This is a genomic window from Picosynechococcus sp. PCC 73109 (genome assembly GCF_001521855.1).
Classification (GTDB): domain Bacteria; phylum Cyanobacteriota; class Cyanobacteriia; order Cyanobacteriales; family MRBY01; genus MRBY01.
Genome location: NZ_CP013998.1, coordinates 2,572,387 through 2,629,704, shown reverse-complemented (window position 1 = coordinate 2,629,704; position 57,318 = coordinate 2,572,387). Strand labels below are relative to the sequence as shown.

The 57,318-nt window shown below is 50.5% G+C and carries 54 protein-coding genes (2 of these 54 cut by a window edge); 24 read left to right on the top strand and 30 right to left on the bottom strand.

The window, feature by feature from the left end; all coding sequences use genetic code 11:
• Nucleotides 1–42 carry the beginning of a hypothetical protein gene (locus AWQ23_RS12560; RefSeq protein WP_030007610.1) on the bottom strand. It extends 147 nt beyond the left edge of the window, so only the first 42 of its 189 coding nucleotides appear in the window; its start codon is at nt 40–42; its stop codon lies off the left edge, out of view.
• 352 nt (nt 43–394) lie between these two features.
• Between AWQ23_RS12560 and AWQ23_RS12555 the strand changes: the two genes are divergently transcribed.
• The 4 genes from AWQ23_RS12555 to argB all read left to right on the top strand — a co-directional run bounded on the left by AWQ23_RS12555 (nt 395) and on the right by argB (nt 3,498).
• The gene (locus tag AWQ23_RS12555; protein ID WP_012308115.1) at nt 395–1,621 is read left to right on the top strand and encodes a bifunctional sterol desaturase/short chain dehydrogenase; all 1,227 of its coding nucleotides are present in this window, start codon (nt 395–397) and stop codon (nt 1,619–1,621) included.
• A gap of 3 nt (nt 1,622–1,624) precedes the next feature.
• Nucleotides 1,625–1,834: a lipopolysaccharide assembly protein LapA domain-containing protein gene (locus AWQ23_RS12550; RefSeq protein WP_030007611.1), complete on the top strand. Its 210-nt coding sequence runs from the start codon at nt 1,625–1,627 to the stop codon at nt 1,832–1,834.
• Nucleotides 1,835–1,890: 56 nt separating this feature from the next.
• Nucleotides 1,891–2,451: a shikimate kinase gene (locus tag AWQ23_RS12545; protein ID WP_012308113.1), complete on the top strand. Its 561-nt coding sequence runs from the start codon at nt 1,891–1,893 to the stop codon at nt 2,449–2,451.
• A 135-nt stretch (nt 2,452–2,586) separates the two neighbouring features.
• Nucleotides 2,587–3,498 carry an acetylglutamate kinase gene (argB, locus tag AWQ23_RS12540; RefSeq protein ID WP_012308112.1) on the top strand — a complete coding sequence of 304 codons (912 nt, stop codon included), beginning with the start codon at nt 2,587–2,589 and terminating at the stop codon, nt 3,496–3,498.
• Here the strand turns inward: argB and AWQ23_RS12535 are convergent.
• Nucleotides 3,495–4,676: an RtcB family protein gene (locus tag AWQ23_RS12535; RefSeq protein ID WP_062435933.1), complete on the bottom strand. Its 1,182-nt coding sequence runs from the start codon at nt 4,674–4,676 to the stop codon at nt 3,495–3,497. The two genes, argB and AWQ23_RS12535, sit on opposite strands and share 4 nt — an antisense overlap.
• A gap of 193 nt (nt 4,677–4,869) precedes the next feature.
• Here AWQ23_RS12535 and AWQ23_RS12530 point away from each other — a divergent pair, with 193 nt between their 5' ends.
• Nucleotides 4,870–6,411, top strand: a complete 1,542-nt coding sequence (locus tag AWQ23_RS12530; protein WP_062435931.1) for a pentapeptide repeat-containing protein — start codon at nt 4,870–4,872, stop codon at nt 6,409–6,411.
• On the opposite strand, the gene AWQ23_RS12525 is transcribed toward AWQ23_RS12530, so the two are convergent.
• Nucleotides 6,408–10,028: a hydantoinase B/oxoprolinase family protein gene (locus AWQ23_RS12525; RefSeq protein WP_062435930.1), complete on the bottom strand. Its 3,621-nt coding sequence runs from the start codon at nt 10,026–10,028 to the stop codon at nt 6,408–6,410. The genes AWQ23_RS12530 and AWQ23_RS12525 overlap by 4 nt on opposite strands.
• Before the next feature lie 129 nt (nt 10,029–10,157).
• On the opposite strand from AWQ23_RS12525, the gene AWQ23_RS15780 reads away from it, so the two are divergent.
• Nucleotides 10,158–10,358, top strand: a complete 201-nt coding sequence (locus AWQ23_RS15780; RefSeq protein WP_071884933.1) for a hypothetical protein — start codon at nt 10,158–10,160, stop codon at nt 10,356–10,358.
• Between the two features lie 80 nt (nt 10,359–10,438).
• Here AWQ23_RS15780 and AWQ23_RS12520 read toward each other — a convergent pair whose 3' ends face one another.
• Nucleotides 10,439–10,648, bottom strand: coding sequence for a ferredoxin-thioredoxin reductase variable chain (locus tag AWQ23_RS12520; protein ID WP_012308107.1), 210 nt, complete (start codon nt 10,646–10,648; stop codon nt 10,439–10,441).
• Nucleotides 10,649–10,879: 231 nt separating this feature from the next.
• Here AWQ23_RS12520 and AWQ23_RS12515 point away from each other — a divergent pair, with 231 nt between their 5' ends.
• Both AWQ23_RS12515 and AWQ23_RS12510 read left to right on the top strand, forming a co-directional pair.
• Nucleotides 10,880–12,853, top strand: coding sequence for a flotillin family protein (locus AWQ23_RS12515; RefSeq protein ID WP_062435928.1), 1,974 nt, complete (start codon nt 10,880–10,882; stop codon nt 12,851–12,853).
• 105 nt (nt 12,854–12,958) lie between these two features.
• A complete protein-coding gene (locus AWQ23_RS12510; RefSeq protein ID WP_062435926.1) occupies nt 12,959–14,164 on the top strand; it encodes an S-layer homology domain-containing protein in 1,206 nt (401 codons plus the stop codon).
• Between the two features lie 66 nt (nt 14,165–14,230).
• On the opposite strand, the gene AWQ23_RS12505 is transcribed toward AWQ23_RS12510, so the two are convergent.
• Both AWQ23_RS12505 and AWQ23_RS12500 read right to left on the bottom strand, forming a co-directional pair.
• Complete coding sequence (locus tag AWQ23_RS12505) at nt 14,231–14,953, bottom strand: heme oxygenase (biliverdin-producing) (RefSeq protein WP_012308104.1); 723 nt, start codon at nt 14,951–14,953, stop codon at nt 14,231–14,233.
• A gap of 493 nt (nt 14,954–15,446) precedes the next feature.
• The gene (locus AWQ23_RS12500) at nt 15,447–16,538 is read right to left on the bottom strand and encodes a Fe(3+) ABC transporter substrate-binding protein (RefSeq protein ID WP_062435924.1); all 1,092 of its coding nucleotides are present in this window, start codon (nt 16,536–16,538) and stop codon (nt 15,447–15,449) included.
• Between the two features lie 113 nt (nt 16,539–16,651).
• On the opposite strand from AWQ23_RS12500, the gene dprA reads away from it, so the two are divergent.
• Nucleotides 16,652–17,797, top strand: a complete 1,146-nt coding sequence (gene dprA / locus AWQ23_RS12495; protein WP_083500720.1) for a DNA-processing protein DprA — start codon at nt 16,652–16,654, stop codon at nt 17,795–17,797.
• Here dprA and carA read toward each other — a convergent pair.
• The 3 genes from carA to AWQ23_RS12480 form a co-directional block, all read right to left on the bottom strand.
• The gene (gene carA, locus AWQ23_RS12490; protein WP_012308101.1) at nt 17,794–18,936 is read right to left on the bottom strand and encodes a glutamine-hydrolyzing carbamoyl-phosphate synthase small subunit; all 1,143 of its coding nucleotides are present in this window, start codon (nt 18,934–18,936) and stop codon (nt 17,794–17,796) included. The genes dprA and carA overlap by 4 nt on opposite strands.
• Nucleotides 18,937–19,091: 155 nt before the next feature.
• Nucleotides 19,092–23,375 carry a PAS domain S-box protein gene (locus AWQ23_RS12485; RefSeq protein ID WP_062435920.1) on the bottom strand — a complete coding sequence of 1,428 codons (4,284 nt, stop codon included), beginning with the start codon at nt 23,373–23,375 and terminating at the stop codon, nt 19,092–19,094.
• Nucleotides 23,376–23,615: 240 nt separating this feature from the next.
• Nucleotides 23,616–24,284: a hypothetical protein gene (locus AWQ23_RS12480; protein ID WP_062435918.1), complete on the bottom strand. Its 669-nt coding sequence runs from the start codon at nt 24,282–24,284 to the stop codon at nt 23,616–23,618.
• Between the two features lie 388 nt (nt 24,285–24,672).
• On the opposite strand from AWQ23_RS12480, the gene AWQ23_RS12475 reads away from it, so the two are divergent.
• The 5 genes from AWQ23_RS12475 to AWQ23_RS12455 all read left to right on the top strand — a co-directional run bounded on the left by AWQ23_RS12475 (nt 24,673) and on the right by AWQ23_RS12455 (nt 28,389).
• Nucleotides 24,673–25,287, top strand: coding sequence for a class I SAM-dependent methyltransferase (locus AWQ23_RS12475; RefSeq protein WP_062435916.1), 615 nt, complete (start codon nt 24,673–24,675; stop codon nt 25,285–25,287).
• A 77-nt stretch (nt 25,288–25,364) separates the two neighbouring features.
• A complete protein-coding gene (locus AWQ23_RS12470; protein ID WP_062435913.1) occupies nt 25,365–26,336 on the top strand; it encodes a metal ABC transporter solute-binding protein, Zn/Mn family in 972 nt (323 codons plus the stop codon).
• Nucleotides 26,337–26,343: 7 nt separating this feature from the next.
• Nucleotides 26,344–27,147, top strand: coding sequence for a metal ABC transporter ATP-binding protein (locus AWQ23_RS12465; protein WP_062435912.1), 804 nt, complete (start codon nt 26,344–26,346; stop codon nt 27,145–27,147).
• Complete coding sequence (locus AWQ23_RS12460; protein ID WP_062435910.1) at nt 27,140–27,967, top strand: metal ABC transporter permease; 828 nt, start codon at nt 27,140–27,142, stop codon at nt 27,965–27,967. Before AWQ23_RS12465 ends, AWQ23_RS12460 begins: the two co-directional genes overlap by 8 nt.
• Nucleotides 27,967–28,389: a Fur family transcriptional regulator gene (locus AWQ23_RS12455; protein ID WP_012308094.1), complete on the top strand. Its 423-nt coding sequence runs from the start codon at nt 27,967–27,969 to the stop codon at nt 28,387–28,389. Before AWQ23_RS12460 ends, AWQ23_RS12455 begins: the two co-directional genes overlap by 1 nt.
• Here the strand turns inward: AWQ23_RS12455 and AWQ23_RS12450 are convergent.
• Entirely contained in the window at nt 28,353–28,865 is a 513-nt protein-coding gene (locus AWQ23_RS12450; protein WP_062435908.1) for a gamma carbonic anhydrase family protein, read from the bottom strand. The genes AWQ23_RS12455 and AWQ23_RS12450 overlap by 37 nt on opposite strands.
• A gap of 65 nt (nt 28,866–28,930) precedes the next feature.
• Between AWQ23_RS12450 and AWQ23_RS12445 the strand changes: the two genes are divergently transcribed.
• Nucleotides 28,931–29,356 carry a secondary thiamine-phosphate synthase enzyme YjbQ gene (locus AWQ23_RS12445; protein WP_030007627.1) on the top strand — a complete coding sequence of 142 codons (426 nt, stop codon included), beginning with the start codon at nt 28,931–28,933 and terminating at the stop codon, nt 29,354–29,356.
• On the opposite strand, the gene AWQ23_RS12440 is transcribed toward AWQ23_RS12445, so the two are convergent.
• Nucleotides 29,341–29,883 (bottom strand): pyridoxamine 5'-phosphate oxidase family protein, encoded by a 543-nt coding sequence (locus tag AWQ23_RS12440; protein WP_062435905.1) that lies wholly within the window; start codon nt 29,881–29,883, stop codon nt 29,341–29,343. The genes AWQ23_RS12445 and AWQ23_RS12440 overlap by 16 nt on opposite strands.
• A complete protein-coding gene (locus AWQ23_RS12435) occupies nt 29,884–31,176 on the bottom strand; it encodes a pitrilysin family protein (protein ID WP_083500718.1) in 1,293 nt (430 codons plus the stop codon).
• 204 nt (nt 31,177–31,380) lie between these two features.
• Here AWQ23_RS12435 and AWQ23_RS12430 point away from each other — a divergent pair, with 204 nt between their 5' ends.
• Together AWQ23_RS12430 and AWQ23_RS12425 are read left to right on the top strand one after the other, a co-directional pair.
• Nucleotides 31,381–31,710 (top strand): Mo-dependent nitrogenase C-terminal domain-containing protein, encoded by a 330-nt coding sequence (locus tag AWQ23_RS12430; protein ID WP_012308089.1) that lies wholly within the window; start codon nt 31,381–31,383, stop codon nt 31,708–31,710.
• Between the two features lie 213 nt (nt 31,711–31,923).
• Nucleotides 31,924–32,442: a phosphate-starvation-inducible PsiE family protein gene (locus tag AWQ23_RS12425; protein WP_045442251.1), complete on the top strand. Its 519-nt coding sequence runs from the start codon at nt 31,924–31,926 to the stop codon at nt 32,440–32,442.
• A gap of 27 nt (nt 32,443–32,469) precedes the next feature.
• On the opposite strand, the gene yqeK is transcribed toward AWQ23_RS12425, so the two are convergent.
• A complete protein-coding gene (gene yqeK, locus AWQ23_RS12420; RefSeq protein WP_062435904.1) occupies nt 32,470–33,069 on the bottom strand; it encodes a bis(5'-nucleosyl)-tetraphosphatase (symmetrical) YqeK in 600 nt (199 codons plus the stop codon).
• 87 nt (nt 33,070–33,156) lie between these two features.
• Between yqeK and AWQ23_RS12415 the strand changes: the two genes are divergently transcribed.
• Nucleotides 33,157–34,860: a transglutaminase domain-containing protein gene (locus AWQ23_RS12415; RefSeq protein ID WP_198158659.1), complete on the top strand. Its 1,704-nt coding sequence runs from the start codon at nt 33,157–33,159 to the stop codon at nt 34,858–34,860.
• A gap of 24 nt (nt 34,861–34,884) precedes the next feature.
• On the opposite strand, the gene alr is transcribed toward AWQ23_RS12415, so the two are convergent.
• Together alr and carB are read right to left on the bottom strand one after the other, a co-directional pair.
• The gene (alr, locus tag AWQ23_RS12410) at nt 34,885–36,069 is read right to left on the bottom strand and encodes an alanine racemase (RefSeq protein WP_062435898.1); all 1,185 of its coding nucleotides are present in this window, start codon (nt 36,067–36,069) and stop codon (nt 34,885–34,887) included.
• A 187-nt stretch (nt 36,070–36,256) separates the two neighbouring features.
• Nucleotides 36,257–39,505 carry a carbamoyl-phosphate synthase large subunit gene (gene carB / locus AWQ23_RS12405; RefSeq protein ID WP_062435897.1) on the bottom strand — a complete coding sequence of 1,083 codons (3,249 nt, stop codon included), beginning with the start codon at nt 39,503–39,505 and terminating at the stop codon, nt 36,257–36,259.
• Nucleotides 39,506–39,760: 255 nt separating this feature from the next.
• Between carB and argH the strand changes: the two genes are divergently transcribed.
• Nucleotides 39,761–41,152, top strand: coding sequence for an argininosuccinate lyase (gene argH / locus AWQ23_RS12400; RefSeq protein ID WP_062435895.1), 1,392 nt, complete (start codon nt 39,761–39,763; stop codon nt 41,150–41,152).
• 77 nt (nt 41,153–41,229) lie between these two features.
• Here argH and AWQ23_RS12395 read toward each other — a convergent pair whose 3' ends face one another.
• The 5 genes from AWQ23_RS12395 to AWQ23_RS12375 all read right to left on the bottom strand — a co-directional run bounded on the left by AWQ23_RS12395 (nt 41,230) and on the right by AWQ23_RS12375 (nt 44,248).
• The gene (locus AWQ23_RS12395) at nt 41,230–41,613 is read right to left on the bottom strand and encodes a type II toxin-antitoxin system death-on-curing family toxin (protein WP_062435893.1); all 384 of its coding nucleotides are present in this window, start codon (nt 41,611–41,613) and stop codon (nt 41,230–41,232) included.
• Entirely contained in the window at nt 41,613–41,810 is a 198-nt protein-coding gene (locus AWQ23_RS12390; protein ID WP_030007637.1) for a hypothetical protein, read from the bottom strand. The genes AWQ23_RS12395 and AWQ23_RS12390 overlap by 1 nt, the downstream gene beginning before the upstream one ends.
• Nucleotides 41,811–41,958: 148 nt before the next feature.
• Nucleotides 41,959–43,353, bottom strand: a complete 1,395-nt coding sequence (locus tag AWQ23_RS12385) for a hypothetical protein (protein ID WP_071884932.1) — start codon at nt 43,351–43,353, stop codon at nt 41,959–41,961.
• Nucleotides 43,354–43,423: 70 nt separating this feature from the next.
• On the bottom strand, nt 43,424–43,567 hold the full coding sequence (locus AWQ23_RS16360; RefSeq protein WP_232308906.1) for a hypothetical protein: 144 nt from the start codon (nt 43,565–43,567) through the stop codon (nt 43,424–43,426).
• 213 nt (nt 43,568–43,780) lie between these two features.
• Entirely contained in the window at nt 43,781–44,248 is a 468-nt protein-coding gene (locus AWQ23_RS12375; RefSeq protein ID WP_062435889.1) for an ABA4-like family protein, read from the bottom strand.
• 153 nt (nt 44,249–44,401) lie between these two features.
• Between AWQ23_RS12375 and AWQ23_RS12370 the strand changes: the two genes are divergently transcribed.
• Nucleotides 44,402–44,764: a DUF1815 family protein gene (locus tag AWQ23_RS12370; protein ID WP_012308076.1), complete on the top strand. Its 363-nt coding sequence runs from the start codon at nt 44,402–44,404 to the stop codon at nt 44,762–44,764.
• A gap of 132 nt (nt 44,765–44,896) precedes the next feature.
• Here the strand turns inward: AWQ23_RS12370 and AWQ23_RS12365 are convergent, their stop codons facing one another.
• The 4 genes from AWQ23_RS12365 to chlP all read right to left on the bottom strand — a co-directional run bounded on the left by AWQ23_RS12365 (nt 44,897) and on the right by chlP (nt 49,417).
• Nucleotides 44,897–45,775 carry a phosphatidate cytidylyltransferase gene (locus tag AWQ23_RS12365; RefSeq protein ID WP_030007643.1) on the bottom strand — a complete coding sequence of 293 codons (879 nt, stop codon included), beginning with the start codon at nt 45,773–45,775 and terminating at the stop codon, nt 44,897–44,899.
• A 227-nt stretch (nt 45,776–46,002) separates the two neighbouring features.
• A complete protein-coding gene (gene cutA / locus AWQ23_RS12360; protein WP_062435887.1) occupies nt 46,003–46,326 on the bottom strand; it encodes a divalent-cation tolerance protein CutA in 324 nt (107 codons plus the stop codon).
• Between the two features lie 48 nt (nt 46,327–46,374).
• Complete coding sequence (locus AWQ23_RS12355; protein WP_062435885.1) at nt 46,375–47,973, bottom strand: sensor domain-containing diguanylate cyclase; 1,599 nt, start codon at nt 47,971–47,973, stop codon at nt 46,375–46,377.
• A gap of 220 nt (nt 47,974–48,193) precedes the next feature.
• Nucleotides 48,194–49,417, bottom strand: a complete 1,224-nt coding sequence (gene chlP, locus AWQ23_RS12350) for a geranylgeranyl reductase (RefSeq protein WP_030007645.1) — start codon at nt 49,415–49,417, stop codon at nt 48,194–48,196.
• Nucleotides 49,418–49,438: 21 nt separating this feature from the next.
• Here chlP and AWQ23_RS16220 point away from each other — a divergent pair, with 21 nt between their 5' ends.
• Nucleotides 49,439–49,618: a hypothetical protein gene (locus AWQ23_RS16220; RefSeq protein ID WP_143596766.1), complete on the top strand. Its 180-nt coding sequence runs from the start codon at nt 49,439–49,441 to the stop codon at nt 49,616–49,618.
• Nucleotides 49,619–49,630: 12 nt separating this feature from the next.
• Here the strand turns inward: AWQ23_RS16220 and AWQ23_RS12345 are convergent, their stop codons facing one another.
• The 3 genes from AWQ23_RS12345 to scpB all read right to left on the bottom strand — a co-directional run bounded on the left by AWQ23_RS12345 (nt 49,631) and on the right by scpB (nt 52,172).
• Complete coding sequence (locus AWQ23_RS12345; protein WP_062435882.1) at nt 49,631–50,362, bottom strand: hypothetical protein; 732 nt, start codon at nt 50,360–50,362, stop codon at nt 49,631–49,633.
• Between the two features lie 87 nt (nt 50,363–50,449).
• On the bottom strand, nt 50,450–51,589 hold the full coding sequence (locus AWQ23_RS12340; protein WP_062435880.1) for a glycosyltransferase family 1 protein: 1,140 nt from the start codon (nt 51,587–51,589) through the stop codon (nt 50,450–50,452).
• 88 nt (nt 51,590–51,677) lie between these two features.
• Nucleotides 51,678–52,172 carry an SMC-Scp complex subunit ScpB gene (gene scpB / locus AWQ23_RS12335; protein WP_012308069.1) on the bottom strand — a complete coding sequence of 165 codons (495 nt, stop codon included), beginning with the start codon at nt 52,170–52,172 and terminating at the stop codon, nt 51,678–51,680.
• Nucleotides 52,173–52,290: 118 nt separating this feature from the next.
• Here scpB and AWQ23_RS16040 point away from each other — a divergent pair, with 118 nt between their 5' ends.
• On the top strand, nt 52,291–52,734 hold the full coding sequence (locus AWQ23_RS16040; RefSeq protein ID WP_157072231.1) for a hypothetical protein: 444 nt from the start codon (nt 52,291–52,293) through the stop codon (nt 52,732–52,734).
• A 186-nt stretch (nt 52,735–52,920) separates the two neighbouring features.
• Here AWQ23_RS16040 and AWQ23_RS12325 read toward each other — a convergent pair whose 3' ends face one another.
• Both AWQ23_RS12325 and AWQ23_RS12320 read right to left on the bottom strand, forming a co-directional pair.
• On the bottom strand, nt 52,921–53,493 hold the full coding sequence (locus tag AWQ23_RS12325; protein WP_062435876.1) for a ribonuclease HII: 573 nt from the start codon (nt 53,491–53,493) through the stop codon (nt 52,921–52,923).
• A 2-nt stretch (nt 53,494–53,495) separates the two neighbouring features.
• Nucleotides 53,496–54,374, bottom strand: a complete 879-nt coding sequence (locus tag AWQ23_RS12320) for a lipopolysaccharide assembly protein LapB (protein ID WP_062435874.1) — start codon at nt 54,372–54,374, stop codon at nt 53,496–53,498.
• Between the two features lie 179 nt (nt 54,375–54,553).
• Here AWQ23_RS12320 and AWQ23_RS12315 point away from each other — a divergent pair, with 179 nt between their 5' ends.
• A complete protein-coding gene (locus AWQ23_RS12315) occupies nt 54,554–55,768 on the top strand; it encodes a DUF790 family protein (RefSeq protein WP_062435872.1) in 1,215 nt (404 codons plus the stop codon).
• A gap of 155 nt (nt 55,769–55,923) precedes the next feature.
• Nucleotides 55,924–56,451, top strand: coding sequence for an NADPH-dependent FMN reductase (locus tag AWQ23_RS12310; protein WP_030007651.1), 528 nt, complete (start codon nt 55,924–55,926; stop codon nt 56,449–56,451).
• 200 nt (nt 56,452–56,651) lie between these two features.
• Here the strand turns inward: AWQ23_RS12310 and asnS are convergent, their stop codons facing one another.
• On the bottom strand, nt 56,652–57,318 hold the 3' end of the coding sequence (gene asnS, locus AWQ23_RS12305; protein WP_062435870.1) for an asparagine--tRNA ligase. It continues 716 nt past the right edge of the window; the window shows 667 of its 1,383 coding nt (coding positions 717–1,383); the start codon falls outside the window, past its right edge — the gene reads right to left on this strand; its stop codon occupies nt 56,652–56,654.

The following is a 57,318-nucleotide window of genomic DNA, read 5'->3' as shown; positions in this document are numbered from 1 at the left end:
CGCAACTAAGGCAACATCAAAGATGAGAATTGGAACCAGCATATTTTAATTTTTGTTAACTTGGCTCCATTCTAATACATTGTCTTGCAAATCAGCGGGAAAAATTCAGGGTGTCTTAAGATTTACGGAGCTGCCTAAAGCCTTATTTTGTCGAAGCTTGCGGGGATCGCGATCAAAAATAACTTTAAAATCCACTGATTTTTATTTTTGTCAAGTACAAATTGGCAGACATCAAGTTTAGGGTGTGGTGGGGTTTAAGGCGATCGCCAAAGGGAGGGCTTGGGTTGTTAGCCTGGGAAGGTTGGGCAACGTCTGAAGTTCCCAAGAAAAAGAAACAATGCTACAACAATTGGGTAGCAAAAACTCTCGATAATTCTTTTGTAATTCTTTGGGCATGATCAGCAGTAGCCAACTTGTTCTCGGTAGTGGTCTGGTTTTTGGGTCTGTCTTTTGGGTGGAACTGGTGCGGGATTTGTACCATGTCCTTGCCCATGTTTGGGAACCAGTGGGCCGCCTCCATGGATGGCACCATCGGGTTTTCCGGCGGGATCTAACGCCAGTCAACGCGGAAATTTACCGAAAAGCCCATTGGTACAATGATGTGCCAGAGGCGCTGGTGATGCTCAGTTTTGGGTTACTGCTTTGGGGGCTATTGGTTGCGCTGGCAGTGCCGACGGCTTGGCTGGGATTGGCGGGCTGCTTGTACACGCTCTCGTTTTTGGGGGCGGCGATCGCCAGGGGTTTGGGTTTACCCTACGTGGATGAACTGACGGATCTGACCCACCGTCCCGGAGACTTTACCGAGTTACCAGGGGATTGGTTTGTGAATCGCCCCTACCACTGGCGACACCATTTTGATAACCAGGAGGCCTATTACTGTGGCACCTTTACCCTCGTGGATAAACTAATGGGCACAGCACTTTCGTTAAAAGGTAAACGCATCGCTGTAACCGGCGCTTCGGGGACCCTGGGCCATGCTCTCCTCACGGAACTACACCAGGCTGGAGCCAAGGCGATCGCCCTCACTTCGAGCCAAGAAACCATTTCCCTGACAATTAAGAATCAAGAAATCCCCCTGCAAACGGTGCCTTGGCAGATCGGCGCAGAAGCAGATTTATTAGAAACCTTAAAAAAAGTTGACATTCTTGTCCTTAACCACGGGATCAATGTCCATGGCGATCGCACCCCCGCAGCCATCCACAAATCCTACGCGATCAATACCTTTTCCCAGCAGCGTTTAATTGAGCTGTTCCTTAGCACCGTGGAAACCAACCAAGACCGGGTACGCAAAGAAATTTGGGTAAACACCTCCGAAGCGGAAGTCAGTCCCGCCGTTAGTCCTCTCTATGAACTGAGTAAGCGGGCTTTAGGCGATCTCGTTACTTTACAGCGCTTGGACTCTCCCATCGTGATCCGCAAGCTAATTTTAGGGCCATTCAAGAGTGCCTTAAATCCCGTGGGCGTGATGTCAGCCCGCTGGGTCGCGAAGGGGATCGTCGGTGGGGCTAGGCGAGATTTTCGCAACATTATTGTCACCATCAACCCCTTCACCTATCTGCTATTTCCCATCAAGGAATTTTTTGTGGCAAGCTATTTCAAGCTGTTTAGTCGCGGAGCATAACCCATGCAGACCCTAGGCCGCTTGATTGCCATGTCTCTTCTTGCTGCTGTGATAGTGGTGGTGGCGGTGGTATCGATCCAGAATATTGAACTGGTGTCGATCCGCTTTCTTCTGTGGCAATCGGTGCGTTTACCTTTCGGCATCTTACTCGCCATTGGGGTCGGGCTGGGTCTGATTTTGGGCAGTTTAATTCCCCTCGGCTCTCGTCGTTAGGGCAGTGGGAAAAAACCCTTTATGATGGTTGTCTGTCGGTTTGGACTCGCTAATCCATGGATGATTTGCTCAAAGGTTTAAATATTTATCTCATCGGCATGATGGGCACGGGGAAAAGCACCCTCGCAGAAATTATTGCGGAGTTGATGAATTACCGCAGTTTGGATTCGGACAGCATCATTGAAACCCTGGCAAAGCAGTCGATCAGTGAGATTTTTGCCGAGATGGGAGAGGCGGAATTTCGCAAACTCGAAACCCAAGTCCTGAAGCAAATTGCTGTGCAAACACGGACGGTCGTAGCGACAGGAGGCGGCATCGTTGTGTCCCAGGCCAATTGGTATTATCTGCGCCAGGGTTTGACCATTTGGCTGGATGTGCCAGTGCCAATCTTGGTAGAACGGCTGCGGAGTGATACATCGCGCCCCCTTTTGCAAAATGTTGATCTTGAGCGCAAATTAACGCAACTGCTCCAACAGCGGCGATCGCGTTATGCGGAGGCAGATTTACATATCCAAATTCCCGGCAATCGTCCCCCCCGGGCCGTGGCAGAGGACATCATCGCCCAAATTCCTTCGGTGCTGCGAAAACCGCCAGAATTTATTGGCGATCGCCCTTGAATTAAGGCTCAAACCTAAAAATTCGTTAAAAATGCTAATCGGGAACAAATGGGGCGATCGCCGATCCCGTACAATACCGACCCATGTCGAGCCGCATCACCGGGCTCAGTCCATCCTTAGAAACGACAACAATTCATGGAAAGCGAATACATCAGAGAAGTCGAAGCCACCCGCGTCCGCATCCTCAGCGAAGCCCTCCCTTATATGCAACAATTTGCGGGGCGTACCATTGTGGTGAAATATGGTGGCGCTGCGATGAAAGACAGCACCCTCAAAGATAAAGTGATTCGCGACATTGTCTTTCTCTCTTGTATCGGTATGCGGCCGATTGTTGTCCATGGCGGTGGCCCAGAGATTAATACCTGGCTGGCCAAATTAAACATCGAACCCCAGTTTAAAGATGGCCTGCGGGTTACCGACGCCGACACCATGGATGTGGTGGAAATGGTGCTTGTGGGTCGGGTGAATAAAGAAATTGTTTCCTTAATCAACCAAGAAGGCGGCGCTGCCGTGGGCCTCTGTGGCAAAGATGGCAACATGATCCAAGCTCGCCATGTCGGGAAAGAAGGGGTTGGTTTTGTCGGGGAAGTGACCACTATTGATACCAAATTGATTCAATCTCTCGTGGAAAATGGCTATGTGCCCGTCATTTCCAGTGTTGCCGCCGACGAAACAGGTCAAGCCCACAATATCAATGCCGATACCGTCGCCGGGGAATTAGCCGCCGCCCTAAGTGCTGAAAAGCTGATCCTGCTCACCGATACCCCTGGCATTCTAGAGGATTACCATAATCCCGCAACCTTGATTCCCCGCTTGAATCTGCAGCAGGCGCGGGAGTTAATTGATCAAGGTGTTGTGTCCGGGGGAATGATTCCCAAGGTGACCTGTTGTGTGCGATCGCTGGCCCAAGGCGTTAAAGCCGCCCACATTATCGACGGACGGATTCCCCATGCTCTGTTGCTCGAAATCTTTACCAACGATGGCATTGGCTCGATGATCGTCGCGTCGGACTACCTCAGTCAGTTTCCGATGTCCCCTTTCCACTAGCCCTTGATGCAAAGCACTTGTTTCAGGGTGGCGACCACTTCCACTAAATCTGCCTGTTGCGCCATCACTTGTTCGATGGGTTTGTAGGCGGCGGGAATTTCGTCGATGATGCCAGTATCTTTGCGACATTCAACCCCAGCCGTTTGGGCCACCAAGTCATCTAAGGTAAAGGTTTTTTTGGCTTTGGCCCGCGACATTAAACGTCCCGCACCGTGGCTACAGGAACAATAGCTCATCACATTGCCTTTGCCCTTAACGATGTAGGATTTTGCGCCCATGGAACCGGGAATAATACCGTAGTCTTCCTGGCGTGCCCGCACTGCCCCTTTACGGGTGACGTAAATCTCTTCGTCAAAATGGGTTTCTTGTTCGGCATAGTTATGGTGGCAATTCACAAACATTAGGGCTTTTGTCGGTTTGCCACCAGCGAGATGTTTTTCGATGACCTTTTTAAACCGCGCCAGCATCACATCGCGATTGAAATGAGCATAATTTTGAGCCCATTGGAGATCGCGCCAATAAGCTTCAAATTCCGGCGTGCCTTTCACGAAATAGGCGAGATCGGGATCTGGTACTTTAGTTTCCGCGAGTTTCAGAAGATCCTTGGCGGTGCCAATGTGACATTGGGCAAGTTTGTTGCCAATATGCCGCGAACCGGAATGGAGCATTAACCACACATTATTTTCTTCATCCAAGCACACCTCAATGAAATGATTGCCGCCACCGAGGGAACCCATTTGCTTCAGGGCTTTGCCTTCGAGGTTTTTCACGCCCCGATGGAGATCTTTAAAGTTTTGCCAACCACCCCAATTACTCACCGTTTTATCAACGTCTTTGTTTTCTTCAAAACCAACGGGAATCACGGCTTCGAGGTCTTTGCGGATTTGCTTGAGTTTGCCATCGAGGCGATCGCCTTTAAAGGGCAATTTGAGGGCGGCCATCCCACAACCAATATCGACCCCCACTGCTGCGGGAATGATGGCATCTTTTGTGGCAATGACAGAACCCACCAAGGCTCCTTTCCCTAGGTGAACGTCGGGCATCAGGGAAACGTGTTTAAATACAAACGGCAGCGAGGCCACATTTTTCGCCATTTGCAGTTCCTGGGAGGCTAAATCATGGCCAGCCCAAGAATAAACGGGTTTTTCGGTTTGGATCGGTAGAGGTTGGTGGGGCATCGGGGGCTACGGAACGGCAGTAAAAATGAGGTGATTCAAAAAAGATTGGGTTATTTGTCACTCCTTCAGATCATAACGATTGCGTATCCAAGCATAAATATTTTTAACGTTTAGTTGATAAATCACGGCACCCTTGCGACGGGTTAAAGGGTGGGCACTAGGATAGAAAATCATCGGTCGCAGCAGGGCACTTATGAATTATTACGAGATTTTGGGGATTCAGATTACGGCCAACCAACGGGAAATTAAAACGGCCTACCGACGCAAGGCGATCGCCCTCCACCCAGACACCCTGACGATCAATACCCCCGCCGACCAACGGAAACAAGCGGAGGAAGACTTTAAGGAACTCAATCAGATTTACGAAATTTTATCTAATCCAGAACAGCGACAAAAATATAACCAAGACCTCCAAGGCACTGAAAAAGCAGATCGATTGCGCACAGTCCGGCAACTCCGGGATCAACAAAATTTCCAGGCGGCGATCGCCCAGGCCCAGAGTCTCTACGGGCAATTTCCCACCGATCCCCAATGCGCCGATCTCTACGGCGAAGTTTTAATGCTCTACAGCCGCCAGTTGCTCGACAACAATCCGGTGGCGATCGCCCCAGAAATTAAAACCTATCTGGAATTAGCCCTATCGGTGGTGCACTCACCCCAGATCAAACAGCAGATCCAACAACTTCTTGCTCACTTTGAAAAAACAGCCAAACAAAAAAAGACTACCCAACATCCGCCCGAAAGTGAACCTTCCCAAGAGTCATCTAACCTGATCAGCACCAAGCGCGCGATCCAACTCCTCAAAGCCGGGGAAGCTGGCATCAAAGCTTGGAACCAATTCCGGGAATATGAAACCTATTTACCCGACCTCGCCGGTGCTGATTTGAGCGGCATGGATCTCAGTCAGACCAATTTGCAGGGGGTCAATTTACAAGGGGCCGATCTGAGTCAGGCAAACCTAGGAGGCACAAATTTAAGCCAGGCCCAACTGATGCAAGCGAATTTAACGGGCATCAATGGCGAGTTGGCTAACTTTAGCCAAGCAGATCTCACGGAAGCGAACTTAACGGATAGCTGTCTAGTGAACGCTGATTTCAACCAAGCCAATTTAACCGCTGCAACCCTCAATCAAGCCAATGCTTACCGCGCCAATTTCCAGGGGGCAAATCTCCAGAATGTGCACTGGTGCGGGGGCAACCTAGGGGAAGCTAATTGTCTCCAGGCGAGCTTTGCAGGGGCGATCCTGAACCAAACCAACGGCAAAAAAGGCAACTTTACGGCAACAACCTTTACTAACAGTCAGTGGGAGGGGGCGGTGTTGGTAGATGCGGACTTTTCCCAAGGGAATCTGGAGCGGATGGAGTTGGCTAATGCCAATTTGTCGAACGTTAAATTTATCGGCGCGCGGCTCTGCGGCACGAACCTCAATGGCAGTGCCACCCAAGGCAGCAAAAAATATCCCTATTATCAGGGCAGCATTGATTTTTCTGGGGCGGATTTGTCCTGTGCCACCTGCATCGAAACGGTTTTTCCCAAGTCAAATTTCAGCAATACCCGCCTGCAAAATACCAATTTCGACCAGGCAGACCTCAGTGGCAGTAATTTCCAGGATGCGGTGCTCCACAACACCAGCTTTCTGGGGAGTAACCTACGCGAAACCGATCTCAGTGGCACAAAGTTTTATTTTGCCTACGTGAACGATCAGACGAAAATTACCGGGGCGAAGGGCATTTAACCAGGGGAGCCATAGCCACCGCCCCCAGGGGTCTGGATTTCTAGGCGATCGCCTTTTTCCATCGCCACTTCAACGGTACTGGGCAATATTGTTTCAGTGCCATCGCTGCGGATCACTTTATTTTCCCCACAAGCGCCCGGTAAGCCCCCCTCTAGCCCAAAGGGTTCTACTAATCGCCGACTGGACAAGATCGCGGCGGTCATTGGTTCCCGAAATTGCAAACGACGGATCACGCCATTGCCGCCATGAAATTGCCCTGGGCCACCACTATTTTTACGGATGGAAAATTCCTCGAGCATCACCGGAAAACGCCATTCCAAGACCTCTGGATCCGTCAGGCGAGAATTGGTCATGTGGGTTTGCACCGCATCCGTCCCGTGGAAATTTGGGCCAGCGCCGGAGCCGCCGCAGATGGTTTCGTAGTATTGATACTGGGCGTTGCCAAAGGTGAAGTTGTTCATTGTTCCCTGGGAAGCCGCCATCACCCCCAAAGCACCATACAAACAATCGGTAATATTTTGGGATACCTCCACATTGCCCGCCACCACCGCTGCCGGATATTGGGGGTTGAGCAAACAGCCTGCGGGAACAATCACTTTGATGGGCTTGAGGCAACCATAATTGAGCGGGATGTCGTCCTGTACCAAACTCCGAAAAACGTACAATACCGCTGCTTGGGTCACAGCTTTGGGGGCGTTAAAGTTCGTCTTTGATTGGGGAGAAGTACCCGTAAAATCCACCGTGGCCGTTTGCTGCTCGCGATTAATTTGGATGCTGACCTGGAGGCGATCGCCATTGTCTAGATTGACGGTAAATTCCCCGTCTTGGAGTCGTTGAAGCTGCTGTTTGACCGCTTGTTCGGCGTTATCTTGCACGTGCTGCATATAGGCCAAAACCATCCCCTGACCGTAATGGCGCACCAGTCGTTGCAGTTCCTGGAGTCCTTTTTCGTTGGCGGCAATTTGCGCCTGGAGATCCGCTAAATTCTGCGTTAAATTGCGCACGGGATAAACCGCGTCCGTGAACAATTGCGCCACAGTTTCCGTTTGGAATTTCTCCTGTTTCACAAGGCAAACATTGTCGATTAAAATCCCTTCTTCCTGGATCTGGGTGCTTTGGGGTGGCATCGACCCCGGCGTAATCCCCCCTAGATCGGCATGGTGACCACGAGAGGCGACGAAAAAGAGCGGCTGCGTATCGTCGTTTGGCGAAAAAACGGGCGTAATCACCGTCACGTCGGGTAAATGGGTGCCGCCATTGTAGGGATTATTCGACATATACACATCTCCGGGTTGGAGGTGCGTTCCGTGGGCCTGGATCAAGCTGTAAACGCTCTCACTCATGGAGCCGAGGTGGACAGGAATGTGAGGGGCGTTGGCGACGAGGTGACCCTGGGGATCGAAAATCGCGCAGGAAAAATCGAGCCGTTCTTTGATATTGACCGAGTAACTGGTGTTTTGCAGGGTGACCCCCATCTGTTCGGCGATCGCCCGGAAGAGGTTATTAAAAATTTCGAGGATGACGGGATCTGGTTGACGGAAATCTGTGGGTACAGGTTGAATTTCCTGAGAGATGTCACTGACTTTTTCGAGGATCAAGTGATTGTATTCATTTAAGCGGCCTTGCCAACCGGGTTCGATGACGTTTGTGCCAGTTTTTTCGATGATCAGGGCAGGACTGGGAATAACATCACCGGGCTGGAGGGTCGCGCGGTCATAAACGGGGGTTTGTTGCCATTGACCACCGCTGTACATCGCAACTGTTTCCATCGGTTTTACAGGGCCAGCAGTGCGTTGGGGTTGGGGGGTTTCCGTGGCCGGTTGGGTTGCGCAAATGAGTTCCAGGCTAATAGATTCGACGATCAGTGCCTTGTCGGGCAGAGTAAACCCATAGCGTTGTTGGTGGAGGGCGGAAAACTCTGCCACCATGGTTTTTTGATCAGCGAAGGTGACAATTAACGTCGAGTCGGTGCCTTGGTATTTCAGATGGGCTTTTCGTTCCTCAAAAATTTCGGCTTCGCTTGGGGGATGTTGTTGACTAAGCTCTGCGATCGCCTGGTGCTTAAGTTGCTGGAATTTTGCTTCTAGTTCAGGGAAAAGATATACTTCTAAAACTTTTTCAATGGCTTTTTCCTTTAAGATGCGAATTTCGGCCAAACCGATGCCATAGGCGGACAATACCCCCGCAAAGGGATGGATCACAATGGTTTTAATCCCCAAGATATCGGCGATCGCACAGGCGTGTTGTCCCCCCGCCCCCCCAAAACAACAGAGGGCATAGTCACTCACATCGTGGCCCCGTTGCAGGGAAATTTGCTTGATTGCGTTGCTCATATTCTCCACGGCGATCGCCAAAAAACCAGCGGCAATCTCGGCGGGCTCTTGCGTTAAAGTTTGGGCGAGGGCTTGGAACTTTTCTGTAACAATGGCGCGATCTAGGGGAGCTTTACCGTCTGAGCCAAAAACCTGCGGAAAGAAATCTGGCTGAATTTTTCCCAGGAGCACATTGCAGTCCGTGACCGTCAGTGGCCCCCCTTTGCCGTAACAGGCTGGCCCCGGATGCGCCCCGGCAGATTCTGGCCCGACCCGAAACCGTGCGCCGTCGTATTGCACCAGGGAACCGCCCCCCGCCGCGACAGTGTGGATCGCCATCATCGGCGTTTTCAGGCGAACCCCAGCAATTTCTGTTTCAAAGCTGCGTTCGTAGCTGCCGTCGTAGTGAGCAACATCGGTGGACGTCCCCCCCATGTCAAAGGTGATAATTTTCTCAAAGCCGGCGATCGCACAGGTTTTTACCGCGCCGACAATGCCCCCCGCTGGCCCGGAGAGAATGCTGTCTTTCCCTTGAAATTGCGTCGCCTCCGCTAATCCCCCATTGGACTGCATAAACATCAGTTTTGGCCCCTGGCTTTCCGTTTGGAGATAACCCGCCACTTGATCCACATAACGGCGCAAAATTGGCGATAAATAACCATCTACCATCGTCGTATCGCCCCGACTGACGAGCTTCATCAACGGGCTGACTGCATGGGATAGGGAAATTTGCGTAAACCCAATTTCTTTGGCGATCGCCCCAATTTTTCGTTCGTGGTCAGGGTAACGGTAGCCATGCATCAACACCACGCCACAACTGCGAATCCCGGCGTCAAAAGCGTTTTGTAAATCCTGCCGCACTTGATCGAGATCCAATGGCTGCAAAATATTGCCTTGGGCATCGACTCGTTCCGGCGCTTCGATCACCTGTTCATAGAGCATTTCCGGCAGCTTGATCTCTAGGGCAAAAATATCCGGGCGATGTTGATAACCAATGCGCAACGCATCCCGAAAGCCCTGGGTGATCACGAGAACTAGGCGATCGCCTTTGCGTTCTAGGAGGGCATTGGTTGCCACCGTCGTCCCCATTTTGATCACTTCAATATTTTCAGTGGGGATCGATTGATCCGGACTGAGACCCAATAAATTCCGGATACCCTGCACCGGCGCATCGGGGTAACATTCTGGATTTTCTGACAGCAACTTATGGGTAGCCAGCCTGCCATCGGGGCGTTTTGCGACGATATCCGTAAAGGTGCCACCTCGATCAATCCAAAATTGCCAGCGAGAAGAAGTTGTCACCATAATCCTCTGGGTTCCAAGGTTTGCGTGGTCTTGAATGTTTTATTAGAGTCTATTTGTTTTGCGTTTTGTGGTGTCAGCGGCGAGAAATTTGGTGTTCAATGGAGCAGGCTCTTTATTTTCTTCTGTGCCATGACAACTGATACCACAACTCTTTTGTGCCAATATTGTGCGGGTCAAGGTTTTATTATCGAGCGCGATTGTGGTGGCCAAGCCCAATACGAAATGACCTGTCCCCTGTGTGGCGGCACTGGAGAACTTACCCCAGAGGCGGATATTAACCCTACAGACCAAAGTGAATCTAAAAACTTAAGGACACCAGGTCAGTCCTAATGTCCCATCGAGAGCACCCTCAAACAAATAATTCGTTGGGTTAATTTATAGCTGGGCCGGCGATCGTCCCTGACTGAGTTTTAGATGACTTCGATTTCCTCTTCCCGGAGGTGGGCCGCATATTTCGGGTCGAACCGGACTTTGATTGGTAACGTTGCGGTGATCGGGCGGCCGATAATCGTTTCGATGGTCCCTTCCATACCTTTTAGATCAAAGGCTTTTTTCCGGTTTTGGGGGTGGTTGTACACAATGACAGATGCCGTAACACGGATGCGATCGCCAACGTTCATAAACCTTTCTTGTCCTCTCTCGTACAAATATCTCTAAAGCTCTCTGGAGAGCAAACAGTTTTTCCATTGTACATAGCCATGGGCTCCCTACCGCACTGTTTTTTTGGAACTGGCGATCGCAAAAAGCCCATTCATCGGACAGATGTAAATATTGTTGCGTGAATCGCTTGATTCCCAGGGGACACGGGCAAAATAAAAACAGAATGCCCGTTACCAAAGGATGCGTGCCCCATGAAGTTTTGGTTTACCCTGCTCCAATCTCTGCCTGAACTGAGCACCATGGATGTAGAGTTACTCGATTCCGAAATCGACACCCAGGCACTGCGGCTTGATCCGCATCCCACCTCCCCGGTCTCGGCCACCCTGACCCCCGCCCAACTCCCCGTTAGTGGCGCGTTGATCTTTCCAGGCATTATCGTCACCCTGATTGTGCTCTTTTTGATGAGCATTTGGGCCTACACCAGGGTCTATGTCATTACCCCCAACAACGAAGCCTTTGTCCGTACCGGGGGCGTCATTCGCAAAAAGAAAACGGTCATTCTTAACGGGGGCTGCATTGTTCTACCGGGGTTCCACGAGTTAACTCGCGTACCGCTGCGGGAAATTTCCATCGATGTCGAACGTACTGGAAACCTCGCTGTCCGCACCCAAGATTACTTGCGGGCAAATATGCGGGTCACATTTTACGTTTGTATCAATGCCAATGAAGAAGATGTTTTAGTCGCCGCCGCCCGGTTATCCAAGCAGGGACGCATTTCCGAAGCAGATATCAAAGAAGCCCTGGAGAAAAGAGCCGATGACGCAATTCGGGCCGCCGCTAAACGCAAAAGCATTGCCGAAATTGATTCTGACAAACTGGGATTTGCTGACGAAGTTTTGAATCTAATTCAGCAGGATCTCAAGAAAGTAGGTTTGACCCTCAACAATATTGCCATTTCTGAGATCGAAGAAAGCGACACCTACGATGAAAATAATTTCTTCGATGCCCAAGGGGTCCGCCTCCGCACGGAGACAATCCAAAAATCCATTAAACAAAAACTCGATGTTGAGCTAACGGTGCTGAAGGAAAAGCGGGAGCTAGAACTCAACACCAAGGTAGAAATCGAAGAACAGGAGCTCGCCGCCGAACAAAAATCCCTGAAGCTGGCTAAGGCGAAGGAAGAAGCCAAGCTCAATCAAGCGAAGGAAATTGAATTCCTCAAGGCACAACAGGCCCAGGAAATTCAGGCATCCCAGGATCAAGAATTAGCCAAGATTGAACGCAATCGTATTCTTCAGGAAAAGGCCGTCGAAGAGGAGAAAATTCAACAGAAACTTTCGATTCAGCAAAATCAAATTGCCGCCGATATTTCCCTCGAGCAGCAAAATAAAGCCCTCAAAATTGCCATGGCGGAGGCAGAAGAGGAAGCCAAAATCGCCCAACAACAGGCGGCGATCGCCATTGCCAATAAAGAAAAAGAACGCCTCGCCGCAGAGGCCGAACGCACCCGGGCCGAAGAAGCTGTGGCCACCTCCAAGGCCGTCGAACAGGCCAACCGGGAACAACGCCTGGCGATCATTGATGCTGAAAAAGAAGCCGATCAAAAACGCATTGCCGACCAAAACGTAGTGGAAATCGATGTGTTCCGGCGGCGACGTCAAGCAGAAATTGCCCGTCAAGCGGCGGAACTAGAGGCCGAATCGATCCGCACCCTGGCCGATGCCAACCGCTACCAAGCCCTCGCTGAGGCCCAGGGGAAACAGGCTCTAATCGAAGCAGAAAATGCCCTGAGCAATGCCAACCGCACTGCTGAATTAATGAAGCTCTTTTTACCGACCCTCGCCGACCAACTGCCAGACATTATGAAGTCCCTCGCTCCCCAACCCGGCGTCCTGGGCGATGCAAAAGTATTTGCCTTTCCGGGAACCAATGGCGATGGGGCTGGCCTGGGGGAGATTAATAAATTGTTGCTCTCGACGAGCGGTTTGTCGTTGGTCAATGGTCTTTTAGAAGACGGTAAATTGGGGACGCTGTTGGCCCAGGTGAAAGGCCTGTTGCAGGATAACGATGCAGACACCAGCAATAACGAGGTGTTGCAAAATGTGGAAGCTCTCTTGGACGAGTTAAAGGAGAAAAAGACAACGACAACATCCTCTGAAACTTCATCGCTACCCACTACTTTTGTCCCGTTGCCCAAGGAGGCAAAAGATTCTGAAGGGGCGTAATTTTTTCAGGGATTCTTAAACTCGATTTTTCAAAAAGGCGATCGCCAACCGAGCGAGGGAATACGCTACGATCACAAACGATGTGAATTTAGCGGCAAACCAGGCGTGCAGTACAGTTGGCAGAAATTTGGACTTTTGGGTGGGTTATTGGTTCTCTTGGGGGGCTGTGCCCAGTTGGGCAATTTAGAAGAGAGTCTAGCTCCCGATCCGCGCCTCGTAGAACAACAGGAACAGGCCGCTGAAACCGACCCCCCAGCAGATTCGTCCTTACCGGCTGATTTTCCGGCAGAAATTCCCCTCTACCCCGAAGCAACCCTCATTCAAGCAGAAGACAAGACCACCGTTTGGGCGATCGCCGATAATGTCCAGAGCCTCGAAGCCTTTTACCGTAAAGCCTTTGGCGAAGCTCCCTGGGAAATTGTCGCGTCCCCCACTGCCGCGACGGATAATCTCTTAGAAATTGTCGCCCGTACCAGCGATCTGGAAGTAACCCTGTCTTTGTCGGAAGCTGCTTCTCCCACTACCAATGACTCCGACCAGGCCGTCGTGGGCACCACCTTTGTCCTCAGTTACCGAACTTTAAGCACCACCGGGACTAACGATCCAGTACCGACCGATAACGCAAATGCGGAACTTCCTACCCAGGTACAAGATCTCGTTGCCCTCCAGGTTTTTACCGCTGCGGATTTTCAGGCCGATACGGTGATCACCAGACGCCAATTTGCCCGCTGGCTCCTCAAGGCCCACAACGCGATCTATGGCGATCGCCAAAACCAACAAATTCGCCGCGCCAATGCCAGCAGTAAACCCATCTTCACCGATGTACCGGCCAGCGACCCCGACTTTCCGTTCATTCAAGGGTTGGCCGAAGCCGGAATTATTCCCTCAAGCCTCACCAACGACACCATTACAACCTTTCGCCCCGATGCCCCCCTCACCCGGGAAAGCCTGATCGCCTGGAAAGTACCCCTCGACCGTCGCCAGGCTCTCCCCCAAACCAGCCTCGACAATATCGCCGAAACCTGGGGCTTTCAGGATGCCGCCAAAATTGACACCAGAGCCCTCCAAGCCCTCTACGTGGACTTTCAAAACGGTGACCAAGCCAATGTGCGGCGGGTATTTGGCTATACCACCCTCTTCCAACCCCAAAAAACGGTCACTCAACAGGAAGCGGCGATCGCCCTGTGGTATTTCGGCTACCAAGGCGAGGGTCTATCTGCTGCCACTGCCCGTGGCGATCGCCAAACCTCGAACCAAAGTAACCAAACCACTGATACAGAGACCAATCCTCCCGCTTCCCAAAACCCATAGCTAAAAAAATTCCCCAATCACAACCGCGACTGAGGAATTCATTGTTTGAGGTTTAGACGAAACTTGTTAGTTGCTCGCCGGAGATAGATCAGCGTCGGTGCTGCCCTTGGTGCGGCGACGGGTCAAGGTATTGAAAAGCATTACGCCAATGGCCTTAACGAGGTTTCCTTCTAGCTCCTTGAACATATTCATATTCATGCCAAAGGCATCATTGGCTTCTTGCACAATTTGCTCTGCCGTTTCTTCCGGCACATCCAAGCTGTTCATTGCCGCCCGGTACTTGTCTTTAAAGGCCTTTTCGTCAGAGATATTCTCAAACTCATAGAAAGCCGTCCCTTCGCCGTCGAGGTTCATCGCATTTTGGGCAATTTTCTTGAGGATTTGCCCCCCAGAGAGATCGCCCAGGTAGCGGGTGTAGGAATGGCTGACTAAGAGTTCCGGTGCGGTCTGGGCCACTTCATGGATGCGATCCACATAAGCCTGACCAGCGGGGGTGATTTTTGCTTCGGCCTGCCAATTGGGGCCAAAATAATAGCGTAGATCCGTTTCGAGACTTTGTTTACGGTTTAACTCAGGGAAATAAATTTGGGAGACGACGGGATGATCCTTGAGGCGCTCCATCTCCTCTTCCATCGCTGAGTAAACATAGTAAAGGTCTGCCACAAGCTTCCGGTAGGATTTTTTCTCCACGACTCCCTTCAGGAAGCATTTCACGAAGCCAACGTTTTCCGCCATCGTGTGGGAAGTTTTCGTTCCCTCTCTCAACATTGTTGCTAGGTTAGCGACCATAGAAATAAGTCCCTTGTTCTTACTAAAAATGAATAGATATTAAAAGGTTTGTTAAAGAAAGTTAACAAAATCAAAAGACTGCTCAGTTTCGTAGGTTAACTGGTTTTACGGGTTTATGCTATTAAGTTTTTTTACGAGAAAATCGACGTGTTTTTTGTCAGACTTGCGCGGGCTTGGCGTTGGGATAAGACGGGCTTTTGGGCGCCTCGGCCTTGGAGATTGGGGGCAATTTTCGCCGGGGATAGCTAATGTTTGTGACCCTGAATAATCTGCTGAGAAACTGATTCGGTTTTGGTTTCCTTTCGGTGGCGATCGCCATCAAATCTTCGCCTCATTGCGGTTATGGGAAAAAGTCAATCTCCTGAAAAATAACAGAAATGAACGGGCCTCGATGGAGCCTCTTGCAAAAAAAATCTTCCCCCAAAGGTCTTGAAGGAAGATTACAGCTATGTACATCAATAAGAGGAAAAACAAATGGTGCAGGGGGCCGGATCTATTTCCAACCAGCGCGATCCATCAACATGACGGCTTCGGCGTTTTGCTCACCAAAACTTTCGAGGGGGAGATCCGAAGCTGTCCAGTCGCCAAACTGAGCCACCACATCATTGGGGGCAACACTATCCACCACGGGATATTCATTATTATTGTTGGCGAAAATTTCCTGGGCTTCTGGGGTCACCATAAACTCCAGAAATTCTTGGGCTGCTTCGACGTTCGGTGCATTGGCGATAATGCCAGCCCCACTGATGTTGATGTGGGTGCCACCTTCGCCTTCGTTTTGGTTCGGGAAAAATGCTCCAATATTTGCCACGATTTCTTGATCTTGGGGATCTTCAGAAGCACGCAAACGGGCGACATAGTAGCTATTGACCAGGGCGACATCACAAACCCCAGAAGCGACGGCTTGAATTTGGGCGGTATCGTTCCCTTCCGGCTCGCGGGCGAAGTTTGCCACTAAACCTTGTACCCATTCTTCGGTGGCTTCAGCGCCTTTTTCGACAATTTTCGCAGCCACGAGGGACTGATTATAGGTGTTGCTGGAACTGCGAACACAAACCCGGCCTTCCCATTTCGGATCAGCAAGGTCTTCGTAGGTGGACAGTTCAGCCAGATCAACGGTTTCGGTGTTGTACACAATAACCCGCGCCCGTTTTGTCAGACCAAACCAGGTGTTGTCGCTACTGCGCAGATTTTCGGGAATGGCACTGGTCAGCACTTCGGACTCTGTGGGTTGCAGTAAACCATCCTGTTGGGCGCGCCAGAGTCTGGCCACGTCTACTGTGATCAGGACATCGGCGGGACTATTTTCGCCCTCGGTTCTGATTCGTTCTAGGAGTTCGTCGTCACTGCCTTCGATGAGATTCACCTCAATGCCGGTAGCTTCGGAAAATGCTTCGTATAATTCTGCGTCGCTGTCGTAGTGCCGCGAAGAGTAAAGGTTAATTTCGCCGGTTGCTTCGCTGGAGGGAGCATCAGGATCAGTGGTTGTATCGGTGGCACCATTGTTATTGGTAGCTGGGGTGCAACCGGTGGCGATCGCCAAGCCAAGAAAAAGTCCGCAGAGGGACAGGGAACGGGATTTCATAAAGCGTTGTAATCGAGAGATGATGTTATGTTTTCCAAGGTAATGGTGATTTTAGCAGCTACTGCAACTTCTTCTCAATACATTTTTGTTTTTTAATTAAATTAGTCATCAAGATGGAACAGCATTACTGGGTGGCCTGGTCACAAATCAAGGGGGTCGGCCCAAGTCGCCTCAAAAAAATTTGGCACTGTTTCGGCTCCATGGAACGAGCTTGGCAGGCTTCTGGCCAGGAACTGGGGGCAGTGGATGGTTTAGGGGATAAGTTGATTCGTCTGATTTTGGCTGGGCGATCGCCCCTTGATCCAGAGCGTATTTACCATGAGCACCTTGAGAAAAATCTGCAATTTTGGACGCCAGCAGATCCAGAGTACCCAAAGTTATTGTTAGAAATTCCCAGTCCGCCACCGTTGCTCTATTACCAAGGCCAAGTCAAGCTGTTAGAAAATCAAGGCCAAATTCCGGCGATCGCCATGGTGGGCACCCGGCATCCTTCGGAGCATGGTAAACGTTGGACAGCGCGCATTAGCCAGGCCCTTGCCCAGGTGGGCTTTTCGATTGTGTCGGGTATGGCCCAAGGCGTTGATGGTGTTGCCCACAGCGCCTGCCTCAAAACGGGGGGACGCACCATTGCCGTTCTAGGAACTGGCATTGATCAAATCTATCCCGCGAGCCACCGCAATTTATACAACGAAATCCTGGCCCAGGGCTTAATTTTGAGTGAATATCCGGCGGGGACGCGACCAGACCGGAGCCATTTTCCCGCCCGAAACCGGATTATTGCCGGGTTAACCAGGGCGACTCTTGTGATGGAAGCCCCCAGCCGTTCTGGTTCCCTTATTACGGCCCATTACGCGATGGATTTTAACCGTGAGGTTTATGCCCTGCCCAATTCCCCCGAACAGCAAGCGGCCACGGGGTGTTTGGACTTGATTCGGCGGGGAGCGGGCATGATTTTAGGGGAGACACAACTGATCGAGGAGTTGGGCGGACTGCCCCAGTTGGATGCAGCTTCCCCCCAGCTTAGTTTGTCATTCCCAGAGCCAACGGTTGAGCCGACCCCACAGCCCAGCACAGATTTTCGGCAAATTTCCCCAGAGTTACTTCCCCTTTGGCAGGCGATCGCCCCTGAACCCACGGCCTTTGATTTGATCGTTGTCCAGTCTGGCATGGGGGCAGATCAGGTTTCGGCGACCCTATTGCAATGGGAACTCGAAGGATTCATTACCCAACTGCCAGGGATGCGGTACCGTCGCCTTTAGGCATTTTTGTGGGCTTTCATGGAACGCACAAATTTTTCAAAGAGGTAGTCGGCATCGTGGGGACCGGGGCTCGCTTCAGGGTGATACTGCACCGAGAAGAAAGGCAAGGTTTTATGTTCTAAGCCAGCAACGGTGCGGTCATTGAGGTTGAGGTGGGTAATGGCGACATCCTCCGCGAGGGAGGCTTCGGCGATCGCAAACCCATGGTTTTGGCTGGTAATTTCAATTTGCTTTTGCTTGAGACCAGCGGGTTGGTTGAGACCCCGGTGGCCAAATTTGAGCTTAAAGGTTTCGGCCCCCAATGAAAGCCCCAGAATTTGGTGTCCCATGCAAATGCCAAAGGTGGGTTTTTCAGCCTTAAGAATATCTTTAACCGTGGCGATGCCTTCGGTGACGGCGGCTGGATCCCCAGGGCCATTGGAAAGAAAAATGCCATCGGGATTATAGGCAAGGATTTTTTCGGCGGGGGTGTCGGCGGGAACAACGATCACCCGGCAGCCATAACTCGCCAAACGGCGCAGAATATTGCGTTTCACACCAAAGTCAATGGCAACGACGGTGAGTTCCTGGGCTTCAGTTGCGCTACTGCTAAATTCCCAATGGCGATCGGTAATTTCAGTCCATTCATAAACGCTAGCGGTGGTGACATCCTTGACGAGGTTTTGGCCTTCCATGGAGGGGACGTCTTGGAGTTGGCGGAGGAGTTCTTCGGGGTCAAGGATTTCTGTAGAGATCGCGCCATTCATCGCTCCAGATACCCGCAGGCGACGGGTTAGATCCCGCGTATCAATGCCATAGATGCCCACAACTTGGTGCTCTTTGAGATAATCGGGTAGGGCCTGGGTAGAACGCCAATTACTCGGTCGGGGAGCAATGTTCCGGGCGATCGCCCCTTTTACTTGGGGACGGCTGGATTCTTCATCCTCAGGAGTTACGCCAGTATTGCCCAGCTCCGGATAGGTAAAAGTCACAATCTGACCACGATAACTGGGATCGGTGAGGACTTCTTGGTAGCCCGTCATGCCTGTATTAAAAACGACTTCCCCAAAAGTGGTACCTGTCGCGCCAAATGACCGTCCGTGGTAAGTGGTGCCATCGGCTAAAACAAGGAGGGCGGGTTTTGCTTTCACAAGAGACATGGGCGGATTGACCTTTGATATATGCGTAACTTCTGCTGCTCAATCTTACTTGATCCGTTCCCTTCTCTACCGCTCCCAGGGGCGATCGCCGTTAATTTTTCTTGACCTAAGCATTCTATTCTCCTAATTGAAACCGGATTGATTGGGAAACTTGCTCAGTTTCTGGCTGTTTCAGGGCTGCCCTCGGCGAGGGGAATGGTTACCGTAAACTGACTGCCTTTGCTGAGTTGGCTTGTGAGTTCGATCTGGCCGCCGTGGAGTTGCACGTATTCTTTCACGATATTGAGGCCGAGACCTGTGCCGGGGATATTTTGGGTATTACTGGCCCGGTAGAAAGATTCAAAAATGTGGGGTTGATCTTCTGGGGGGATGCCGACCCCTTGGTCAATGATGCTTAGGGTCAACGCTTCGGCACTGCTGCCTAACTGGACGGTCACCGTGGTGCCGGGGGCTGAATATTTACAGGCATTACCGAGAAGATTATTCAGGATGTGTTGCAACAAATTGGGGTCGAGGGCCAGGGGAGCGGCGATCGCCCCGGTGGTCTCAAGGTTGAAATGGTGCTGCTTCCCAAGACCAATTTTGAGTTCGGCGATGAGATCTTGGCAGAGGGCCACAATATCCACCGCTTGGCGTTGGCAACCCAGTTTTCCGGCTTCGAGGCGACTCATGGTCAGTAGATCATCGATCAGTTGTCGCAGTCGGATCACGCTATCTTCAATGTTGTTGAGATATTGCGATCGCCGCGCTTCGGGGAGATGGTCGTGGTAAGCACTGAGGATTTGGGCCGCACCGAGGATCACCGTTAGGGGCGTGCGAAACTCGTGGGAAGCGGTATCAATGAAGCGGGTTTTCAGGTGGTTGAGTTCCCGTTCCTGGGTGAGAGCTTTTTCGAGCTCCCGTTTGGCCCGGCGCTGTTGGGTAATTTCTGAGGCCACGCCCAACACTTGATATTGGGGGCGATCGCCAGGGAGTTGGAGGGGCAGTTTCACCGTCCGAAAATAACGGGTTGCCCCCAGGAAATCCGTCGCCTTCGCCTCGTCAATGACCACGATTTTTTGTTCCCGGAGCACCTGCTGATCGGCCTGGATAAAACAGTCCGCTTCCTCAGAGTCGGGATGTAGATCACATTCTCGTTTCCCGACTAATTCATTGACTGTGGTGCCATAGAAATTCGCCATCGCCTGATTCACCAACAAAAAACGACCATCTTTATCTTTGACAAAAATTAAGTTGGGATTGTTATCGATGACCAGACGCAAAAAGGTTTGGCTCTGTTGTAGATCCCGTTCGGCCCGTTTGCGCTCCGTGAGGTCTTGGGTATGTACCATCACCAGATCCGGCTGGATATAAATATAAGTGGCCAGAAAATAGCGTTGAAATGCCTCAGGGTCATCGGGAGAGGGAATTTGCAGCGCCTCTTCAAAGGTCGTTTTAAAGTCGAAACAGCGGCGAATATTCTGGTGGATCGCGTGGTCGGCGCCGTAAATGGCGTGGCTGGGGCAATGGAGAAAATCCTGGAGGGAGCCATCGTTGGCAATCTCGGCGGCACTGTTGTAGTCAATGAGGTAAAAGTTTCCCTGACGGTGCTGCCAGGTATAGGTGGGAATGGGAAAGTTGCGATATTGAGAACGAAGAAGGGCTTCGGTCTCACGGATTTTGAGGGCGGCGCGATTCCGGGCGGTGATGTCTCGACAGACGCAGATATAGTCACCGTCACTGGTGATGGTCAGGGAAATTTCTTGGGTGAAAATCTGACCATTTTGGCGTTGGGCGATCGCCTCTCCTTGCCAAGATTTGTGGCGATTGAGGTGGGGGAGAATATCTTTTTCTAGGCGTTTTTGCTCACTGGGGGCAAACAGCACTTCTTTCCAGGAATGCCCTGTCAAGCTTAAGCGGTGGGGATAGTCAAACAGTTCCAAAAAAGCGGGATTAACTGAGATGAATTCTTCCCGCTGCAAAATGGCGATCGCATCTACCGCCGCATCCACCGCCGCCAACTGACGCCGCAGATTTTGTTCGATATTTTCTAGCACACGGGTGCGCTGTTCCACCCGGAACTCTAGTTCTTGGTTGAGGGTTTTGAGGGTGGTTTCAAAGGCTTGGCGATCGCTCATATCCATCCCCGTGGCGATCACATAATGGACATTTCCTTGTTTATCCAAAAGAACGCCATGGGACCAACGTAGGCGGTACACTTTCCCCGATTTAGCGCGCCAGTCCACTTCGTAGGTACGGGGCTTTTTTTGGTGGAGGAGGCGTTGAAATTCCTGGACAATCTCCGCGACATCGTGGCGATCCCATAACAACAGATCCCAGAGATACTGGTGGGCCACCTCGGTAAATTGATAGCCCGTCAGTTTCTCACAGGCCGGGTTAAACCGGATAATGCGCCCCTCCCGGTTCAGCACCATGAATAGGGCCGGGGTGAGGTCAAATAGGGTTTCGAGGAAATCCTGTTCCTGGCGGAGTTCTACCTCCGTGAGCTTCCGTTGTTGGATTTCGGTGTTGAGGGTTGCATTGAGGGCTTTGAGTTCCCTGGTGCGCTCTTGGATGATGGTAGTGAGGTTTTCTTGATCGGTGATCAGCTTTTGTTGGGAGAGTTTGAAGGGGGTGACATCGTGGGCGGCCCAGACCACTTGCTGCTGGTTAATGGCGACGATTTTGGCGACAAACCACACGGGGGCGAGGTGGGGATCTGGCTGCAGGGAATATTCATACTTCACGCTTTCCCCTGACAAGGGTTCATGATCTGGGGTGGTGCCTTTGGCGATCGCCTGGTGAAGGTATGGCGTGAGGCGGCTTTGGTGCGCTTGTAAAAACTGGTAAGTCCCCTGGCAGAGATCTAGGGGGCCACAGCAATGGTTATTCTGGGGAGCAGTCACCTGCTTGATTTTCCAAGTTTGGGGATTGATCACAAAGACAATGTCGGTGATCGCTTCAAACAAGGCTTTCATCTGGACATCGGTCAGCTTCAGTTGTTGGGCGATTGCCTGTTTAGCAGTCTTTTCTTCCTTTAGTTGTTGATTTAAATTTTGCAGTCGTTGATCCTGCTGCTGGAGAGAACGTTTGGCCCCTGCTGTTTCGAGGACATAGCGCACCGAACGCATCAAAATTTCCCGCTCCGTTTGGGATTCTCCCGCGCACAGACTCCGCAGGAGGTAATCTTGGGCACCCAGCTCGATGCATTGGTGGGCCAGTTGGATATCTTCTTGGCGATCATCGGTGAGTAACAAAATAGGTCGTTGGGCAGCGCTGTTTTGTAAGCGCATAAAGGCTTCTAATTTGCCAGAAGAAACGATGTTGATATCGAAAATAATCAGGTCGTAGGTGTCCGTTTTTAATTGGGCGATCGCCTGGGGCAGACTGTCCACCTGGGTCACTTGAAAGGTTAGGGTACTGCCCAGGGGGGGATGCAACAGATGCTGGAGGATCACCGACTCGGTGGCAAGGCCTTCGACCAAGAGCACCCGTTGGGGTAATCCTTTTGGGTGGGGTTCTAGGGTCGCAACCTGGGCGATCGCCCTCTGGGGACGCCGGGCCACTTGGTCTAAGCGTTGTTGGAGGCTATGGGTTTGCCAATGGAGGGCGACGGGATCTAAGACCTGCAAAATTTCTCGCCAAGAAACCTTCCCCAGCAATTGTTCTTCTTCGTCAACTACAACGGCCCAACTACCATTGGTTTCGACTAAATGGGCCGCCACTGACCAGAGAGAGTCCGTGGGTTTGACCCGCTGAAAATCATGGCTCCCCTCCGTGGCGATCGCCGTTGTGAGACCTTCTTTCCCTTTACCATAGCCCCGTAAAACATCCCATAGGGTCACCGCCCACAAGCCATTGGATGAGGGGGCTGTCATGGCACTGGCTTTTTCCATGACCATCAGGAGGGACTGTTGTTTTTGGTGTAAACGATGGGCCGCCATCAACAGAGTGCTATGGGAAGGCATCAAGGACAAATCCGTCACCATCACATCCTGGACTTGTCGCATTTGCAGGAGAGGCTCCGACCACAGGAGGCGCTGGAGGGAAAGACGTTCCACAAAACCAAGCCAAAATCCGTTCTCTCCCTGCACTGGCAGGAGATCCCGCTGCTCCTGGTGCATACGGTTGAGGCCCACCCAGGGATGCTCTAGATCTGCCAGGGCGATCGCCTTGGGGAGAGCCGTCATCACATCCCGTGCCAGGGTCTGCCCCAAATCAACATCTTCCGTAATCAGCTTCAAAACCGTTTGGGGCGAAATCAAACCCTGCAATTGATCGGCCTGCACAATCGGCACACAGGGGGCCACCATCTGCAACCCGACGCACTGGGGCACTGTCCACGGTCGAAATCCCGCCAACACATCGGCGATCGCCGCCGTCGGCGGAAAAGTTGGCATTCGACTCGGATCAATAATCTGGGCCTTGAGGGCAGCAAAGTTCACTGGAATATTGACCATGCGTTGCAGCTCGTAATTTCTGGGCTAGGGTTGGATGACAAACAAGAACTTTGACGATTTACACCAAATCAGACCGCACTGTATCTATCCCACTAAACTCAACCCTCTGTTGCCAAAAAAATTAACTTAATCGTAACCTTTGCTAAGGTTTTACTCCCACAACTATTACGGAATTTAGCAATCTCCTGCCGTGGTCTGATTTTGATGCTGGTGTAGAGGGCATTGGCTGAGACGACTGTGTCAAAGCTGTTTGGGGTCAAAGTCTTCAGCCTTGATCAAATCAAAACTGGTCGCAAAGGCTTCCTCCGGATTGAAGGCGGGCTTTTTCGGTGGGTTGAGTTGGGGGTTTGTTTTTTTCGCTGCCTGGCGGTTCAAAAGTTTTTTGGAAGGCTTGGGGGGAGCCTGTTTCGGTGGTTTTTGGGGCAGGGTTTCTTTTGATGTTGCTGTGTTCCGTGGCGGCGTAGGCTTTTTTGTAGGACGAGAGGTCAAGGAAGTCCGAGCGAAGGGGGTTTTGTTGGTGGCGTACAACTGATCCGGGAACAAATGTTCAATGAAAAAATGAATCGTATGTTGATTGACATAGCCCTTTAATACCGCAATTTCCCCGAAGCGCAGAGAGCGTCCCCAGGCATCATGTTTTTGGGCAGCTAGAATATCCTCTAGCTGTTCTTCGTCAATGAGGTGGGCTTCCAGCAGATATTGACCAATATTTTTCCGTTCGGGCTGTGTGTGACGCATTTCCCAAAGTAGTTCAAAAAAATCAATGGTTTCTTCGACTGCCCAACCCCGGAGCGCGAGAATTTCGCCGAGGGACATTTCTGGATGCAACTCTCGGTCATATCGCACCACTTGGGCCTGGGTATCACTTAAAAGCCCCGCCTGGATTAGGGTTTGAATGAGAGTTTCCATAAATACCGGGTTTAGATGCAGTGGTCAGGGGCCTAGGTTAAGGCTCACTTTAAGAAATCGATGGGGAACAGGTAATGCTGCTTTTGATTGGTTGGAAATGCCTACATTTTAAGACAGTGGAGTTTTAGAATTATAGAACTTAATTTACATTTTAAAAAATAGAGAGTTTAGCGGTCGATGACTCGAAAATCAGCCGTTTTCTCAAATGGTGACCATGAAAATGTTGGCGTTTAGGGTATGACTTTTCTCGATTTTTCAAAAGTCATATTGTTCATATTTTTAATCATGGCATCATCAAAAAAGAAAATATTTCTTAAGTAAAAATACTGATCATCACCCCACCTCACAATAAAATCATGGCGGTGTGGCCAAGGCTACGGAAAAAAATATGCATATTTACAACCGCTTTATTCTTCCCTCTTTGCTGGATTATGTGATGCATCGCCAGGCGATCGCCCAACAACGGCAAACATTACTTCAGGCGGCCCGGGGCAAGGTCCTAGAGATTGGTTTCGGCACCGGGGCCAATCTTCCCCATTACCCAAGGGGAGTAGAAACTTTGCATGTCGTAGAGCCGGAAAGAATGTTGCAACAACGGGTCGAGCAGCGGATTCGTCAATCGGGGTTACGGGTCGAGTGGCATGGCCTGCGGGGAGAAGCGCTCCCCTTTGAAGACCGCTGTTTTGATACAGTAGTGAGCACTTTTACCCTTTGTACGGTGCAGGAACCCACCCAAGTGCTCCGGGAAATTCGTCGTGTCCTGAAAAAAGATGGCTACTTTCTGACCCTAGAACATGGCTTGAGTCCGGACGGGGCGATCGCCCAATGGCAACATCGGCTAAATGGCGTAATGAACTGTTGCGGCGGCGGCTGTAATTTAAACCGACCGATGGGGGCGCTCCTCAAGGCGGCGGGCTTTCAGGTGGAGACCCTCAAAGAATTTTATTTACCGACCCTGCCCTCCATTGGTGGCTATCTCACCATGGCGAAACTTGCTCCTTAGGGCTTGGGGGTTTACGGGGCGATCGCCTTTCTCTTAAAATAAGAACGATTATCATTTCAAGAAAGCGAGAAACGAACGTGCGATCGCCAATAACTTTTTCCCTCGCGGCCCTAAGCTGTCTGGGGCTCCTCTTCGGTTGTGGTGCAGACCCCGCCACCCAGACGGAAACGCCCACTTCGAGTCCCGTAACCCCAGAGGCAACGATCCCCCAGCAGGAACCCCTGAAGATTACCGTTAGTGTTCTACCCCAGCAATATTTTGTCGAAAAAATTGGTGGCGATCGCGTCCAGGTTTCGACCTTGGTTGGCCCTGGGATCGAAGCAGAAAATTATGAACCCAAACCCCAGCAGTTAAAGGATCTCAGTGAGGCCGACGCCTACATTGGCATTGGCATCTTTTTTGAAGAAGTGTGGGGCGATCGCCTCCGCTCCGCCAACCGAGAAATGACTTGGTTAGACACCGCCGAGGGCATCGAAAAATTACCCCTCGCCGATCACCACCACCATGGCGATGACGGTCACAGCGACAGCCATGACCACGAAGGCGAACTACTCGATCCCCACATTTGGCTCTCCCCCCAGCGGGTTAAACAGCAGGCCGAAAGTATTTATCAACTGCTCGTCCAACTCGACCCCGACGGCGAAACCATCTATGCTGATAATCTCAATCAGTTTTTAGTGGAACTAGATCAACTTGACCAAACCATCCGCGAGCGGTTAGCGCCTTTAGAAAATCGCACCTTCTTGGTCTTTCATCCTGCCTGGGGCTATTTTGCAGCGGACTACGACCTAGAGCAAATTTCCATCGAAGTCGAAGGCCAGGAACCCAGTGCCGCAGAACTTGCCCAACTTGTCCAAACCGCGAAGGAAAAACAAATTCGCACCATTTTTGTGCAGCCTCAATTGAACGCCCAGGCCGCCGAGGCGATCGCCCAGGAAATTAACGCTGAGGTGATCCTCCTTGATGATCTAGCCCCCAACTGGTCAGAAAATATGTTGGCCATGACCGATAAATTTGTCCAAGCCAGTCGCCCCAACCCTACGGAATAATCCTCCCATGGAAACAGTCATTTCCCTCGAACAAATCTGGGCGGGCTATCCTCAAACCCCCGTCCTCGAAGACATTAACCTACAGGTGCAAGCCCTGGATTTTATTGGTCTGATTGGCCCCAATGGTGGCGGGAAAACCACCTTGCTGAAAGTGCTGCTCGGTTTGGTGCAACCCCAACGGGGGACGGTCAAAATTTTAGAGCGCCCCGTCACCCAAGGCCGCCGCTACATCGGCTACGTGCCCCAGATCCTAGAACTTGACCGGGATTTCCCGATCCAAGTCCGGGATGTGGTAAACATGGGGCGTTTGGGGAAACGGAAATTATTCCACCGCTACAACCGCAAGGACCGGGAAATTGTCCAGCGTTCCCTTGTGCAGGTGGGCATGGCTGATAAAGGCGATCGCCCCATTGGAGAGTTGTCTGGGGGGGAAAGACAACGGGTTTACATTGCGCGGGCCTTGGCTTCAGAACCGAAAATTCTGCTCCTCGATGAACCCACCGCTAACGTTGATTCCCAGGTGCAGAATAGTATTTACGAACTGCTCAAAGAGCTTAATCAATCCATGACGATTATGATGATCTCCCACGACCTTGGCGCGATTTCTACCTATGTCAAAACCGTGGGTTGCCTGAATCGCCGCTTGCATTATCATCATGATCGCCTGATCACCCCCACCATGATCGAAGAAACCTACCAATGCCCCGTGGATCTGATCGCCCACGGCATTCCCCACCGGGTTTTTCCAGATCACAGTGATGGCTCCCCGACCTCAACCCACCACCATTCTTCATCCTGCGACCATGCTTGACGCCCTCCAGTTCGACTTTATGCAAAATGCCCTGATGGCGGGAATCCTCGTCAGTATCGCCTGTGGCATTATTGGGACTTTTGTCGTCGTCAATCGCATTGTTTTTATTAGTGGGGGCATTGCCCATGCCGCCTATGGGGGTATTGGTCTGGGCTATTTTTTTCAATTTAATCCCATCTGGGGGGCGATCGCCTTTGGCCTGATTTCTGCCCTGGGGATGGGCTGGGTTGAACAACAAACCAAGCAACGGGGTGATACCCTGATCGGCGTGATGTGGGCGATTGGCATGGCCATCGGCATTATTTTGATCGACTTTACCGAGGGTTACAAAGCGGGTTTAGAGAGTTATTTATTTGGCAGTATCCTGGCGGTGCCCCGGTCAGATCTGTGGCTAATGTTTGGGGTTGACTGCGTGATTATCATCCTCATTGCCTTACTTTACAAAGAACTCCTCGCCATTTCCTTTGACCCAGTATTTGCCACGACCCGTAATTTGCCCGTGCGGAGTCTGTACCTCGTCCTTGTGGGTTTAATTGCCCTGACGGTGGTGATGGTGATGCAAATCGTTGGTTTGATCATGGTGATTGCCCTCTTAACAATTCCGGCGGCGATCGCCAGCCAATGGCAGAAAAAAATCACGACGATGATGGGTTTAGCCAGTCTTTTAGGGATTAGCTTTACGACGACGGGCCTCTGGCTCTCGTATCGCTTTAATCTGACCTCGGGGGCAACGATTATCCTAGTTTCAGGGATTGCCTATCTCCTGAGCCTCGGACTCAAAGCCTACGGCGATCGCCAATCTACCCAACCAGAAGCCTAATGTCCAAGAAACTCACCAAAAACCAACGCACCATTCTCCAGCTCATCCAAGCCAAAGAAACCGAAACCAGCGCCCAAAATCTCCATTTCGAGATGCAGCAAACGGGCCTAAAAATCGGCTTGGCCACCGTTTATCGCGCCCTGAAATTACTGAAAGTCGAGGGCAAAATCCAAGAGCGGGTCACCCCAGAGGGAGAATCGTTCTATAGCAAAATTGGCATGACCGAACACCACCACCACCATTTAAACTGCGTCAACTGCGGCCAATCTTACCCCCTCGATAGTTGTCCCATTAGTCAAAAAATTACCGACTGGTGCCAAACCCAGAAGTTCAAGGTCTATTACCATACCCTCGAATTCTTTGGCCTCTGCGCCGACTGTCAGACTCAGGCCGATAATGCTGAATGTTTTAACGCCAACTGATAATAGGCTTTGGCATGGTCAATTAATTCCGCTGCTTGGGTCTCCCCCACATCCTTGAGGCGTTTGGCGGGAATGCCCACCATTAGAGATCGCCCTGGGACATCTTTTGTGACGACACAACCCGCGCCGATAATACTGCCAGCGCCGACCCGTACCCCATCTAAAACAATCGCCCCAATACCGATCAAACAGCCTTTCTCAATGTGGGCACTGTGGATCACTGCTTTATGGCCGATGGTGACGTAATCTTCAAGCACCGTCTGTTTACCCGGATCACCATGGAGTACCGCCCCATCCTGGACATTGCTAAAACGACCAATCTGAATCGCCTCTAGGTCGCCCCGCACCACCGCCCCGTACCAAATGCTTGATCCCTCGGCGAGGCTGACATTGCCGATCACGGTGGCATTCGAGGCCACAAAGGCCGCTTGGCTCAGATCAGGGGTGGCAAGGGAAATATTAGACCAGGTGGACATGGTGGCTGTTGGCTCATTTTTCCCTATTCTAAAATGAGTTAGCCCGCATTTTTTTACTGTCCCCTATGCTGCACCAACATCAACGCGCCTTACAAATCCAAACCCAAGGAAAATCTCTCCACAAAATTACGGCCAAAATCGAGTCTTATGTGGCCGAATCGGGCATTAGAGCAGGATTATGTGTTGTGTTTGTGCGCCATACTTCGGCTTCGTTAATCATTCAAGAGAATGCGGATCCGGATGTGCTGTTAGATTTAGAAAATTTCATGGCGAAATTGGTACCAGAGGATGGCCGTTCGTATATTCACAGCGCCGAAGGCCCCGATGATATGCCTGCCCATATCCGCTCGGTGCTAACCAAGACCTCGGAACAAATTCCCATTGCCAATGGTCGCTTGGTGTTGGGAACGTGGCAGGGCATTTATCTCTGGGAACACCGCAGTTATCGCCATACCAGGGAAGTGGTGGTGCATATTTACGGGGAAAAATAATCCTTGAGAGAGTCGAGATCTAACTGGACTTTGGTGTCAATCAGTTGCCCTTGGGATAAGAGGCGATCGCCACTGATCCAGGCTTGCTGTACGGTGAATTGGTACATTCGGCGTGGGGAGTCGCCGAGATAATCTGCTGCTTGCCTGGGTGTCGGTCGTTTGGCGCGTTGGTCGAATCGGCTTAAAACTTGCCGTAGGGGTTCTAATGCGGTTAATTCTGTGGCAGTACCCGCGAAAAAGACGGCCTTAATGCGACGAGGATCATAAACTGTGACCATCGCCCGGCCTTGGTTCTGGTAAAGATTTTGGGAATGTTGGGCGGCGATCGCCGATGACCAATAGAGGTTTAAGCCCTGATCCCACACGAAGAGCAATGGGCTACTCCAGGGCCAACCAAGCGGCGAACAGGTGCTGAGGTTGCAGTAAATCTGCGTTTCGAGTAACTCTTTGACGAGGGCGATCGCCTCTGGATCGGTGGCTTTTGTTGTGTCCACCCAGCCGTTTTCTGCCGTTGCGAGTTGTGCCATTTAGGTGCCGGTTAAAGTGACGATACCGTAATGTTCCGGAGAAAGATATTGTCGCACTAAACGCTGGAGTGATTCAATCGTAAAGGTTTCGACCATCTGGGGATAGTGGTGGGCATAATCAAGGTTACCGAGGGTTTGGTAATAGCCGTAGAGCCCGGCCAACTGACTCGCACTTTCCGTCGAAAAAATATGCTCATTACACAGCATGCGTTTCGCCCGGCGTAGTTCAGCTTCCGTCACACATTGGGTCTGCAGATCAGCGAGGCGATCGCCAATCACCTGTTCCACATCGTCTAAATGTTCTGGATCGAGCCAGGCCTGAATCGTAAATAAACTAGAATCCCGTTGCAAAGAGAAACCACTATTAATATCCAGAACCCACTGGCGTTTTTCCCGCAGCTCTTGCACCAGCCAAGCGGAAGTTGTCCCGGCCAGGATCACCGACAGTAAATCTAGACCGACTGCGTCGTTAAATTGTTCGACCCCCGTCCCCAACCAACCGAAGATTAAGCGCGCCATTTCCACATTGGGCACTTGAATTTCATTGCGGCGAATCTCGATCAGAGGGGGTTCTGCCTCCACCTCAAAGGGGGGACATTCAGAGGGAACCTGAAAATCGCTAAAGTTGCTTTGAATGAGATCCAAGGCCTGGGCGACTTGAATATTACCAACCATGCTGATGATCAAGTTTTGGGGTTGATAATGGGTCCGGTGAAAACAGCGCATTTGGTTGGGGGTATAGCCACACAGTTGTTCGGCATTGCCCAAAATCGAGCGGCCATAGGGATGATTTTCGTACAAAAGACGGCTCAAGGCTTGGAAGGCGAGCCAGTCGGGATCATCTTGACTGATGCTAATTTCTTCGAGTACTACCTGGCGTTCCCGGATAAATTCGGCGTCGGGAATGGTGGCATTGCGTAAAATATCGCTCAGGTAGGGCAGAGTTTCTGGTAGGCGATCGCCTGTAGTGCTGAGGTAGAAATGGGCGTAATCGTAACTGGTGGCGGCATTACTCAGCCCACCGCAAGTTTCAACAATTTGATCAAACTCACCGGGACAGACTTGGTGCGATCCCTTAAAGATCATGTGCTCTAAAAAATGGGCCATTCCTTCCCATTCTGTCGGTTCGGCGATCGCCCCTGCTTTAACCCATACATCGGTGACCACCACAGGCGTCCCTGGCAAATATTGATGCACCACCTGGAGGCCATTGGGGAGCGTAAACAATTGCACCGGATCGGGTTGGAGAGAGTAGGGCAAGGGGATAACCGAAGCGAAACTTACCCCCATCATAACCGCTTCTTTTCTGGGGCTTAAAGGAACATGAACTTAGCTAAACAACAACTTTTTTTGCGACGCCCCGATACAGGCTTTAGTTAAGCAGACATTATTAAACATAAACAAGATTTATATGATTTTAGGGTTTATATTCTTTGAGCTTATTACTAGACTGTAGAAGAACAAGGTTTTTCGCCTACTTCCCCAAAAATACTTGCCATGATTTTTTTTTCCCGCCGACCCTCTCTCAAAAATCCCAATCAGCAACTGCGGTTTTTGCCCTCGACATCTTTCGATCTGTTCCAGCCTCTCCGTCAATGGCTCAATGGCCTAGAGATTTGTAATCCAGATCGCGCCCGATTGATTTGCCAACTGGTGCCCGCCCAGTGCCCCTTTGCCCAAGAAATTTCCTTAGCGGGTCTGATTCACTTTAAAATTCCGCCACTGTGTAAGCTCAATCCCCTTTACGAAGAAGTCATCGGCCTACGATTTAGAGCCCTTTGTTACCTCGCCGAAAAATGTCCGAGCGAAGTTTGTCGCTATTGCTAACGCTCTAGGCTGGCCAAATTGCCAATCTTGAAAGTCCAACTCTTGGTTTGCTCCTTAGGATGATGAACTGCCCCAGGACTTCTGAATGATGAAGACGAGGATAATCCATGGTCAAGCTGAAACCAATCAGAGCGTATTCCACCTTATTTCGCTGCACGGCCCAAGCGACGCGGGTTCATCCAGCAACGTAGTTTTTAAATTAATTTAATGCCAATGAAAACGCCTCAAACTTTCTCTCTCCCTTGGTACCGCTGGCTCAATAGCCAATATGTTGTGCGGTTGTTAGAAACGGTTCAAGATCTGATTGTGATTGGCCTGTGTGTTGGGCTGTTTAGCTTTATGGTGTTGCAACTGCGGGAGATGGTGCTTTCGTTGTTGCCGCCTCTGCAATTTCAGACGGTTACTTCTGATATTCTCTTTTTACTGATTTTGGTAGAGCTGTTTCGTTTGCTGATTATCTACCTCCAAGAACACCGGGTTTCTATCGGTGTGGCGGTGGAAGTGTCGATTGTTTCTGTGCTCCGGGAAATTATTGTACGCGGTGTTTTAGAAACGCCTTGGACACAGGTTTTGGTTGCTTGTATTTTTCTGTTGGTTTTAGGGGCGCTGTTGGTGATTCGCGTTTGGTTGCCACCGACCTTTGACGGGATTGATCCGGAGCAAGTCGTCTCACAGCGGCACCGTTCTCGGCGTCATCCCCAAGAAAAAGAGAATCATACGTTGATTTCCTAGGGAAGTATTTTATCGGCAGCACCGGGTTTAAGTAATAGATGACTCGGTGCGATCGCCTTTAGTTTGCAGAGCCCAATTGCGGGTCAAGATCATCCGGGGATGGATGATTTTGTGCTGTTTAATGAGGTGTTTCAACATATAGTCACAGACCCCCGCCACGGCTCGATAAAGATTTTTTTCGCTTAATTGCCGCAGTTTTTGCAGTTTTTTATCATCACCCCGATTCGGTTCTAGGGCATCGGCTACGAAAATAATGCAGCTTAATTGATCCATGCCAGGGTGGCCGAGGGTGTGGTTGGCGATCGCCCTGAGGATCTGCGCATCCTGAATCCCAAACTCCGTCCGCGCCACAATTGCACTCACATCTGCATGGAGGAGGTGGGGCACATGGGCACAAATCGAATCAATCTCTAAACCGTGCTGTCGGGCGATTTGCAGCAATTTAGGTGGCGGAAAAAACTTAGCGAGATCATGTAATAATCCCGCCTGGGCCGCTTGGTCTGGGTCTGTTCCGTGGCGTTGGGCCAAGGCTTGGGCCATTTGTTCCACTCCAAGGATATGCTCTAGGCGATCGCGCGAAACATTGTCTTGCAACCAACTGATCACCTGTCCTCGATCTAGTGTCATGCAGCCCCACTCCTCCGACGAAACATCAAGATCTTTGTACAAAACCCCCTAAATCTCCCTTACTAAAACGATAACGAAAGGAGTTTCATGGGTGATAATCCTAGTGAAGAATACAACCTACGACCGGAAATTGGGATTTTGAGTACTGCCACCCCGACAAACCACCGCACCATTCGCCCCATTTCAACCTATGCCCTCCACGGTGTGGCATTCCACGACGGCTATTTTTGGGCCATTGAAAATATTAATGGCTACTTGATGCGGATCGATCCCCAAACCGATGCAACACAAATTATCAACTCCCGCACTTGGTCAGCTTTTATTGGGGCGACGGGCCTCGCGATCCAAAACGAGATTCTTTGGTTTACCAGCGGCGATCGCCTCTACAAATGCGCCATGACCGACGGCCAATGGAATCCCGAACTCTTTACCCGCTTTCCCGATACCGTTAATGGCGTCGCGATTTCTGGCAATAGCCTTTATATTTCCTGCCAAAAACGGGGTGAAATTTTCATCTACGATGCCACCAATGGCCGCTCTATCACTAGCCTTTATGCCCCTGGCATTGGCGTTGAAAACCTCGTGATTCGCGGCGAAGATCTCTGGGTTTCCGATAGCCTCGAACAAACCGTTTATTGCCTGGAACGGGCCACTGGCGAAGTAAAATTCAGTCTACTGACCCCCTTTGAATCCCCCACGGGTTTGACATTCTACCCAAATCCGGAAGGAGGCCCAGACATTCTCTATGTTGCCTATGCCTCCCAGGAACCCTACATTCGCGATAATCCCAACGCCGACCCCAACTACGAACTCCAATACCGCGACGTTACCTTTCTGCATCCCCTCTATTTCCGCTATGACCCAGAGGAAAAATATGCCCTCTCCAATGGCTTTCTCCTGGAGATGAGCTACGTCGAAGAATTATCCCCCCTCGATCCCGTTGAATTGCAGGATCTCGAATGGAAAATTGCTCTCCCTGCCGAGACCGATCGCCAGCAAGTGGTTAGCATCGAACCCGTCGGTCTCCCCTTCACCATTGAAGAAAAAGAAGGCCAAAAGATCGCCGTCTTTAAATTTGACCAACTCAATGACCGACACCGCCATATCTTTGGCTGGCGGGCCATTCTCAAAGTGTGGGGCATCAAATATCAATTTACGCCGCCGGACTGCGAAAACCTCGCACCGATTCCAGAAGCACTCCAAGCAAAATATTTGGTGGATAACGAAAATTTGGCCATGGAAACAGAGATTATCCAACGAGCCGCAACCGATGCCGTGGGGAGCGAAACCAATCTGCTCCGCCAAATGTACAACATCCGCAACTACGTTTATGACCATCTCTCCTATGGCATTAAGCCCCACATCGACACCCCAGATATTGCCCTCCGGCGGGGGGTCGGCTCCTGCGGTGAATATTTAGGTGTCCTCTTGGCTTTGGCTCGGCTCAACGGCATCGCCAGCCGGACGGTGGGTCGCTACAAATGTCCAGCCCACGCCCACCTGAGAAATCTCCCTCTCCAACCCGATTACAATCATGTCTGGATGGAATTTTATTTGCCGGGTTATGGTTGGCTACCCATGGAATCGAACCCCGATGATCTGTGCGAGGGAGGGCCATACCCAGCCCGCTTTTTCATGGGACTGGCTTGGTACCACGCAGAAATGGTGAAGGGCGTCCCCTTTGAAAAACTGTACCGCCAGGGGGAAATTGTCCCGAAAGAGCAAGTTTCCCTAGGAGATCTGGCCCTGAACCATGTGCGGTTTACGATCCTTGAGGAATTACAACCTTAATAGTTTAGAAAGCGTGTGCAAATCTCAGAGGTTAATCCGGGGTAGGCGATGCTTGAAACCGCAGAGAATTTCCCAAGAAATTGTCCCCAATTGATTGGCCCATTGGTCAACGGTTAGCTGCTGGTCATGATCTGTACCAATGAGCGTCACCACATCACCGACTTGGACGTCCGGAAGATGACTAACGTCGAGCATTAGTTGATCCATCGTAATCGCCCCAATTTGGGGGGCAAAGGCACCATTAACCAAGACTTTTAAGTTATTGGAGAGGCGACGGGGCACACCATCGGCGTAACCAATGCCCACCACGGCTGTTTTTGTGTCTGTGGCGGTAATAAAGCGGTGGCCGTAGCTGACGCCAGTATCGGGGGGCAACGTTTTAAGCTGGGTGATGCGAGCTTTGACCTGGAGCACGGGTTTGAGGCGGACTTTGGGGCTGAGGTGGGGCGCTGGATAGACACCGTAAATAGAAAGGCCCAAACGCACCAGATCATAGTGGAGATTGCGGCTGTGGAGGGTGGCAGCGGAATTACTGATATGTCGTTTTGGGATCGGTATTCCCTGTTGTTCAAGCTTGGCGATCGCCGATTGGAAGCGTTGGTGTTGCTGATCCATCGTCGTGGGGTCTGGGTCGTCAGCGGTGGCAAAGTGGGAGTAGATGCTGGCGATGTTGAGGTGCGGAGCTTGGTGAACTGCCGCAACGAAGGGTAGCGCTTCCTCCCAGCGGGTGCCGAGACGGGACATTCCGGTGTCGATTTTGAGGTGTACAGGAAGTATTTTCCCTAATCGGGCGAGGGTTTCATTAAAAATAGCCACCTGGGACAGGTTACAGAGGGTCGGTTGCAAATCCCAATGGGCGATCGCCTCAATTTCTTCGGTGGTATTGGTGGCCCCCAAAACGAGGATCGGCGCAGTAATCCCGGCTTCGCGCAGTTCGACCCCTTCCCCTAAGGTGGCGATCGCCAACCAACTGGCCCCCGCCTTGAGTACCGTTTCAGCGACCTTGACTGCACCATGGCCGTAGGCATCGGCTTTTACCACCGCCATCAATGCCGTTTGGGGCGCGAGAATGTCCTTGAGGGCACGGATATTAGCCGCCAGCGCTTGATGGTCAATTTCTACCCAGGCCCGTTGGCGAATCGCTTTAGAAAACTGATAATGACGGCACGCTTGGGACACGATATGGGATAGCTGTTCTCCATCTAACACAGGCGATCGCTCCAATTTTGATAAGAATTTTTTGCTTATTTTATCGAGTGTAGAGTCTAGGCTCGTATTTTGGGGCCACAAAAGCAGGAATTATGCTCCGTAGAAACAGGCTGATTCCTCCAAACAGAAGTACAAAAAATCGCCCCTTGAATGAACGAGAGGCGATCGCAATTCAGAACTGGAAAAATTAAGCGTTGATGTATTCCTGGAGCGGTTTCACATCGAGGGGATGCTCTTGGAGAGACCGAATTGCTGCCACCGTTGCTCTAGCTCCTGCCAAAGTCGTGATAATCGGCAATTTGTAATCGAGGGCTGTGCGACGAATCATCCGCCCATCGGCTTGGGATTCTTCCCCAGAGGGGGTATTGATAATAAACTGAATCCAGCCATTTTTCATCCAATCGACCACATGGGGCCGCCCTTCATGGAGCTTTAATACCAACTCCACATCTTCAATACCGTTCTCTAGGAGCACTTGGCGGGTACCAGAAGTGGCCACAATCCGGAATCCCAATTCCATGAGATCCTTAACCACAGGCACGGCGGCTTCTTTATTGCGGTCATTCATCGAGACAAAGACTGTTCCTTCTGTTGCCAGTTCCACCCCAGCACCAATCTCCGCTTTAGCAAAAGCCTTACCGAAATCAACATCGATGCCCATCACTTCCCCGGTCGAGCGCATTTCGGGGCCGAGGAGAGTATCGGTTCCTTCAAATTTGTTAAAGGGTAAGACGGCTTCTTTGACAGCAACGTGTTTCGGGGTAATTTCACCGTCAATGCCTAATTCATCGAGGGTTTTACCAGACATCACCAAAGAAGCGATTTTTGCCAAAGGCCGCCCAGTGGCCTTAGACACAAAAGGCACAGTACGGGAAGCACGGGGATTCGCTTCGAGGATATAGACTTGGTTATCCTTGACGGCGTACTGAATATTCATCAAGCCGACAACCTTAAGGGTTTGGGCTAATTTCACCGTCCACTCGCGGATGGTATTAATCACTTCATCGGGGAGAGAAGTGTGGGGGATTGAGCAAGCAGAGTCGCCGGAGTGGATCCCAGCTTCTTCGATGTGTTCCATAATGCCGCCAATCACGACTTTTCCGGTGTGATCACAGAGGGCATCCACATCCACTTCGATGGCGTTTTCGAGGAATTTATCGACAAGGATCGGGTGATCGGGTTCGACCTGGACGGCGTATTTCATGTAGTGGTCGAGTTCTTCGTCGGAATAGACAATCTCCATTGCCCGTCCACCAAGCACGTAGGAGGGACGCACGACTACCGGATAACCGACGCGATTGGCAATCTTTTGGGCTTCTTTGTAGTCGCGGGCAATGCCGTTGGCGGGTTGGAGAATTTCAAGGTCGTGGAGGATTTTTTCAAAGCGCTCCCGGTCTTCGGCGGTGTCGATCGCATCGGGCTGGGTGCCCCAGATTTTGGTATCGACGGGACAGTCGCCTGCGTTGAGGTAATTGTCGAGGGGGACGGCTAATTTTAACGGGGTTTGGCCGCCGAATTGGATGATTACGCCTTCGGGGTTTTCGGCTTCGATGATATTCAGTACGTCCTCTTTGGTGAGGGGTTCAAAATACAGGCGATCGCTGGTGTCGTAGTCCGTAGAAACGGTTTCGGGATTGGAGTTGACCATGATCGTTTCGTAGCCCGCATCACTGAGGGAAAAGGCGGCATGGCAGCAACAATAGTCAAATTCGATCCCCTGGCCAATGCGGTTAGGGCCACCGCCGAGGATCATCGCTTTGGGGCGATCACTGGGTTTGACTTCTGATTCGGTACCGTCGTAGGTGGAGTAGTAGTAGGGGGTAAAGGCTTCAAATTCCGCCGCACAGGTGTCCACGAGTTTATACACGGGTAAGACACCGATGGATTTCCGGTAGGCGCGCACGGCATCTTCGTTGGTTTTGGTGGCGTAGGCAATTTGGCGATCGCTGAACCCTTGTTGCTTAATCACCCGCATATCCGCCGCCGAAATTTCCGTTAGGGGCGTTTGTTTCATAAAGCGTTCCGTGACCAGCAATTCTGCCATTTTGTCCAGGAACCAGATATCAATCGCCGTCAAATCATGAATTTCTTCGACGGTCATCCCCAATTTCAACGCCTGATAAATGGTGAAAATCCGGTCGGGATTCGGTGTCCGTAAACTTGTCGAAATGTGGCTCAGGCTGGGTAATGTTTCCTGGCGATCGCAGCCAAAACCATAACGGCCCGTTTCAAGGGAGCGTAACGCCTTTTGGAAAGACTCTTGGAAAGTGCGCCCGATGGCCATCGCTTCGCCCACGGATTTCATTTGGGTGGTGAGAATCGGTTCTGAACCGGGGAATTTTTCAAAGGCAAAACGGGGAATTTTCGTGACCACATAGTCAATGGTCGGCTCAAAGGAGGCAGGAGTTTGCTTCGTGATGTCGTTGGGGATTTCATCGAGGGTGTAGCCCACCGCCAGCTTCGCCGCAAATTTGGCGATCGGGAAACCCGTTGCCTTCGAAGCCAGGGCAGAAGAACGGGACACGCGGGGGTTCATCTCAATGACAATCACTTCGCCGTTGAGGGGATTCACCGAAAACTGAATGTTGGAGCCCCCTGTTTCGACACCAATTTCACGAATAATTTTCAGGGAGTAGTCTCGCAACCGCTGATATTCCTTATCGGTCAAAGTTTGGGCCGGAGCCACGGTGATCGAGTCGCCCGTGTGTACCCCCATCGGGTCAATATTTTCAATGGAGCAAATAATCACGACGTTATCGGCGAGATCCCGCATCACCTCCAATTCGTATTCTTTCCAACCGAGGAGGGATTTTTCCACGAGAATCTGGGATACGGGGGAGGCTTCTAAACCGGACTTGCAGATTTTTTCGTATTCTTCTTGGTTATAGGCGATGCCGCCGCCACTACCGCCCATGGTGAAGGCTGGCCGAATAATGAGGGGGTAACTACCGATTTCGATGGCGACTTCCCGTGCTTCTTCCATCGTGCTGGCAATGCCGGAAGGACAAACGGGGACACCGATCCGGGCCATGGCTTCTTTAAAGAGGTTGCGATCCTCGGCCATCTCAATCGCTTCTAATTTCGCACCGATCAGCTCGACGTTGAATTTTTCGAGGGTGCCGTTCTTCGCCAGGGAAACCGCTGTGTTTAAGGCCGTTTGGCCGCCCATGGTGGGGAGCAGGGCATCGGGCCGTTCTTTCTCAATCACTTTAGCGACAATTTCGGGGGTGATTGGCTCAACGTAGGTGCGGTCGGCGGTTTCTGGATCCGTCATAATCGTGGCTGGGTTGGAGTTGACCAAGACCACTTCATAGCCTTCCTCCCGCAACGCCTTACAGGATTGGGTGCCGGAGTAGTCAAACTCACAGGCTTGTCCAATCACAATGGGGCCAGAACCAAGGATTAGAATTTTTTTGATATCGTCGCGGCGAGGCATAGGGCTACTACGTTCACTTTCGAAATTGTCTCAATCATTCTATCTGCTCTGATGCCGATTCTTAACGCGATCTGGGGCGGAACGGCAAGCCAAGTTAGATTTAGCTGACATCCATGGTTTTGTGGCGATCGCCTTGGGGAAAATATCGTCAGTTCCTCACCGCTTTGGGGAAGATCGGCGTTTAGGGGAATGGCTTGATGCCGTAAGATTTACCGAGAGAATTGATTGTGATTTCCTGCGAGGGCTAGTGCCGTTATGACAGAAGCTAAAAAAACCTGGAGCGATCGCTTTGATACATCGCTACATCCGGCGATCGCCGTGTTTAATGCCAGTATCGGCTTTGATATTGAACTGATCGAATATGACATTACGGGTTCAGTGGCCCATGCCCAGATGCTCGCCCACACGGGGATTATTTCCGCCGAAGAAGGTGAAATCCTCGTCCAAGGTTTAGAACAAGTCCGCCAGGAATATCGCGAGGGCAACTTTCACCCCGGCGTCGAAGATGAAGATGTCCATTTCGCGGTTGAGAAAAGATTGACGGCAATTGTTGGCGATGTGGGCAAAAAACTCCACACAGGGCGATCGCGCAATGACCAGGTAGGCACGGATATTCGTCTCTATCTGCGGGACAAAATTCGCGGCATTCAACAACAATTGCGAGACTTTCAACAGGTTTTATTGAATCACGCGGAAAACCATGTGGAGACTTTGATTCCCGGCTATACCCACCTGCAACGGGCGCAACCAATCAGCCTCGCCCATCACTTGATGGCCTATTTCCAGATGGCCCAACGGGATTATGAACGGTTGGATGATGTCTACAAGCGCACCAATACTTCTCCCCTTGGCTGTGGCGCTTTGGCGGGGACAACTTTTCCCATTGATCGCCATTTCAGCGCGAATTTACTCGGCTTTGAACGCCTCTATCAAAACAGTCTCGATGGGGTCAGCGATCGCGATTTTGCCATCGAGTTTTCCGCCGCCGCCAGTTTAATCATGGTGCATCTGAGCCGTTTATCGGAGGAAATGATTTTTTGGGCCTCGAAGGAATTTAGTTTTATTAGCTTAAAAGATAGTTGTGCGACGGGTTCGAGCATTATGCCCCAAAAGAAAAACCCGGATATCCCTGAGTTGGTGCGCGGTAAAACGGGCCGCGTTTTCGGTCATTTGCAAGGTTTGTTGGTGCTGATGAAGGGTTTACCCCTCGCCTACAATAAGGATCTCCAGGACGACAAGGAAGGGATTTTCGACACGGTTAAAACAGTACAGGGTTGCCTCGAAGCGATGACAATCTTGCTCGGTGAAGGGATTGAATTCCGCACCCAACGCCTTGAGGAAGCAGTAAACGAAGACTTTTCTAATGCAACGGATGTGGCGGATTATTTAGCTAGTAAAGGAGTTCCCTTCCGTGAGGCTTACAATCTCGTGGGCAAAGTAGTGAAAACCAGTCTTGCCGCTGACAAATTACTCAAGGATTTAACGATGGACGAATGGAAAGCGCTGCATCCTGCCTTTGAAGAAGATATCTATCAGGCGATCGCCCCGAAACAGGTGGTTGCAGCGCGGAATAGTTATGGTGGTACAGGTTTCAAGCAGGTGAAACAGGCGATCGCCGAAGCCCAAAATCTTCTGACCAATCCCTAGCATTTCGCTGGAGGGGGTATCGAGAGGATACTCCCTTTGTAATGGATAGTGGCGATCGTTATTGCACTAATGATTTGTTAGCGAGCCATAGTGTTTCCTCTTAACCATTCTACTAATGCTTCTCGTCCTAGCTCACCCGATGCGATCGCCAACACCACATATTCTTGTTCATCCACAGAGGCGTTAATTTCCATACCATTCAGGACAAGAAAAGTTTCCATCACAGCATGACCTGTACGTTTGTTTCCATCGACGAATGGATGATTCATGATGATCGAAAATCCTAGTGCTGTGGCTTTTTCAAACAAACTTGGGTATAGATCTTCTCCACTAAACGTCATACGAGGTTGGGCGATCGCCGACTCCAACAAGCCTAAATCTCGAATGCCAAATGCCCCACCGGATTGCTCAATGACTCTGTGGTGTAATGCCAGTACCTCGATTAACGTCAGAAAACGCACTATGCTAACCGCTGATACAACTCAGTATTTTTTGTGAGAACATAATCGGCTGCATCAACAAACCCCGTTTTTTGAGAATTAAGCCAATCCTCTAGGCTTGCCTTCAGTAAAACTTCAATCTCAATCCCATGCATGGTAGCTAAATCTTGCAGCTTTTGGAATTGGGTATCTGAAAGGTCAAGGGTAATAGAAGCCACGGCGATCGCCCTCCTGATATTTTTGTGCTAAGTCTAGCATCGACTCCAAACATTTAAGGATATCGAGAGAGTATTCCCTTAGTGATGGATGGTGGCGATCGCCCCTCAACAGATGATTACTGCCTTGATTTGCTGAATCTCTAAAAACTTATCCAACTGTTTTCCAAAGCCAAAAGCCAACGCCAAGCAATAGAGCAATTCCAGCAATCCACGCAAACTTTGTCCACTTTGAGTCAGGCTTAACTGGGGGAGTGGGTTCGACTTGAAATTTTGGCGTACAGAGATGTGAAAGTAGATTTTCCGGCGTGGCAATATTCTGAAAAATTTTCGTAACTCCAGGCCAAACATAATCAGTATTGTAGGCATTGGGGCCATCTTTAACGCCGCCAAAATCCTTGAATAAAGCATCGTCATAATATTGCGTCGAAGTCACGGCTTGATTATGAAAAGCGACCAGGGGCGGATCGTTTTCTGGGTTGGAATAGGAAAAATAAATCGCCTTATTTTCACTAGCGATCGCCTCATAATTAGAAGTAGCTTGCCCCCGCATCGGATCAACCCATTGGCTGGGCGGCACCAAGGTATCAGAACCCCCATGCAAGATGGTCACGGGTTGCTTTAGATCTGGCCCCGTATCCTGAATCAAAATCGGGGCTGCCGTAAAAGGAGACCGGAACAACTTCAAGATCCAAATCGCAATTTTGGGGATGCCCATTTCCGTACTGGCAGCGGGATCGGCTGTGACGATTTGCTTCGGGAAAAAGCGATTGCTAGGCGAATCTTTCAGCACAGAGGGGAGACTCAAGGCAATTAATCCCCCCAGAGAATGACCAAAGGCAAAGGTCTCTAAGCTTTCCTGATTCCAGTGGGTATAGCGTTCTTGGGTCGTTAAATATTTCCAAGCATCTTCCGGGAGGGCGATCGCATTACTCAGCCATTCCGTTGGTGAATGCACTAGGCTCAAACCTACCGTAGACAAAAGATGAATCAAATTTTTCCCATACTCCCGCCGAAACCAGCTACACACAGTCAGCAGCAAAATAATCACAACCAAAGCCCAGGCCACGCGGCGCAAATCTCCCGTCGTAAAGGCAGATAGGCCACGGCTTAAACCCGTATCATTCTGTTCGTAAATTTCTGAAAATAGAGGGTGAATATCTTCTGTTGCTAAGGTCTTCTGGGCTGACTTCTGAGTTTGCGTCGCAGCAGCTAGCCATTGCTGAATATGGGGCTGAGATTGTCGGGGCGGCGTTGGCGCTTGAGGAGGCGTATTCGGATAAAAACTCCGCTGAAAATCAGGAAAAAAGACAATGTATCCCTGCTTTACCAACTCAACCAGATGGGCCTCATAAAAAGAAGGCATACAGAGGGCAAATCCATGGAGATAAAGAATGGCATTCAGCTTTGTGCCAGGATTTGAGGCTGACTCTGGGACATACACCCGGATAAATGTCCCGTCTGCATGGCTGCCGCCCTGGTACACATAATATTCCCCCTCCGGCACATGCTCGCACATCCAAGATTCAGAAGCCGCCAGTGACATAGCTTGTAGATCCCCCTAATGAGATGGTGTAAGCGCAGATTTATATAGTGTTTTGGCGCTAGTCATACTTTTAACGCTTTTCCTCAGTTTTGTGGTTGAGTTTATAATCAGCCGCTGGCCAAATTTCATTAATCTCATCGGCCTGGTGCTGGGCATTAAATCGCTCCCAGATAATGCCATTCACATCCACTTCTTGGGTAAATTCCGTTGCCATAGGATCTTCCCAACCCAAATGTCTCAGGGAACCTGGAGGGCAGGTAGAATCTTGGCGCACTGAGATGTTTAAACTGCTGGTTCTCCAGAGGGCATATTCCCCCGGAATAAATAAGCAAGGCGCTGTCCCTAAACGAGCTGTGTAGTCCGCAACGGTTGCTGCAATTTTGTCGGTAGAAAGGGCGAGGTGTAGTTTCTTTATCGCTATTTGTTTTTAAGATTCTGGGGCATCGGTCGCTGCGACCTTACTTTGGTTTCGCCAAATACCAGTGATCCCAGCCGTCACAATATGAGACAACAACCCAGCCGGCCCCGCAAAAAGACATAGGGCGAGGGAATGGCGGGTAAAAATGCCTTTTTCTAACCCCTGTTGATAAATCCAGCGCCCGACAAACAAATCCATCACGAGAAAATGCGTCCAGCCAGTGGCCATCACCGGCGGTAACGAAAATAAAGCCGCTAAATCACCCAAGGTGGGATTTGACCAGATTGCGGCTTGGTCTGGATCGAGGGAAAGGGCGAACAAACCGACATATACAACGGCCAGAATTCCAAAGGGCACCAGGGAATCCATGAGTTTTTGGGTGCCTTGCCATTGGGGGGCAATGACCATTAATCCCCAAAAGGGCAATACAAATAAGTTTGTAATATTAAATACAATGTCTAAGTTTTCTAACGTCATATTACTGATAAGTAACGGTATAGACAGGGTTTGCGGCCCATTTGGGTATGATAACCGTAGCGTATCAATCTTGCTGACTTTACACGGTAAATTTAAATCTTAAAAAAGTATTAATAAGGTTTAGAATAGGTGTGTCACTATGGAGACAATAAGGTGTTTATTCGACTGGCTCAACAACATCGTGATTTCGTAAAAGACCTCGTCATGAGTCTACAGGCCCTGGCGATCGCCCTTGAGAACCGTGGTTACCTCGCGTCCTGCTATACCTGCGGCACCGAACTCAATAGCGCTTCCTTTATGGTGAGTCTAGGCGAAAATCATCTCATTCGTTTTCTCGTTTCCGATTACGGCATCACCTGGACAGAAATGCGTGATGAGCGGGAGCTGATGAAGCTAGAAGGCGCAGAAGCGATCAGCCAACTCCAGGAGCTCGCCAACATGATCAAGTACGAGCGGGAACTGCCCAAAGAATTTTCTTACCAGCGTCCTGAATCTGACTCTTTGGTCACCCTCTAGGCCCTGGTTCAATTGCTTCGTCTAGAAACGATTTTTTAATTTCTCCTCAATTTTCGGACTGACTGCCATGGATCTCCCGAATGGGTGGAGATCTCTTTTGCTTGACGACCCATACTTTTTAAGGGTTGCTGTTTAGGAGCCAAAAATCGGCAGAAAAATGGTCACAAACAAATAAACGACTGGCGCAGTAAAGACATAGCTATCGGTGCGGTCGAGGATGCCGCCGTGGCCCGGAATTAACTGTCCAGAATCCTTAAAGCCTGCATCCCGTTTCATGATGGATTCGGTTAAATCTCCGAGCAGGGTGGTGACGCTAATGAGCAGTCCCAGGAGTGCGCCTGTAATGGGCCACCATGACCAATCCAAATACCAAGCACCGGCGATCGCCACGAAGATAGTCCCCAAGGCTCCAAAAACAGCCCCTTCGACGGTCTTTTTAGGGCTAATGGCCGAGAGTTTCGTTTTCCCTAGCCATTTGCCCATGAAGTAAGCCCCAATGTCGGCGGCCCAAATACAAACCATCACAACAAAGGTCAACTTGAGGGCTTGGGGCAAATTAAACCACTCTCCCCAGGAAGCCGGAAGATAGCCATAGAAAGGTAAATTACTGACTGCTTCCGTTTCTGCGAGGCTGCCCATCCTCAGTCGTACCCAGTAGCTGGGCATATAACCGCCGTAGAAGAGTCCCAAAATTGAGGTGGAGAGATCGGCAATAGTTGCCATTTTGGGCTGAAATAGAAGATAAAAGCAGATAAACGTCCCGGCGAGGGGAAAAAGGGCGTCAGCAAGGCTCGGACTCAAGGTCGCAATCACAAGCAGCAATTGAGACACGACTAGAGTGGTTTTTACCGCTGGTGCTAATCCCTTTGCCCGAACCATCCGGAAGTATTCCTGTTGGCCGAGAAAGACGAGGATGCCCATTCCCAAGGTAAAGTACCATCCCCCCAAGACAATGAGGGTCAAGGCCAGGGCGATCGCCACTACACCACTAATGATTCGCGACAAAGACATAAAACTGCAAGCTCACGGCTGGGGGCTTCAATAAAAGAATTAAAGCGGGTTCCCCAGGGTTGTTAAAGAAAATTTTATCAAACGTTAACAAGATTCACGGTACAGACGCGATGAATTCACCCGGTGGGCGCGTCCCTAGTGTTTCCTGTGACGAAGTACAGTACCCCAAAAATGCTAACACAACTCCTTTGGTCGCGGCTAAAGACCATGGCCTAGAAGTGATTTGGTTAGGCATGCTCGGAGGTGACACTGGCATCGATCCAATGGCCATAGGCGGTTTCTACTTGATCAAGGGCGATCGCATAGATGGCGGGTAGTTCGTAGGGGTGGTGGGCTTTGATCGCTTGTTCTAGGGCAGCATATTGGGCCGCAGTGGTCTTAAAAAGGAGTCGAAATTCTGGTTCCTGCTGTAGCTGACCTTCCCAATAATAAAAGCTTTCAACTTCACTAATGTGAATACAAGCCGCGAGACGGAGATCCATAATTTGTTTGGCGATCGCCTGGGCTTCCTGGCGACTGCTGACGGTGGTAACGGCCATGAGATATTGCATCGACTTGATGAATCATTTACGAATACTAAAATTCAAGTTTAAGCGGATTTAAATGGCCTTCCAACGGATGTAGCGGCGCTTGCCAGCCTGTTTAGCTTGATAAAGCGCTTTATCCGCGAAGTCTAAAACCAGCAACACATCTTCATGGTCAATGGGCCAGATGGCTAAACCGATGCTCGTGCCAATTTCGACGGTATGGTGACTCAGTTCAAAGGGCTGGGTCAGGGCGAATAAAACTTTTTGGGCAATGATCCTCGCAATATTTTCAGCTTGCGTCATGGGCAGAGGCAATAACAATAAAAACTCATCGCCCCCAAGTCGAACCCCGGCTTGGCCAACCCGCAATTCCATACGCAACCGATTGGCCACCGCTTTTAAAAGTTCATCCCCCACGCCGTGGCCATGGTGATCATTGACCTGCTTAAACCCATCGAGATCGAGGGCCAGCACTGCCAGGGCTTGATCATTGGGAATCGCCCCTTCTGGGTAATCCGCGAGAAACAACCGTAAACCTTCACGATTGGTAAGACCTGTAAGGGGGTCACGGCGGGAGGCTTGTTCTGCCAACTGCCGAGCTTTTTTTTGCTGTTCGCCTTCGTACTGGAGGTGGCGGATGGTTTGCTCTACGGTCTGGATCTCATCTGGAGCACGATGCCGAGAAGAAATAGGCGTTTCTGGTGTAGACCATGCTTGCTGGCTCATGCGACTCAGACGGCGCAAAGGACGACTCAGCCAACCAGATAAATACCAAATCCCCACAATGGATAAACTGCCAATCATTAAGGAATACACCCAGATATTGCGGGCTAAGCTGCGGGCTGGGGCGAGGGCGATCGCCTCTGGTTGTCTGGCCACCGTAAACCAACCTAAACCAGGGTAATTTTGATAACCTTGGGTGCGACGAATATCCGTTAAATAACGGGTGCCGCCGGGCCAACGCAACACGAGGGAACGGGATTCACCTGGGGCGAGCTCCTCAAGGGGCAAAAAACCCATCAATGTTCCATCACTCCATTCCTCTGGGCCAAGCAGTTTATTTCCCTCAGCAGAAATGATGAAGAGTTCTTTTTGCCTTTCCCCAGCGATGGGCTCCATTAAAGTTGACTGGGTATTATCGGCCCATTCCCAGCTTAAGTGGGCGGCGAGGACTCCCTGGAACACCCCATCAATGCTCTCGACTGGTATTGCAATATCGACAAATTGAATTGGTTCTCCGTTGGGAAGAAGGGGAAATTTATTGGCCAATAACACTGCGTCATGGACATCCCCGATAAATTCTCCTTGGCGGCCCTCCTGAAAAACTGGGCGGCTGGCAATGGACTGGCCTTCGAGGATTCGGTCGGTGGCAATGCTGACGGTTCCCTGGGGATCGAGAAAGCCGATCCAGGTAAACATGGGTACGAATTCTTGGGCTTGTTCCAAGAGCCGTCTGGCTTCAGGATCCCGTTGGCGATCGCCAAATACAGGAATCACCGCGAGGGTTTTGACTTCATTGAGCCTTGCCCACATCCGCAGATCCAGCAGACTCGCAAACTGACGATTAATGTCCCCCAGATGTTCGGCGGCGGCGGCTTTATTGCTAACAATTGCCTGTTGACCCACCAGGGCACTCACTAGCCCCCCCCACAAACAATAGGGCAAATCCATAGAAAATAGTGAGACGTTGCCGATAATTCATCTCGTGGCAAAGCGATCAATGCACCCTAAATGATAATGCTAGGGGATGCTGTTGTTTAGCCTAGGGACACCAAAGATAGAAATCAAGGTTTACTTGTTTTTTATTTACAACAAAAAATAGGGGGTCATAAAAATGCTCCCCCCGAAAAGTCAACTATTTAATCTGTTAATTTGAGATCCACAGGCACAACTAGGGTGCTAACGCATTACCCCGCAGCAGACTACCAATGGTTTTCGCGGTAATCTTCATCTGCTTAAGGGGATTAGCGGGGACAACGGTCTTATACAAGTAGCTGTCAAAGGTGAGCTTCTGCACATCGATGTCGGCACACATTTCCACAAAGGCTTCGCGGGTGGCATCGGAACGGTAGAAAACCCGCTGGAGAATGTCCAGGACGAGGTAAGTCGCACCGTACTGCTTATCCCAACGCTTCAGGTATTGCTTGAGATCAGCTTCGGTGGGAACGCGCTGACCATTGTTAGAAGCTTCGACGATCACCTCGGCACACATCCGCGCTGATTTGGCCGCAAAGTAAATGCCTTCACCAGAGGACTTGGTGACAGTACCGGCTGCATCACCAACGAGGGCGACACGACCGACAACGCGCCGGGGTCTGGGGTGTTCGGGAATGGGGTGGGCTTCTACTTTGATGATTTCGCCACCTTCGAGGCGTTTCGCCGCGCGGGCCCGGATGCCAGCTTGTAATTGCTTGATTTTGGCTTGGTTGACTTTCATGGTGCCAGTCCCAACAGCCACGTGGTCATATTTCGGGAAGACCCAAGCGTAGAAGTCAGGGGATACATCGTCACCGACATACATTTCGGCCAGTTCTTCGTAGTAGGCCATTTTGTCTTCGGGAAGACGGATTCGCTCCTGGAAGGCGATCGCATAGTTATAATCACCAGCATCGATGGCTTTGGCGACACGGGAGTTGGCCCCATCAGCACCAATCACCAGATCCACTTTCAGGGTTTTCATTTCCCCTTTCACTTCACCGTTGGAGTGGTCGGAGTAGTGGAGAACGTAGGGATCAGTGTTGTTGTTGGGAATTTCAAGCTTAAATACGGTGCCATTGATCAGCGTTGCGCCGAGGTCAGCGGCTCGGTTGCGCATGAAGCTATCCATCACTTCGCGGCGACACATCCCGATGTATTCGTCGTCCTTGAGGGTTTGACCAATGTTGACTTCGATATTGGAAGGGGAAATCATCTTCATTTTCCGCACACGACGGTCGATGATCTCTGGGGGTAAGTCAAATTCGTCAACCATACAGAGGGGAATCGCCCCACCGCAGGGTTTGGCATTGTCCAGTTTGCGCTCGAAAATGTAGGTTTCGATGCCAGCTTTAGCTAAGATTTCGGCGGCGGAAGAACCGGCTGGCCCTCCTCCCACAACAGCGACCCGTAGTACCAAGGCTTTGCTCCTCGTCTCGTGATGAACTATACGTTGGGCATGGTATCACGGACTATCTGGGGCGTGCAGGCGATCGCCAAGGTTTCAGAAAATCTCGCAATAGACCTTAACAAGTTTGTTAAAAAAGTTAATGTTGATCGCCCTAAAAGCAATCTTGATCCTAGGGAATCCTCTATCTTGGTGCTCTGGTTGCCCCGTTGAAAAATTTCAGGTTCAAAAATTTGGGGTTTCTTGGGCATCTTGGGGGAGTTTGCGACCTGTCACCCGAAAAGCAGCCACAAGGGTCGAGAGGGCGATCGCCCCCAGGGCAAAAGCATTCAGTCCTACCATGATCCTTGGCCCCCAGATCCGCCGCTGTAGATCCTGTAAAAAGGCTTGGTGGGAGCCGGCAAAAATTAAGATCCCCTCAACGCTGTGGGTAACTTCACCTTTTTGGGGGCCGGTAACCCGCGTAAATTCTTCTTTTTCGCCAATAATCACCACTTGTTGCCGAGGATTGAGAAAACGTAGATTTCGGTCTAGGGGCCAATTGCGCACTTTATAGGCGTCATCGTCCATGGCAATCTGAGCATCATCGAGATCGAACAGAATCCTTTGGGGCGTCCAAAGACCATTGTCATCTACATAGGCCAGATATTCATTGTTTCGACCCCGCACCGGGTTATCAGGGCTAGCCACCGCCACCACCGCCACAGGTTGGCCTGCTTCAATTTCCCGGAGAGTTGCCAAGGTCGTAATCGGTGGTAAATCAGCAGTGAATTGTAAGGTTTGCTTTGCTTGGTAAGCCCCTAGTAAATTAGCGCCCAAGAGGAGAATCAAAACACCAATTGCGGGCAAAAAACGCTGGGCAAAATTTTTAAACGTTTTGAAGCGCGGCAGACCGACCCGAAACAAACCAAAGGCGATCGCCACCACCCCACAGAAAATCAGAAGATTAATAAACATTGCAATCGAAACCACCTGCAATCACAGCTAAATGCCTTTAGGGTAGCGGCAAACGCTTTTTGGGGCTAAAAATGTCGGCAGTCTGGCCTAGGCAGCTAGGGAAAGGGGCTTACTTTTTTCCAAAATTTGCTGGTAGTAACTCTGTAATTGTGCCGTTGCTGCTGCCCAACCCCATTTTTCCGCTTCCTGGCGGGCTTGTACCCGGAGCATTTCCCGTTGGGTTGCATCCATCGCCAAGAGTTTTTGGGTTGCTTTTACGGCTCCGTCAGGATCTTGGGGGTCAAACATATAGCCATTTTCGCCATCGGTGACGATATCAGGAATGCCACCGGAATTAGCTGCCACCACCGGACAACCCGCCGCCATCGCTTCGAGGAGGACTAAGCCAAGGGTTTCTGTGCGAGACGGGAACACAAAAGCATCAGCAGAAGCAAAAGCAGACGCCAGTTCTAAACCCTGCAGATAACCGACAAAGTGGGTATTGGTACCCGCAAAATGGGCTTCTAGTTCAGCGCGGTAGGGGCCATCGCCAACGATCGCCAAGCGTGATCCAGGGATCGCTTCGAGGACGGGTTTAATTTGATCAATTTGTTTCTCCGCAGACACCCGCCCAACATAGAGCAGTAAGGGCGCTTCTGGATGTCCCTGGGAAAGGCGATCGCGCATCTTCTCAGACTTCAAACTGGGCTGGAACATCTCTGTATCTACGCCCCGCTGCCACAGATCCAGGTTTTTAATGCCATGGCTGCGGAGTTCTTCGACCATTGCCGTGGAGGTACAGAGGTTTAATTCCGCTTGGTTATGGGCCGCTTTGAGGAGTTCCCAGAGCAAGCCTTCGAGGGCACCGAGGCCGTAATGTTGGAGATATTGGGGCAGGTGGGTATGGTAGGAGGCGATCAGGGGAATGTGGAGTTTTTTCGCGAAGAAAATCCCCCCCAAGCCAAGGATTGCGGGGTTGACCACATGAATGAGATCCGGCTGAAATTCCTCTAGGGCACGCCCCACCGAAGGCCCAGGAAATGCCATTTTTAGTTCGGGATATAAGGGGAGAGGATTGCCTTTAACGCCGTAGACCACGGCTCCTTTATGTTCCCGTAGGCCACCGTCGGGACAAAATACCATTACTTGATCTCCGCTGCGTTGGAGATGATCTACGGTGTGGCGCAGTCTGGTGACAATCCCATCGACTTTCGGCAAAAAGGTTTCGGTAAACAGAGCTATACGCATGGCGATCGCAAACGAAGAAAATAGTTTGTCTGTAGGGTATCAGACGGGGTGACATTTCTTGACAATGGATCGCGGTTTTAAGGGGAGATTAAGGGGTTTCTGGAAGGTTGGGGGATAGCCCTAGATCCTCAGCATCAAATTCAAAGTATTGGTGAAATTTCGCGCTCACTTCGAGCCAATAGGAACGCCCCTCCTGCTGCCGTCGCCGTTTAATAAAGCCCTGGGCCAGCAGATCCTGGATGTGTTGGTAGGCACCGCTACCGCGCAATTCGATCAGTTCCGTTTGCAAAATTGGTGATTTTAAGGCGATCGCCGCCAGGGTTCTTTGGGCACCAATGCTTAACTCTGTGGGGATGAGATTCGTCACGAGGGCTTGAAAGCTTTCCCGCAGTTGCAGGCTAAATCCGGTGGGGGTTTCTACCACTTCAAGGGCGCTGTCCCGGTGGGCATAATCATCCATCAATTCCAAAAGGGCATCGGCCACCAGGTGCCGGGGTTGTCCAGCGGTATCGGCCAATTCTTCTAGGCTCAGGGGTTGGGCTTTGATGTAGAGAATTGCCTCTAGGGTCGTTGCAAGCTTCATGGGGGCAGACCAAACAAAATTACGGAAATAAAGGGTTTAAAGAAAATTTACTTGCGGAATTAAATAAAAATTATAAGATTCTAACAAGCACCTGAAAGTATGCCAAAAATATTGAATAATGGACTCTACAAAAATTTTGCCAATTGGATTTGTAATACCTGCATTACTTCTTTCAGCTTGTAGTGGCTTATCATCGCCTTCAGCAGCAGATGCTAGAAGGGTCTTAGAAAATCGTTTGAATACGACAAATACGCCAATCAGTATTGTTGAATTCGAGAAAACTAACGGCCAGTCTGGGGAGATGATGGGGATTGAACTTTATGCCTTAGAATTTGAGGCTCAACTCGCCTACCCAGAAGGCTGGAACACTGACTGTTTGGGTCGTTTATCTACTATAGAAGCTGTAACAAGTTGTTTAATGCCTGGCCGCCAGGTTAGACGAGAACCAGGAGAACAAGAAACTGCCACGGGGAAGGTCAATTTTGAAAAAACAGAAAATGGATGGCGAGGCAGTGTCTGGTTTGACAGCATGGATCATAATTCTACTTTTCCAGAGCCGTGAAGAGCCCTCTTTGCTACGACTCTCGCATAGAGGGAAGACAACAAGGCAAATGCAGTCCCCGAAATTTTCAATAACACCATTGGTTTTGATGACTTGTTGAGAATTTTGGGCTTTCTATCTGACGAAGAAATCTCTAAAAACCTATTGTTTCGTTGAAGTCAATTTAGTATGTGCTCGTCCCGGTTATTACCATGGAAATTGGATTTTAAAACTTTGGCGGTGGTGGGGCGTCAGTCCGTGTTGCCAGATGGCCTGGCGATGTTTTTGGGTGCCATAGCCTTTGTTATTAGCTAAATCATATTCAGGATAATGCTCTGCCAATTGAATAATGTCTTGATCCCGTTGCACTTTGGCGAGGATACTGGCGGCGGCGATCGCCTTTATTTTGCTGTCCCCTTGAATAATCGCCTGTTGTGGGTAAGGCAGTCGGGGAATAGTTTGGCGGCCATCAACAAAAATTTCCGTGGGTTTAATTTGTAATTTTTCAACAGCACGGGTCATCGCGAGAAACGTCGCCTGCAAAATATTAAGCTGGTCAATTTCGGCCACTGACGCCGAGGCGATCGCCCAGTCCGTTACCAGAGCCTGAATTTGGGGTACGAGGGTTTCTCGCCGTTTGGCCGACAGCTTTTTACTATCAGTAACGCCCAGCTCCCCCAGGGCTTGTTCCTGGGTTGTATTAACCACCACTACCGCGGCCACCACCGGCCCAAACAAACAGCCCCGGCCCACTTCATCAACGCCCGCCAGTAAAACCATGTCTAGGCTTGGGTGGACTGAGCTAATTGTTGGAGATTTTCCCAAGGAGCTAAGGAGCGTAGCGGTGCAAAACAGGAAGCCGTTTCTGCTTGGGGGAAATAGGTCAGCGGGTCGAGGGCGATCGCCTTTTCTAAACTCCGAAAAGCCCCTTGTTCATCACCGATCTGGGCCAAACAGCGGGCTTGGGCATACCAAGTTTCTGCATCGTCGGGGGCATCAATTAGGGCTTGGGTAAAGGCGGCGATCGCCGCTGGGTAATCCCCCAAACTTGCGAGGGTATTTCCCCGTTGGTACCAGGCCCAAAAATCATTGGGTTTCGCGTTGAGGGCTTGGTCGTAGCTGGCCAGGGCCGCTTCTGGTTTTCCCCAAGCTTGGAGGGCATCGCCTCGACGATACCAACACCAATAATCTCCAGGGCGAAATTCGAGGGCACGGTCATAGGCAGCCACAGCACGATCCTGACGGCCCAGGAGTCGCCAACATTCCCCTTGACGATAAATCGCCCAATAGTCGTTGGGTTGGGCGGCGAGGGCTTTTTCAAAACAGGCGATCGCCTGGGTGTAAACCTGGAGGACTTCCATGTAGAGGCAACCCTGGTCATACCAAGACCAATAGTTTTCTGGGCCAATGGCACAGGCCCGTTGGTAGGCGGCGATCGCCTCATCCACATGGCCTAATTTCTCATGGGCAATCGCCAGGTGATACCAGGCCCAATAGTCATTGGGATAATATTCCAGGGCGCGATGGTAGCAGAGCAACGCTTCATCGACATTGCCTTCGAGCCAGCGGAGTTGTCCCTGCTGATACCAACCTCTGTAACTGTCGGGACGGCATTCTAGGGGGCGATAGGTTGTGCGGGCTACGGTGAGTAAGTCTTCCATCCCAGGCAGTAATCTTGCGTTTTTTGGCAGATTAATAATTTTTCTATATCTAAGATAACGGATTTGTTAAGGTAATCTGAAGTCTAGATTTAACCTGCTTTGGGCGATTTTGCCCGGTTGAACGGGCCATTGGGACGGATTATTCGCGCCGACGTTTTGTTACAAATTTTACGATTTTTATGCTGCCCACGGATTTACTCATGCACCGTCGCCAGGGGGAGAGCCTCATCCCGAAATATTTAGCTCCCAACAAGCAGGCGATCGCCTTAGCTGAAACCTTAATAGACTGTTTTCAACGGTGTCAGGGGGAAGCGAAAAAAGTCCTCCAGGCGGAACTCCAGGAAATCGAAGGAGATAGCACCGATTTTAAAGTGCAGCGGGGTTTAGCCCACCTGTTGAAAAATCATTTCAGCACCTTTGAAATTGTCAGTCCCCTCGAACCCCAGATGTTGCGGGAAAAGGTATTTGCCCAGGCCGCTGTAACGATGCCAATTCCCGAACAACAATTCAAAATCCTGGAGGCGATCGCCACCGAACTTAGCCAAACCCCGGATCAATCCGTCACCCCCGCAGCCGTTGCCACGGGTCTCTATGCCGATTTACCCGAAAATCACATTCTCACGGAGTTTTCGGCTCCCACTCCCCAAACGTTAATCGACCGCTATAACCTCTCCCAAGTCCAGGGCATTTTTTACAAGGCGAGCCAGCTCATTATCCACGCCCACCGCAATGACCCAGGGGAATACAAGCTGCTGTTCCGCTACCTAAAGCTTTTTCAACTGATGACCTACATCGAAGGGGATGCGGACACGGGCTTTACAATCACCATCGATGGCCCCACCAGTTTATTTAAGGCCAGTACCCGCTATGGCTTGGCGATCGCCAAAATGATTCCGGCCTTGCTCCATGTGAGCAAATGGCAACTAGAGGCCCACCTGCAATACAAAGACACCTACAGCAACACCATGCGCCAGGGACAATTTAGCCTCGATGACAGTTGTAATCTCGTGAGCCACTATCCTCCCGGTAAACCCTACGACAGCATGCTCGAAGCTTCTTTCGTGAAAGGCTGGCAAAAGCTGAAAACCGAATGGCAACTTGAACGGGAAGTTGATTTGATCCCATTGCCGGGGAGTGTAATGATTCCCGATTTTCGTCTCGTGCATCCCGATGGCCAGGAATATCTTTTAGAAATTGTCGGTTATTGGCGACCGGAATATCTTCAGAAAAAATTCGCTCAGATTCGTCGTGCTGAACAACCCAATCTAATCATTGCCATTTCAGACCGTCTCAACCTTCAAAAAGCGGGCGTAAAATTCGACGATTTACCGAACCCAATTATTTGGTTTAAAAACAAACTGCCAGCTAAAAATATTTTGCAAATTATCGCATAAATTTCTATGTTGCTGACGCAATAAAAATGTCTAAATTCCTGACCTAATGAGCCTCTTAATGAATCATCGCCGCACGCGCCGTCCCCAATCATAGAGTTTTAGAAGCTATATTAGAAACGTTGTCATCTATGTCATAAAAATCAGCAAGATCACAAATGAGTTATTTAATTATTGGTGCGAGTCTTAATCCTGAAAGCCGCAGTCAAATTCTCGCAGAACAGGCACAATTACTGCTGCAAAATCAAGGAAAATCTGCCCAATGGCTGGATCTTAGAAAGCTTGATTTACCTTTTTGTGCCGGGAGAAGCACCTACGATCACCCAAGCCTGCCTCCATTGAATGAAATGGTGGCCGAAGCCGAGGGCATCATCGTCGCTACTCCTATTTACAATTACGATGTGAATGCTGCTCTCAAAAACTTCTTGGAACTCACTGGTCAGTCTTGGCAAGAAAAAACGGTGGGTTTTCTCTGTGCTGCGGGGGGCAAATCTAGCTATATGTCTGTGATGTCCTTTGCGAACAATTTGATGTTAGATTTCCGCTGTTTAATCGTGCCACGTTTTGTTTACGCGACGCGGGAAGCTTTTGCGGAAGGGAAAATTGTAGATGAAACAATTGAAACCCGGTTAGCAGAATTGGTACACGATTTGGTGCGAATCACAGAAGCCTTAAAGACCCAATAAACATAGTTCCTGACAACTGGAATGTAGCTAAAGGTTGAAGTTTATCTTTAATCCGATCACACCTTTAGCTAACCAAATTTCCAAGTTTATTTATTGTGGCGATCGCCTGCTATTCTGCACCCTAACAATGTCATAGATTTCAACAAGATCAACATGTCTTGATTGAATTCATTTGTGAATCGCAAACTAAAGAACAAACCTTAAAACTCAGCATTTAGAGGGGTACGGGGGAAAGGAATCACATCCCGAATATTACCCATGCCCGTTATAAATTGAACTAAGCGCTCAAAACCAAGACCAAAGCCCGCATGGGGAACAGTGCCAAACCGCCGTAGATCGAGATACCACCACAGATCTGCTGCTTCGATGTTCATCTCCTGAATGCGTCGTTCCAGCACATCGAGCCGTTCTTCCCGTTGGGAGCCGCCAATAATTTCGCCAATTTTTGGCGCGAGCACATCCATGGCCGCCACGGTTTTCTGGTCATCATTGAGGCGCATATAAAAAGCCTTAATGTCTTTTGGATAGTTGCTCACGATCAAGGGCTTTTTAAATAGGTCTTCGGCGAGATAGCGCTCATGTTCTGACTGGAGATCGATCCCCCATTCCACTGGAAATTCAAAGGTTTTATTGCTTTTTTCTAAAAGGGCGATCGCCTCGGTGTAGGTAATGCGGGCGAACTCATTCTCGATAATATTTTGAGCCGTGGCGAGGACAGAATTATCAATGCGCTTGTTGAAAAATTCCATGTCTTCAGGGCAAGCTTCCAACACATACTTGAAGATGTAGCGCAAAAATTCCTCGGCCAAATCCTGGTCGCCGACAATATCGCAAAAGGCCATCTCCGGTTCCACCATCCAAAACTCC

Coding starts and splice junctions, on each gene's coding strand:
- AWQ23_RS12555 (WP_012308115.1), top strand. CDS start 395: ATGATCAGCAGTAGCCAACTTGTTCTCGGTAGTGGTCTGGTTTTTGGG.
- AWQ23_RS12550 (WP_030007611.1), top strand. CDS start 1,625: ATGCAGACCCTAGGCCGCTTGATTGCCATGTCTCTTCTTGCTGCTGTG.
- AWQ23_RS12545 (WP_012308113.1), top strand. CDS start 1,891: ATGGATGATTTGCTCAAAGGTTTAAATATTTATCTCATCGGCATGATG.
- argB (WP_012308112.1), top strand. CDS start 2,587: ATGGAAAGCGAATACATCAGAGAAGTCGAAGCCACCCGCGTCCGCATC.
- AWQ23_RS12535 (WP_062435933.1), bottom strand. CDS start 4,676: ATGCCCCACCAACCTCTACCGATCCAAACCGAAAAACCCGTTTATTCT.
- AWQ23_RS12530 (WP_062435931.1), top strand. CDS start 4,870: ATGAATTATTACGAGATTTTGGGGATTCAGATTACGGCCAACCAACGG.
- AWQ23_RS12525 (WP_062435930.1), bottom strand. CDS start 10,028: ATGGTGACAACTTCTTCTCGCTGGCAATTTTGGATTGATCGAGGTGGC.
- AWQ23_RS15780 (WP_071884933.1), top strand. CDS start 10,158: ATGACAACTGATACCACAACTCTTTTGTGCCAATATTGTGCGGGTCAA.
- AWQ23_RS12520 (WP_012308107.1), bottom strand. CDS start 10,648: ATGAACGTTGGCGATCGCATCCGTGTTACGGCATCTGTCATTGTGTAC.
- AWQ23_RS12515 (WP_062435928.1), top strand. CDS start 10,880: ATGAAGTTTTGGTTTACCCTGCTCCAATCTCTGCCTGAACTGAGCACC.
- AWQ23_RS12505 (WP_012308104.1), bottom strand. CDS start 14,953: ATGGTCGCTAACCTAGCAACAATGTTGAGAGAGGGAACGAAAACTTCC.
- AWQ23_RS12500 (WP_062435924.1), bottom strand. CDS start 16,538: ATGAAATCCCGTTCCCTGTCCCTCTGCGGACTTTTTCTTGGCTTGGCG.
- dprA (WP_083500720.1), top strand. CDS start 16,652: ATGGAACAGCATTACTGGGTGGCCTGGTCACAAATCAAGGGGGTCGGC.
- carA (WP_012308101.1), bottom strand. CDS start 18,936: ATGTCTCTTGTGAAAGCAAAACCCGCCCTCCTTGTTTTAGCCGATGGC.
- AWQ23_RS12485 (WP_062435920.1), bottom strand. CDS start 23,375: ATGGTCAATATTCCAGTGAACTTTGCTGCCCTCAAGGCCCAGATTATT.
- AWQ23_RS12480 (WP_062435918.1), bottom strand. CDS start 24,284: ATGGAAACTCTCATTCAAACCCTAATCCAGGCGGGGCTTTTAAGTGAT.
- AWQ23_RS12475 (WP_062435916.1), top strand. CDS start 24,673: ATGCATATTTACAACCGCTTTATTCTTCCCTCTTTGCTGGATTATGTG.
- AWQ23_RS12465 (WP_062435912.1), top strand. CDS start 26,344: ATGGAAACAGTCATTTCCCTCGAACAAATCTGGGCGGGCTATCCTCAA.
- AWQ23_RS12460 (WP_062435910.1), top strand. CDS start 27,140: ATGCTTGACGCCCTCCAGTTCGACTTTATGCAAAATGCCCTGATGGCG.
- AWQ23_RS12455 (WP_012308094.1), top strand. CDS start 27,967: ATGTCCAAGAAACTCACCAAAAACCAACGCACCATTCTCCAGCTCATC.
- AWQ23_RS12450 (WP_062435908.1), bottom strand. CDS start 28,865: ATGTCCACCTGGTCTAATATTTCCCTTGCCACCCCTGATCTGAGCCAA.
- AWQ23_RS12445 (WP_030007627.1), top strand. CDS start 28,931: ATGCTGCACCAACATCAACGCGCCTTACAAATCCAAACCCAAGGAAAA.
- AWQ23_RS12440 (WP_062435905.1), bottom strand. CDS start 29,883: ATGGCACAACTCGCAACGGCAGAAAACGGCTGGGTGGACACAACAAAA.
- AWQ23_RS12435 (WP_083500718.1), bottom strand. CDS start 31,176: ATGATGGGGGTAAGTTTCGCTTCGGTTATCCCCTTGCCCTACTCTCTC.
- AWQ23_RS12430 (WP_012308089.1), top strand. CDS start 31,381: ATGATTTTTTTTTCCCGCCGACCCTCTCTCAAAAATCCCAATCAGCAA.
- AWQ23_RS12425 (WP_045442251.1), top strand. CDS start 31,924: ATGAAAACGCCTCAAACTTTCTCTCTCCCTTGGTACCGCTGGCTCAAT.
- yqeK (WP_062435904.1), bottom strand. CDS start 33,069: ATGACACTAGATCGAGGACAGGTGATCAGTTGGTTGCAAGACAATGTT.
- AWQ23_RS12415 (WP_198158659.1), top strand. CDS start 33,157: ATGGGTGATAATCCTAGTGAAGAATACAACCTACGACCGGAAATTGGG.
- carB (WP_062435897.1), bottom strand. CDS start 39,505: ATGCCTCGCCGCGACGATATCAAAAAAATTCTAATCCTTGGTTCTGGC.
- argH (WP_062435895.1), top strand. CDS start 39,761: ATGACAGAAGCTAAAAAAACCTGGAGCGATCGCTTTGATACATCGCTA.
- AWQ23_RS12385 (WP_071884932.1), bottom strand. CDS start 43,353: ATGTCACTGGCGGCTTCTGAATCTTGGATGTGCGAGCATGTGCCGGAG.
- AWQ23_RS16360 (WP_232308906.1), bottom strand. CDS start 43,567: ATGGCAACGGAATTTACCCAAGAAGTGGATGTGAATGGCATTATCTGG.
- AWQ23_RS12375 (WP_062435889.1), bottom strand. CDS start 44,248: ATGACGTTAGAAAACTTAGACATTGTATTTAATATTACAAACTTATTT.
- AWQ23_RS12365 (WP_030007643.1), bottom strand. CDS start 45,775: ATGTCTTTGTCGCGAATCATTAGTGGTGTAGTGGCGATCGCCCTGGCC.
- cutA (WP_062435887.1), bottom strand. CDS start 46,326: ATGCAATATCTCATGGCCGTTACCACCGTCAGCAGTCGCCAGGAAGCC.
- AWQ23_RS12355 (WP_062435885.1), bottom strand. CDS start 47,973: ATGGATTTGCCCTATTGTTTGTGGGGGGGGCTAGTGAGTGCCCTGGTG.
- AWQ23_RS16220 (WP_143596766.1), top strand. CDS start 49,439: ATGAACTATACGTTGGGCATGGTATCACGGACTATCTGGGGCGTGCAG.
- AWQ23_RS12345 (WP_062435882.1), bottom strand. CDS start 50,362: ATGTTTATTAATCTTCTGATTTTCTGTGGGGTGGTGGCGATCGCCTTT.
- AWQ23_RS12340 (WP_062435880.1), bottom strand. CDS start 51,589: ATGCGTATAGCTCTGTTTACCGAAACCTTTTTGCCGAAAGTCGATGGG.
- scpB (WP_012308069.1), bottom strand. CDS start 52,172: ATGAAGCTTGCAACGACCCTAGAGGCAATTCTCTACATCAAAGCCCAA.
- AWQ23_RS16040 (WP_157072231.1), top strand. CDS start 52,291: ATGGACTCTACAAAAATTTTGCCAATTGGATTTGTAATACCTGCATTA.
- AWQ23_RS12325 (WP_062435876.1), bottom strand. CDS start 53,493: ATGGTTTTACTGGCGGGCGTTGATGAAGTGGGCCGGGGCTGTTTGTTT.
- AWQ23_RS12320 (WP_062435874.1), bottom strand. CDS start 54,374: ATGGAAGACTTACTCACCGTAGCCCGCACAACCTATCGCCCCCTAGAA.
- AWQ23_RS12315 (WP_062435872.1), top strand. CDS start 54,554: ATGCTGCCCACGGATTTACTCATGCACCGTCGCCAGGGGGAGAGCCTC.
- AWQ23_RS12310 (WP_030007651.1), top strand. CDS start 55,924: ATGAGTTATTTAATTATTGGTGCGAGTCTTAATCCTGAAAGCCGCAGT.